The sequence below is a fragment of the Burkholderia sp. BE12 genome, from assembly GCF_002959955.1.
Taxonomy (GTDB): Bacteria; Pseudomonadota; Gammaproteobacteria; order Burkholderiales; family Burkholderiaceae; genus Burkholderia.
Window position 1 is genome coordinate 1 of sequence record NZ_PREY01000029.1, and the last position, 57,671, is coordinate 57,671.

General features: G+C 65.6%; 47 protein-coding genes, 1 tRNA gene and 1 pseudogene (1 of these 49 running past the window's edge). 22 read left to right on the forward strand and 27 right to left on the reverse strand.

Going from position 1 to position 57,671, the window contains the following annotated elements:
- From C4B30_RS26685 to C4B30_RS26725, 9 genes are all read right to left on the reverse strand, one after another.
- The coding region (locus tag C4B30_RS26685) for a transposase (RefSeq protein ID WP_199779088.1) at positions 1-559 on the reverse strand (559 nt) is incomplete at its 3' end.
- Between the two features lie 53 nt (positions 560-612).
- Positions 613-2,325: a DUF4236 domain-containing protein gene (locus tag C4B30_RS26690; RefSeq protein ID WP_105133133.1), complete on the reverse strand. Its 1,713-nt coding sequence runs from the start codon at positions 2,323-2,325 to the stop codon at positions 613-615.
- Positions 2,326-2,629: 304 nt separating this feature from the next.
- The gene (locus tag C4B30_RS26695; RefSeq protein ID WP_105133134.1) at positions 2,630-9,229 is read right to left on the reverse strand and encodes a DUF3320 domain-containing protein; all 6,600 of its coding nucleotides are present in this window, start codon (positions 9,227-9,229) and stop codon (positions 2,630-2,632) included.
- A gap of 983 nt (positions 9,230-10,212) precedes the next feature.
- Positions 10,213-10,291, reverse strand: a tRNA-Ile gene (locus tag C4B30_RS26700).
- 138 nt (positions 10,292-10,429) lie between these two features.
- Positions 10,430-12,853: an RNA polymerase sigma factor RpoD gene (gene rpoD / locus C4B30_RS26705; protein WP_089501430.1), complete on the reverse strand. Its 2,424-nt coding sequence runs from the start codon at positions 12,851-12,853 to the stop codon at positions 10,430-10,432.
- 88 nt (positions 12,854-12,941) lie between these two features.
- On the reverse strand, positions 12,942-14,819 hold the full coding sequence (gene dnaG, locus C4B30_RS26710; protein ID WP_027782560.1) for a DNA primase: 1,878 nt from the start codon (positions 14,817-14,819) through the stop codon (positions 12,942-12,944).
- Between the two features lie 71 nt (positions 14,820-14,890).
- Positions 14,891-15,337, reverse strand: a complete 447-nt coding sequence (locus C4B30_RS26715; RefSeq protein ID WP_105133135.1) for a GatB/YqeY domain-containing protein — start codon at positions 15,335-15,337, stop codon at positions 14,891-14,893.
- Between the two features lie 194 nt (positions 15,338-15,531).
- Positions 15,532-15,744 (reverse strand): 30S ribosomal protein S21, encoded by a 213-nt coding sequence (rpsU, locus tag C4B30_RS26720; protein WP_006479415.1) that lies wholly within the window; start codon positions 15,742-15,744, stop codon positions 15,532-15,534.
- A gap of 104 nt (positions 15,745-15,848) precedes the next feature.
- Positions 15,849-17,078: an NAD(P)/FAD-dependent oxidoreductase gene (locus C4B30_RS26725; RefSeq protein WP_267896648.1), complete on the reverse strand. Its 1,230-nt coding sequence runs from the start codon at positions 17,076-17,078 to the stop codon at positions 15,849-15,851.
- A 121-nt stretch (positions 17,079-17,199) separates the two neighbouring features.
- On the opposite strand from C4B30_RS26725, the gene tsaD reads away from it, so the two are divergent.
- The gene (tsaD, locus tag C4B30_RS26730) at positions 17,200-18,240 is read left to right on the forward strand and encodes a tRNA (adenosine(37)-N6)-threonylcarbamoyltransferase complex transferase subunit TsaD (RefSeq protein WP_105133137.1); all 1,041 of its coding nucleotides are present in this window, start codon (positions 17,200-17,202) and stop codon (positions 18,238-18,240) included.
- 96 nt (positions 18,241-18,336) lie between these two features.
- On the opposite strand, the gene folE2 is transcribed toward tsaD, so the two are convergent.
- The 4 genes from folE2 to C4B30_RS26750 form a co-directional block, all read right to left on the reverse strand.
- Positions 18,337-19,146: a GTP cyclohydrolase FolE2 gene (gene folE2, locus C4B30_RS26735; protein ID WP_105133138.1), complete on the reverse strand. Its 810-nt coding sequence runs from the start codon at positions 19,144-19,146 to the stop codon at positions 18,337-18,339.
- Positions 19,147-19,299: 153 nt separating this feature from the next.
- Entirely contained in the window at positions 19,300-21,204 is a 1,905-nt protein-coding gene (dxs, locus tag C4B30_RS26740) for a 1-deoxy-D-xylulose-5-phosphate synthase (protein ID WP_027782555.1), read from the reverse strand.
- A gap of 81 nt (positions 21,205-21,285) precedes the next feature.
- Positions 21,286-22,170 (reverse strand): polyprenyl synthetase family protein, encoded by an 885-nt coding sequence (locus C4B30_RS26745; RefSeq protein WP_006479426.1) that lies wholly within the window; start codon positions 22,168-22,170, stop codon positions 21,286-21,288.
- Entirely contained in the window at positions 22,167-22,460 is a 294-nt protein-coding gene (locus C4B30_RS26750) for an exodeoxyribonuclease VII small subunit (RefSeq protein ID WP_006479428.1), read from the reverse strand. The genes C4B30_RS26745 and C4B30_RS26750 overlap by 4 nt, the downstream gene beginning before the upstream one ends.
- A gap of 270 nt (positions 22,461-22,730) precedes the next feature.
- Between C4B30_RS26750 and C4B30_RS26755 the strand changes: the two genes are divergently transcribed.
- Both C4B30_RS26755 and C4B30_RS26760 read left to right on the forward strand, forming a co-directional pair.
- Positions 22,731-23,837, forward strand: coding sequence for an aromatic ring-hydroxylating oxygenase subunit alpha (locus C4B30_RS26755; protein WP_027782554.1), 1,107 nt, complete (start codon positions 22,731-22,733; stop codon positions 23,835-23,837).
- Between the two features lie 117 nt (positions 23,838-23,954).
- Positions 23,955-24,824, forward strand: coding sequence for a sulfurtransferase (locus C4B30_RS26760; RefSeq protein WP_105133139.1), 870 nt, complete (start codon positions 23,955-23,957; stop codon positions 24,822-24,824).
- Between the two features lie 69 nt (positions 24,825-24,893).
- Here C4B30_RS26760 and C4B30_RS26765 read toward each other — a convergent pair whose 3' ends face one another.
- The 3 genes from C4B30_RS26765 to polA all read right to left on the reverse strand — a co-directional run bounded on the left by C4B30_RS26765 (position 24,894) and on the right by polA (position 30,497).
- On the reverse strand, positions 24,894-25,769 hold the full coding sequence (locus C4B30_RS26765; protein ID WP_027782552.1) for a dienelactone hydrolase family protein: 876 nt from the start codon (positions 25,767-25,769) through the stop codon (positions 24,894-24,896).
- 360 nt (positions 25,770-26,129) lie between these two features.
- Positions 26,130-27,464 carry an NAD(P)/FAD-dependent oxidoreductase gene (locus tag C4B30_RS26770; RefSeq protein ID WP_027782551.1) on the reverse strand — a complete coding sequence of 445 codons (1,335 nt, stop codon included), beginning with the start codon at positions 27,462-27,464 and terminating at the stop codon, positions 26,130-26,132.
- A 279-nt stretch (positions 27,465-27,743) separates the two neighbouring features.
- Positions 27,744-30,497 (reverse strand): DNA polymerase I, encoded by a 2,754-nt coding sequence (polA, locus tag C4B30_RS26775; protein ID WP_089501422.1) that lies wholly within the window; start codon positions 30,495-30,497, stop codon positions 27,744-27,746.
- A 1-nt stretch (position 30,498) separates the two neighbouring features.
- Here polA and C4B30_RS26780 point away from each other — a divergent pair, with 1 nt between their 5' ends.
- Both C4B30_RS26780 and C4B30_RS26785 read left to right on the forward strand, forming a co-directional pair.
- Positions 30,499-31,257 (forward strand): TIGR00730 family Rossman fold protein, encoded by a 759-nt coding sequence (locus tag C4B30_RS26780; protein WP_027782549.1) that lies wholly within the window; start codon positions 30,499-30,501, stop codon positions 31,255-31,257.
- 380 nt (positions 31,258-31,637) lie between these two features.
- Positions 31,638-31,928: a hypothetical protein gene (locus C4B30_RS26785; RefSeq protein WP_027782548.1), complete on the forward strand. Its 291-nt coding sequence runs from the start codon at positions 31,638-31,640 to the stop codon at positions 31,926-31,928.
- 114 nt (positions 31,929-32,042) lie between these two features.
- On the opposite strand, the gene C4B30_RS26790 is transcribed toward C4B30_RS26785, so the two are convergent.
- Positions 32,043-33,569 carry an AMP nucleosidase gene (locus C4B30_RS26790; RefSeq protein WP_027782547.1) on the reverse strand — a complete coding sequence of 509 codons (1,527 nt, stop codon included), beginning with the start codon at positions 33,567-33,569 and terminating at the stop codon, positions 32,043-32,045.
- 129 nt (positions 33,570-33,698) lie between these two features.
- On the opposite strand from C4B30_RS26790, the gene C4B30_RS26795 reads away from it, so the two are divergent.
- The 5 genes from C4B30_RS26795 (at position 33,699) to C4B30_RS26815 (ending at position 37,224) form a co-directional block, all read left to right on the forward strand.
- A complete protein-coding gene (locus tag C4B30_RS26795; RefSeq protein ID WP_027782546.1) occupies positions 33,699-34,094 on the forward strand; it encodes a hypothetical protein in 396 nt (131 codons plus the stop codon).
- Between the two features lie 102 nt (positions 34,095-34,196).
- Positions 34,197-35,195 carry a homoserine kinase gene (locus C4B30_RS26800; protein ID WP_105133140.1) on the forward strand — a complete coding sequence of 333 codons (999 nt, stop codon included), beginning with the start codon at positions 34,197-34,199 and terminating at the stop codon, positions 35,193-35,195.
- The gene (locus C4B30_RS26805) at positions 35,186-35,995 is read left to right on the forward strand and encodes a BPSS1780 family membrane protein (RefSeq protein ID WP_027782544.1); all 810 of its coding nucleotides are present in this window, start codon (positions 35,186-35,188) and stop codon (positions 35,993-35,995) included. Before C4B30_RS26800 ends, C4B30_RS26805 begins: the two co-directional genes overlap by 10 nt.
- A 202-nt stretch (positions 35,996-36,197) precedes the next feature.
- Positions 36,198-36,650 (forward strand): MarR family winged helix-turn-helix transcriptional regulator, encoded by a 453-nt coding sequence (locus tag C4B30_RS26810; RefSeq protein ID WP_027782543.1) that lies wholly within the window; start codon positions 36,198-36,200, stop codon positions 36,648-36,650.
- 154 nt (positions 36,651-36,804) lie between these two features.
- Complete coding sequence (locus C4B30_RS26815) at positions 36,805-37,224, forward strand: organic hydroperoxide resistance protein (RefSeq protein ID WP_105133141.1); 420 nt, start codon at positions 36,805-36,807, stop codon at positions 37,222-37,224.
- A 111-nt stretch (positions 37,225-37,335) separates the two neighbouring features.
- On the opposite strand, the gene C4B30_RS26820 is transcribed toward C4B30_RS26815, so the two are convergent.
- Positions 37,336-37,512 (reverse strand): DUF3563 family protein, encoded by a 177-nt coding sequence (locus tag C4B30_RS26820; RefSeq protein ID WP_080681241.1) that lies wholly within the window; start codon positions 37,510-37,512, stop codon positions 37,336-37,338.
- A 76-nt stretch (positions 37,513-37,588) separates the two neighbouring features.
- Complete coding sequence (locus tag C4B30_RS26825) at positions 37,589-38,698, reverse strand: extracellular catalytic domain type 1 short-chain-length polyhydroxyalkanoate depolymerase (RefSeq protein WP_089501418.1); 1,110 nt, start codon at positions 38,696-38,698, stop codon at positions 37,589-37,591.
- 261 nt (positions 38,699-38,959) lie between these two features.
- Here C4B30_RS26825 and C4B30_RS26830 point away from each other — a divergent pair, with 261 nt between their 5' ends.
- The 4 genes from C4B30_RS26830 to C4B30_RS26845 all read left to right on the forward strand — a co-directional run bounded on the left by C4B30_RS26830 (position 38,960) and on the right by C4B30_RS26845 (position 42,026).
- Entirely contained in the window at positions 38,960-39,658 is a 699-nt protein-coding gene (locus C4B30_RS26830) for a phosphatase PAP2 family protein (RefSeq protein ID WP_105133142.1), read from the forward strand.
- Between the two features lie 119 nt (positions 39,659-39,777).
- Complete coding sequence (modA, locus tag C4B30_RS26835; RefSeq protein ID WP_105133143.1) at positions 39,778-40,572, forward strand: molybdate ABC transporter substrate-binding protein; 795 nt, start codon at positions 39,778-39,780, stop codon at positions 40,570-40,572.
- 10 nt (positions 40,573-40,582) lie between these two features.
- On the forward strand, positions 40,583-41,260 hold the full coding sequence (gene modB, locus C4B30_RS26840) for a molybdate ABC transporter permease subunit (RefSeq protein WP_027782538.1): 678 nt from the start codon (positions 40,583-40,585) through the stop codon (positions 41,258-41,260).
- 64 nt (positions 41,261-41,324) lie between these two features.
- Positions 41,325-42,026 (forward strand): sulfate/molybdate ABC transporter ATP-binding protein, encoded by a 702-nt coding sequence (locus tag C4B30_RS26845; RefSeq protein ID WP_105133144.1) that lies wholly within the window; start codon positions 41,325-41,327, stop codon positions 42,024-42,026.
- Between the two features lie 163 nt (positions 42,027-42,189).
- Here C4B30_RS26845 and C4B30_RS26850 read toward each other — a convergent pair whose 3' ends face one another.
- From C4B30_RS26850 to C4B30_RS26860, 3 genes are all read right to left on the reverse strand, one after another.
- The gene (locus C4B30_RS26850; RefSeq protein ID WP_105133166.1) at positions 42,190-43,026 is read right to left on the reverse strand and encodes a TOBE domain-containing protein; all 837 of its coding nucleotides are present in this window, start codon (positions 43,024-43,026) and stop codon (positions 42,190-42,192) included.
- A gap of 53 nt (positions 43,027-43,079) precedes the next feature.
- On the reverse strand, positions 43,080-44,717 hold the full coding sequence (locus C4B30_RS26855) for a CHAD domain-containing protein (protein ID WP_105133145.1): 1,638 nt from the start codon (positions 44,715-44,717) through the stop codon (positions 43,080-43,082).
- A gap of 139 nt (positions 44,718-44,856) precedes the next feature.
- Complete coding sequence (locus C4B30_RS26860) at positions 44,857-45,240, reverse strand: tautomerase family protein (protein WP_105133146.1); 384 nt, start codon at positions 45,238-45,240, stop codon at positions 44,857-44,859.
- Between the two features lie 113 nt (positions 45,241-45,353).
- Here C4B30_RS26860 and C4B30_RS26865 point away from each other — a divergent pair, with 113 nt between their 5' ends.
- On the forward strand, positions 45,354-46,211 hold the full coding sequence (locus C4B30_RS26865) for a LysR family transcriptional regulator (protein WP_105133147.1): 858 nt from the start codon (positions 45,354-45,356) through the stop codon (positions 46,209-46,211).
- A gap of 54 nt (positions 46,212-46,265) precedes the next feature.
- Here the strand turns inward: C4B30_RS26865 and C4B30_RS26870 are convergent.
- Positions 46,266-47,318 (reverse strand): annotated as a pseudogene (locus tag C4B30_RS26870) (RNA-guided endonuclease InsQ/TnpB family protein).
- Between the two features lie 89 nt (positions 47,319-47,407).
- Here C4B30_RS26870 and C4B30_RS26875 point away from each other — a divergent pair.
- The 4 genes from C4B30_RS26875 (at position 47,408) to C4B30_RS26890 (ending at position 51,204) form a co-directional block, all read left to right on the forward strand.
- Entirely contained in the window at positions 47,408-48,331 is a 924-nt protein-coding gene (locus tag C4B30_RS26875; protein WP_105133148.1) for a DMT family transporter, read from the forward strand.
- Between the two features lie 67 nt (positions 48,332-48,398).
- The gene (locus C4B30_RS26880; protein WP_105133149.1) at positions 48,399-49,178 is read left to right on the forward strand and encodes a sensor histidine kinase; all 780 of its coding nucleotides are present in this window, start codon (positions 48,399-48,401) and stop codon (positions 49,176-49,178) included.
- 75 nt (positions 49,179-49,253) lie between these two features.
- Positions 49,254-50,597, forward strand: coding sequence for a hemolysin family protein (locus C4B30_RS26885; RefSeq protein WP_027782529.1), 1,344 nt, complete (start codon positions 49,254-49,256; stop codon positions 50,595-50,597).
- 22 nt (positions 50,598-50,619) lie between these two features.
- On the forward strand, positions 50,620-51,204 hold the full coding sequence (locus C4B30_RS26890; protein ID WP_105133150.1) for a thiamine phosphate synthase: 585 nt from the start codon (positions 50,620-50,622) through the stop codon (positions 51,202-51,204).
- Positions 51,205-51,271: 67 nt separating this feature from the next.
- Here C4B30_RS26890 and C4B30_RS26895 read toward each other — a convergent pair whose 3' ends face one another.
- Positions 51,272-52,924 (reverse strand): DUF3459 domain-containing protein, encoded by a 1,653-nt coding sequence (locus C4B30_RS26895; RefSeq protein ID WP_105133167.1) that lies wholly within the window; start codon positions 52,922-52,924, stop codon positions 51,272-51,274.
- A 319-nt stretch (positions 52,925-53,243) separates the two neighbouring features.
- Here C4B30_RS26895 and C4B30_RS26900 point away from each other — a divergent pair, with 319 nt between their 5' ends.
- A complete protein-coding gene (locus tag C4B30_RS26900; protein WP_105133151.1) occupies positions 53,244-53,951 on the forward strand; it encodes a class I SAM-dependent methyltransferase in 708 nt (235 codons plus the stop codon).
- A 154-nt stretch (positions 53,952-54,105) separates the two neighbouring features.
- Here C4B30_RS26900 and C4B30_RS26905 read toward each other — a convergent pair whose 3' ends face one another.
- On the reverse strand, positions 54,106-54,759 hold the full coding sequence (locus tag C4B30_RS26905) for a DUF1345 domain-containing protein (RefSeq protein ID WP_027782525.1): 654 nt from the start codon (positions 54,757-54,759) through the stop codon (positions 54,106-54,108).
- Between the two features lie 122 nt (positions 54,760-54,881).
- Between C4B30_RS26905 and C4B30_RS26910 the strand changes: the two genes are divergently transcribed.
- On the forward strand, positions 54,882-55,613 hold the full coding sequence (locus C4B30_RS26910) for a metallophosphoesterase (RefSeq protein ID WP_105133152.1): 732 nt from the start codon (positions 54,882-54,884) through the stop codon (positions 55,611-55,613).
- 69 nt (positions 55,614-55,682) lie between these two features.
- Here the strand turns inward: C4B30_RS26910 and C4B30_RS26915 are convergent, their stop codons facing one another.
- A complete protein-coding gene (locus C4B30_RS26915) occupies positions 55,683-56,384 on the reverse strand; it encodes an RES family NAD+ phosphorylase (protein WP_034185272.1) in 702 nt (233 codons plus the stop codon).
- Positions 56,381-56,800, reverse strand: a complete 420-nt coding sequence (locus C4B30_RS26920) for an MbcA/ParS/Xre antitoxin family protein (protein ID WP_027782522.1) — start codon at positions 56,798-56,800, stop codon at positions 56,381-56,383. The genes C4B30_RS26915 and C4B30_RS26920 overlap by 4 nt, the downstream gene beginning before the upstream one ends.
- 235 nt (positions 56,801-57,035) lie before the next feature.
- Between C4B30_RS26920 and C4B30_RS26925 the strand changes: the two genes are divergently transcribed.
- On the forward strand, positions 57,036-57,671 hold the 5' portion of the coding sequence (locus C4B30_RS26925) for an ABC transporter substrate-binding protein (RefSeq protein ID WP_105133168.1). The gene runs 147 nt beyond the window's last position; only the first 636 of its 783 coding nucleotides appear in the window; its start codon is at positions 57,036-57,038; its stop codon lies off the right edge, out of view.

Consider the following 57,671-nt stretch of genomic DNA (forward strand, 5'->3'; position numbering starts at 1 on the left):
CTTCGCGAATCTTGACCCGCAGTGCGTCGAAAAACACGACCGGATACATCGGCTCGAGCGGTCGGGCCTGCCAGGCCGTCACTTCGGCCATGACCTCGTCGGTCACGGAGCTGATGAAGTCGGGCGAAACCTCGGTACCGTACTGTTCTATCAGAAAGCCCTGGATCTCGCGTACGGTCATGCCTCGGGCATACATGGCGACGATCTTGTCGTCGAAGCCGGTGAAGCGCCGTTCGTGCTTGGGAATCAGGACGGGTTCGAAGCTGCCGTCGCGGTCACGCGGCACCTCGATGCGGATCGGACCGTCTTCGGTCAGAACCGTCTTGGCGCCTTTGCCGTTGCGCTGATTCGTAGCGTTGGCCGGCTTGGCAGCTCCGAGAGGGTAGCCGAGATGATGGTTCATCTCGCCGCCCAACGCACGCTCGATCAGCGCTTTCTTGAGCGCCAGCGTCGCGGCATTGATGGCTTCAGCCGTCATCGGACCGTTGCCGAACTGTTCAAGCAGCTCGGCCGAAATCGCCGGCAGAACTGCCGGCTGGGCTTTCGGTTTGCGAGGCATACACTCTCCTTGGGAGCATGTTATGCCTTAAACACAAAATTCCTGACAGGCCCCTATTCGGCTACCGCATTGCCTGTCTCAGCGATATGCTGGAGCACGGTTCTTTGGTCTGCATACCACCTTGCCAAACATTCGCGGTCGTGACAGGCTTTCTCGCGGTAGTTCCACTGCTCCAGCGTTCGCTCCTTGAAAGCCACCGGGTCCGTGACAGCCGCCTTTGCTTTGGTATACATGGCAGCCAGCTCGACGTCAGCCGCAGCCAGCTGGGCATCAGTGCAAATGAGGTGTTCAGCATCCGAATGCGCCTTGCTGCAATCGAAGCTTGTCCGCAGGGTCGATTGCGCCGGAGCGAGTGCAGCTGTGTCTGAAGCCGCTTCGGTCTCCGTCGAGTGCACCCATTCGGCGAGCGGAGTTGAATCCAGCGGCAGGTCCTTCCATGTCACCCTTTTGATGATGGCCTTACCGGATGCGGGGTCGACAGTTTCCCGAAACGCAAAATCGCCCTTACCCGTAGACGCATCAATTGCAAACGCGGCGGCATCCGAACCACAAGCACCTGCCTTACATCCTTGCCCTACTAGAAAGCCGTCTCGCAACTCGATGCCTCTGGAATTCGCGACCGCGAGCCGGTCAACGAATCGCTTCCAGTCTGCCTTGGAAGCATGGTTGAAGGTCGCGCGAAACCGCTTGTCGGTAACCACGTCGACCGGCAGCTTTCCGACCATCCAACTGAAGTCGAGTTGCTTTCCGTCCCCCTGTGCAATGCCGGCGGCCACGCTCGACGTCGATGCGACAGATTTCTCGGCACCTTGCGTCGCTGTCGCAGGCTGATAAGCATTCGGTGTTCGATACGACCACGCAACTGCAGAAACGGCTACAAGCAGAACGCCGAAGCCGATTGCCTTGACATGCGTGTTGTCCCGGACCTCACCAAGTGCCGGGCGCCCGGACACCTCGACAGCCAACAACGCGTCGAACCGCTCGTTGGCATCCGCAATCGTGTTTGCAGCAGCAGTTTTTTTCTTGCTGAACGATACGAAGCTGAAGCCCCCAAATGCAAGCGCGACCAGGAGCAGAATTAGGCCGGCGACAGTGCCACCCATGAACAGGAGAAATGCTGCTATGAGTCCCACAACCAACGGGGCCATTAACGTGGGGGCCACCGGCCACGAGCGCACCACGCTTGCAAGGGTGGCGGCTTCGTTCGCCAGTTGTCCTCTATCGCCGAGGTTTTCTGAACACTTGCGCTCGACTTCATAGACCGCGAGCATCGCCTTCTCTTTCTCGGCGAGCGATATCGAGCCGATGTCGACAGCCAACTTAATTGCCTTGGTCGTAGCTTCAAACTCAAGAGCGAGCGTCTCGACGAATCCTTGATGCTCCTCAAGCGTTACTGCATCCGTCAAATCCTCCCGTCGAACGTAGACGCCGTGCGACATGAAGTACAGCAACAGCGCATTCGCCGTGCGCTCCTGCACCTGGGCCACGAAGTCTCGAGCTGCCTGCTCCCGCTTCGAGAGACGTTCCGTGCTCGCGGAATCGATGCGACCACTTCCGACAACCACGGAGCGTACCGGATTCGATGTACGTGTTGCGCGGGTGTTCTGGGTAAAGCGAATACCTGTGCCAGGAATACTAGCGGTCACACGGCCGCGCGAATTGTAGGTAAATCCTTTGCCACCAATCGACGTACTGACACCGCTCTTGCTCACGTTCAGACGAACGCCAGGCGCTATCTTTATGCTCTTCCTGAAACCCCAGCCCATTTTTAGCCCCGTATTGTCTCAATTCGTTTGGTCAGCTGGAGCTACCCATCAAGCCCCGCTTGTACAGACGAGCGCGTTAGTGGGCCTCCAGTGAAGTCCCACCCACGACGTTCGACCCGACTCTCTCCACGCGAGCCTTACTCACTGCAGAGACCTTGCTCGGACCAATCGCGTGCCATCGCGATAACACCCGACTCGTACCATGACCTGCCTACGGCATTTCTATAGCAAGCGTCTTGAGCTCGTCTAGCGAGATTCGTCAACAGAGCGTGCGGTGCCGTCGGCGGCCCGTCTGAACTAAACGTTATTCACGTCGCCATGCTTGCTCCAAACGCTCCCTGCTCGCACCGCGCAGTCGAAGGAGGCCCAACTCTCGACTCATGGCGTTGAGCCCTGACTCCTCGTCATGCCCCCCGGCTTGCAGTTTCGTCGCAAGCGTTCTCAGCTCTGCGATTGAAACCTCATCTACCGGTCGTGTAGCTCCGGGCAGCGGACTTCTAAACGCTAAAGATGCCTTATCACCGACAGTCTTAGGCCAGATAAACAGGCCAACATCTTCAGTCTCTGCATCAAAGTGCTTCGACGCGAGGTCGACCACGCGATTCAGAATGCGAGAGCCGGTTCGGGACCATCCATGCGCGCGAGCAATACGTCTTGCCAGAACCTCATCGCGCACGGGTCCCTCGACGTTGACGACTGCTGTAATCATCGCGAGCAGACGCTCGTCGTAAGAGCGAGCGAAGAACAGCTCCGGGTCACGCTCGTGGTCGGAAATCGTCAAGTCAACTTCAACGAATATCGCCTCCTCGCGCTCAACGGAAATCGGCGTTGACGCGGCGCGAGCGTACATGACCGGCGCTTCATCTTCGGAGACTGCACCCTTCGATACCATCTTCGGCACAACATCTTCTACTGCATTTGCGTTGCTGAATCCGCTGCCCGAACCTGATTTTGCGGCGGCGAGAACGTCTTCTGCGATTGCTGCAGCGCTCTGCATTTCCGCTGCCTCTGCTTCTCGTCTGACCGCAAGCAAAGCTCGCAGTTGACTATCCACTTTCTCGAGGGTGCCCGGCATGTCAACCCACCAGTCTGTCGACCAGATTCGGACGATTTCCCAACCAAGTCCTCTCAGCACCTGCTCGCGCAGCTTATCGCGGTCACGAGCCGTCGCTGAGCGATGGTAGGTCGCGCCATCACATTCAACGCCTGCCAGATAGCGGCCAGGAGCATCGGGGTCCACCACGCCAAGGTCAATACGAAACGCCGACACGCCCACCTGAGGATGAACCGTCCAGCCCCTCTCCGCCAGTGCCACACACACTGCCTTCTCAAACGGGCTATCGAAGTCACCAATGCTGCCGGCAACGGCTTCACCCAAAGCGCGAGCTCCCCGCTCGGCAAACTCGAGGAAGTGCTTCAGGTCTCGAACACCCAGCGCCTGCGTTCGGGACAGGTCCATTTTCTCCGGCTTGAAGCTGCCAAACACACGCAGTTCCTGGCGGGCACGCGTGATAGCAACATTGAGGCGCCGCTCCCCACCTTGCTGGTTCATCGGACCGAAGTTCATTAGCATCGTGCCATCAATGCCAGGGCCGTAGGTAATCGAGAAGTACATAACGTCCCGCTCGTCACCTTGAACGCTTTCCAAATTCTTGACGAACACCGGCTCAAGCGCTGACTCGGCAAAGTGCGGCTCGATTGACGGGTCCTTGCGACGCTCCTCGTCAAGGAGGTCTTCAATCAGGCGCTGCTGCTCGGTATTAAACGTGACGACACCGACCGTCATCCTACTGTCGATGAATCCCGGGGATTTCAGTCTGCCGACCAAGTCGACCACAAGCGCCTTCGCCTCTGGTTTGTTGGTACGGGCTCCACCGCGCTCGTACTGGCCTTCGGTCACGAGATGGAAACTGACAGCCCTGTCGATGGTGACAGGACTCGGGAATGTAACCAGGTCGCCGCTGTAGTACCGGTAGTTCGAGAAGGCAATGAGGCTCTCGTGCCGGCTGCGGTAGTGCCACGACAGTTTCATCGTCGGCAGGTTCGCTCCGATACATTCTTCCAGAATGCTCTCGAGCTCCGCCTCGACATCCGTATCGTCGACATCGGATTCCGCACGGTCGAAGAAGCTGGTCGGCGGGAGCTGCTTCGGGTCACCGACCATGATGACTTGCCGCGCCCGCGCCATCGCACCAATCGCATCCCAGACCGGAATCTGAGAAGCTTCGTCGAAGACCACGACATCAAAGTCAGAGGTCTCAGCCGGTAGATACTGGGCAATCGACAGCGGGCTCATGAGCAGACAAGGAGTCAACCTGAGAATTGCACCAGAAGCCTTCGACATAAGTTCGCGCAACGGAAGATGTCGCGTCTTCTTCTGCATCTCATAACGCAGGAGCCCCCACTCGGAGCCCAGTGCGACCCTCGCCGGCGAAGGAAGACCGGACGAAAGTTGCGCTCTGACCCAGGCCCGAGTCAGAGCGACGAACTGCTCATCAAGCTCGCGAAAATCCTGGATGCGTTTTTCGTGCTCAGCGGACACAAAGTTACGCAGAACCTCGTCGCCATCCACGACAGCATTCAACCACCAGCGGCAGTAGTTGGTCTCAAAGACCGCCTTCACCTGCCCACGCTGAATATTGCCGTCTTCGATACCTGAAACCAATGGGGCCAATCCCAGCGAAAGCGCATGCTGACGGACTTTCCGCCAAGCGCACCAGAGCTTCAGCCGATTAGCATTCTGCACCACCTGCCTAGCGCGTTCCGCTACTTGCCCGGGGAGAAGCGAATGCAGAGTCGCGTGTTCCGAAGATACCAGCCCGCTGGCAGTCGCAAATTGAGCGACAACTTCATTAAACAACTGCAGCGCTTCGGCATAGGTGCGCCTCGTACCAGCAACGATGCCTGACGGCTCAAGCAGAATATTGCTGTCGCCAAGCAGAAGGGCGACCGGGGCTTTGACCGCTGCAAGCAGTTCAGGTGTATTCGCGAGGTTTGCAAGTGCGGCCGAGAGAGACTCGAAAAACTTGAGGGCCGGCTCAATGCCATCAATCTTGGTTTGTAGACCGCTCCACAGACCGGACGTCTTGCCTGACAGGTCTGCGAACTCCTGAATTCTGGCATGCAACGAAACCAACTCGCGCATGTTTCGTATGTCGGTAGCCGCGGTTGGGCCAGCGCGTCCAGACTCGATTACCGTATATCCGTCATCCACCCAGTGGGTTTCTGCTCTTGCAGCAGAGAGCGCTCCTTGAAAAGGCACATATGCCTTCGCGACTACAACATCAGTTTTGTAACCGGCCCAGACATTGCCCGTCTCGATTTCCAGATGAGCGAGACTCGCAATAACCTGCTCGATTTTCCGCAGCTCACGCATCCGCTGCAGGTCATCTTGAGCAGCATCGCCGCATTGCCCTCGGCTGACTGGGTCAAGGCCCACGTCATCCCAGTTCGAGCGTTCACGAGCACGCTCGAGGGCCGTCTGGAATGACAGGAGTGCACAAACTACATCAAGGTCTGTTTTGAGCCCCGTCCATACGCTCGAAGTGAGCGAGAACAGGTCACCGTATTCCTTGATTTCGTTATTGAGGGCGTCAATTCGCGCAAGACACTCGATATCACCGTCGATGTTCGGTTCGCCACCGTTTCCGCCGGCCAGCTCCCTGAGCTTCTTCGTCAAGGACCGTTTGCGCATCATGCTCATCGGCCAGCCCGAGTCCTTGAGCTCACGCAGGTCAGACTGCAACTCAGCAATTGTCCTTGTCTGGATGCCCTCCTTGTATGGAATCGAAAGCTGGCCGAGAACGTCAAGTCGGGTGCGCAGCAGTTCGATACCTTTGGCGAGGCGAGCGCGCAGTGTTTCGCTCCAAGGCACGGAAAGAGCTGCATGCAATTCCGAATCGCGTTGCAAATGGCTAATGCCTACTCGCAGGTCCTCGAGTGTCTGATTCGAGCAAGGCGTCGACAGCGTGCCGAGCAATTCCCGGTACCGCTGCAACATTGGTGTTGCCTGGCGCAATCCATCCGCAATAGACTTTGCATCCGGACGTAGTGCAAAACGCCAGTCGTAACCAGACGCGGACGGCAGAACAGCGGCGAGCATCCGCATACCATCGCGTACTTGGGGGTCCAACGGCAGGTCCGGCAGCCCTATAGCCTGGCGCAGGTCAGCCGCTGCTTTCTCGAAGCGCACCGCAACGTCTGGTACCGCGCGGGCAGCGTCGTCGAGCGCGGCCGCCCAGAGAGGCGACCACTCGGTCTGAGCCACATGTGCCAGCGGGGTTGACGTCAACTTCTCTTCACCGAATGCCTTGGCATTGACATCGAGCAGTTCGGCGGTTTCGCGAAGGCCCCGCATCGCTTCCATGTCATGCGCCTGGGTAGACGACCACGTCAGCCGGAACACTGGCAGGTCATGACCGCCGACGACTCGACCGATTGCCTCATAGACGCTCAGGCCATTCGAGTGCCGAAGATGAAGTCGTTCAACATATCCATTCAGCTGGGACCTCAGTCCTTCAAGTCGGACCGCTTCTGCGTGCCATTGTTCAGGCGCGAGGACGGCGGAGGCATCCCATGACGTTTTCAACTGCTCAAGAACATCAGTCTTACGCGCCTTGCTGGAGTGAAGCTCGAGACAGAAATTTCCAAGACCGACGTCCGCGAGGCGCCGGTAGACGACATCCAGCGCGGCCATCTTCTCGGAAACGAACAGAACGCGCTTGCGCTCGGCGAGGCACTGCGCAATGAGATTTGCAATCGTCTGGCTCTTTCCGGTGCCCGGTGGTCCAATCAGAACAAAATCCTTGCCTTTGCTGCCTGCGACCACGGCGGAAAGCTGCGACGAGTCTGCTGGTAGAGGGCAGAACGTCTCCTTCACAGGCAGCTCGACGTCCAGCCGCCTGACATCAGGGAACTCCACCGTACTTTGATACGAATCGCGCGGAGTGTCGATGAGGTGACGAACTACCGCGTTCTGTTTGAGCTGCTCGGTACGTTCAGTGAGGTCCCGCCACATCAAGTATTTGGCAAACGAGAAAGAGGCCAGAACAACTTCTTCCACGACCTCCCAGCCCTTGATGTCCTTAATGGCATGGGACACCGTTTTCCAGATTCCTGCAACATCGAGGCCTGAATCATCCTTGGGCAGCTCGACATCGTTCACACCGAGTTCGAGCTCGAAGTCCTGACGCAGCATTTCAATGAGCGTCGGATTGAATCGGGCCTCTTCGTCGTAAAGCTTCAGACTGAAGCCAGAGCGCGCACTGCGACGCTCGAGAGTGACAGGTACGAGGATGAGAGGTGCACGATATTTCTTGTCTTCTTTGTCGTCGCGCGTCCACGATAGGAAGCCGAGCGCGAGGTACAGTGTATTCGAACCACCCTCCTGCAAGGTGGTCCGGGAATTCCGGAACAATTCAGTCAGGCGCGAATCCATCTCGTCCTGCGGCAACCCGATAAACACTTCCTTGCGCGTCAACGCGTCGAGAGCGTGCTGGCGGCGAATGTGTTCGCGCTCGCGCGCCTCATGGATAGCCTGGCTGCGTGGGTCCGAACCGTCCATGAGGTCCGGACGGGTCAGCAGCTTTAGCGCATGTCCCTCCGCCAGAACATCCTCAAGCAGTCCTGGCTCAGGCGCATCGAGCTTCAGGGACTTCTTTCCCGACTTGAAGCTCAGCAGATTGTTCCTGAGTGACAGGTCGAGGAGCCTTCGCTGCCAGCGTGTAAGACGGTCCTCCGGCCGCTCCTGCCCGTCGTCTGAATGCGCGTCGTCGAGCTCCTCCAAAAACTCAGGGGCATCCTCCCACCGCGGAGTCAGGTCCTCGGTCATCTCGGTGCCAGCTGTGCCACGAACTACAGCGTGTTCGCTAGCAAGCGGTTTGATGCGCTGCCGGCGTGCGCGTCGAATATCAATTGCCAGCTCGAACTTCGGCTCTTCGTCTTCGGAGATGTGTTCCTCACCTTTGGCCGTTGTGAAACTGAAAATCGGCAGAGGCCTCTGTGCAAGGAGGGTCGACTCGAACAGGACCATCTCTTTGAGCTTCACCCGCTTCCGCAGAGCAGTGATGTCGTCAATGACAGTGGTCGAGAACTCTTCGGGCTTCAGCCAGACGCCGGGAAAAGCGTGCCCCTGCTGGAAGACGAGAACTGGATTCAGGCCCGCCTGCTCCAGTGCCGCGCAGACGAACAAAGCCAGGTCGAGACAGGTAGCGAGTCCAGATTCCGCAATCTGGCTGGGCCCGCGCACTTTCTGTCCTTCCCGCTCGAAGCTCGCGGGAGGTACGGCATAGTCGAGTCCCATCGCTCCAATTGCATTCCAGATAGCAGAAGCGAGTTCCCATGCGCGCTTTGCACCTTCCTGGTAGCCATTGATGCCGCCGGGCTTCCCCGCTTTGCGTAGCATCTCCGCAGCCTGCTTGAGCACACGTTCGACTGCCTGCTCGTTCGGCTGAACAAAGGCCGCAATCATGTCCGGCAACGACGACAGGCCGCCCCACTGATTCCTTGGAAGAAGCTCGACTGTCTGCTCGGAAACTGCAACCTCGGCTGACTCTCGGTTTGGCGCAGTGAGGGTGAGCGTGACCACCGACTTTTCCGACTCAGTCAGGCGGCCAAGCAGCGGACCGTCGAGAGACAAATCAAGGTCCGTGATACGCAGGGTCTGCCCCGCCGCCAGATGGTCTAGGTGCCAAGTCTTGGGCTTGAGGAATGGTGGGTCAGAAATCGCGGTGAGCTTCAAGTCCCGGAATGCGTCTTCCGTTTCGTTAACTATGGAAAGCTCCCGAACCACGGGCACCGCGTTCTGAAAGTCCGCCAGATTGACCCGTCCAGCGACGGTCGCCTGAATCTGGACGCAATAACGCTTTGCCGATTCATCCGTCGGCTCGACAACCCCGGTATCCATCAATGGCCTCCAACTACAACTAGCTATTCGTCTAGACGTGTTGCCACGAACGCTTACTTCCTCCGGAAACATCCGTGCCAACCGTACTTTCTAATCCCCGTTCAAGCGGTACAGAAGCTTCCACTTGGCGAACCCACCAGCGCGTCGAACAACAGTCAGACCTCGGATGCGAACGGCAGTGGGGAAATTAGGATACCAGCGGCAAGATGTATTACAAGGACAATAAATGTCACCAGAATACTGAAAGCAATAAAATCGGTACTGGGCTTATCTGATGGCTGCGCGGAGCGGTGTTAGTCTGGCCGCCTTACCTGGTCCCTGACCTTGTTCGTGTTTCTCCGGAGCAGGCAACTATTACTAGGGATATTTGGCTATTGACTCATCACAACGTACGACGGTCGCCAGTCCTGCGCGCAGCGATGGAATTCCTCCACGAGCATGTAATACACACCGCCATCTAGGTTACAAAACGTTGCAGCATCAACTGAAGGTGAGGGCCTCTTGATTCCATTTTGCTTTACTGGTGCAACCGCATCTTGTCGACAGATGATGAAGAAACGGCCGCAATAAAAATCCTCGCGCCTAAGGCTCAGGCCTGAGCATTCCGTTGGGTCTGGGCCCCGGATGGTAAGGCTGAGCCATCCTCGCCGAAGGCAAGGCCATCAACCTGCGTGAGATCAACGCTCGTATACCCAAGAAGGTCCTGGGTAGCATCCGAGGCGCCATCGACATGCTTCAGGAGGTCAAGGAGACGCTCGACGTGCGCTACGCGACTTCGGGTACCCCAGCAACGCAAAAGCCGGCCACACGGGCCGGCTTTTTTACGTCCATTCGCGGCAGAACAACGCGAACAGAACGTTCGACGCTACCACCGATTCCCGATAAAACAAAATGCGTCCCATCGGTAAATAAAGCATCTCGTGTCCAGGTGGCCACTTTATGCTTAACGGCACAGCTTCCCCGGACAACCGTGGAAGCGAATCTGGTGGGCCCCCCGGGAGTCGAACCCGGCACCAACGAATTATGAGTTCGCTGCTCTAACCAAGCATGAGCTAGGGGCCCAGACGAGAAGCAAAGCGTGCTACACGCTGCCCCGGCAACGAGGCCGGGCCGGCATTGTAACAACAAAGACGACGGAGGGAACGAACGCCGCCGGCATCATGCGGATACCGGCGGCGTTCGTGGCACAGACGCTGGAAATCAGTTCCCTTCGAGGAACGACTTCAGCTTGTCGGAACGGCTCGGGTGACGCAGCTTGCGCAGCGCCTTGGCCTCGATCTGACGGATCCGCTCGCGCGTGACGTCGAACTGCTTGCCGACTTCCTCGAGCGTGTGATCGGTGCTCATCTCGATACCGAAACGCATCCGCAGCACCTTCGCCTCGCGCGGCGTCAGCGAATCGAGCACGTCCTTCACGACGTCGCGCATGCTGGCATGCAGCGCGGCATCCGCCGGCGCGACCGTGTTGGTGTCCTCGATGAAGTCGCCGAGATGGGAATCGTCGTCGTCGCCGATCGGCGTTTCCATCGAGATCGGCTCCTTCGCGATCTTCATGATCTTGCGGATCTTGTCTTCCGGCATCTCCATCTTCTCGGCGAGCGTGGCCGGATCCGGCTCGAGACCGGTTTCCTGCAGGATCTGCCGCGAGATGCGGTTCATCTTGTTGATCGTCTCGATCATGTGAACCGGAATACGGATCGTGCGCGCCTGGTCGGCGATCGAGCGCGTGATGGCCTGACGGATCCACCACGTCGCATAGGTCGAGAACTTGTAGCCGCGACGGTATTCGAACTTGTCCACCGCCTTCATCAGGCCGATGTTGCCTTCCTGGATCAGGTCGAGGAACTGCAGGCCGCGGTTCGTGTACTTCTTCGCGATCGAGATCACGAGACGCAGGTTGGCCTCGGTCATTTCGCGCTTCGCCTGACGTGCCTTCAGTTCGCCGGCCGCCATCTGGCGGTTGGTTTCCTTCAGGTCCTTCAGCGGCAGCACGACGCGCGCCTGCAGGTCGAGCAGTCGCTGCTGCTGTTCGCGGATCGCCGGGACGTTACGCGACAGCACCGCGCTGTACGAATGGCCTTCCGCGGTGATCTTCTCGGCCCAGTCGAGATCCGTCTCGCTGCCGGGGAAGCGCGCGATGAATTCCGAGCGCGGCATGCCGCACTTGTCGACGACGATGTGCAGGATCTGACGCTCGACCTGGCGCACTTCGTCCACCTGCGCACGCAGCGTGTCGCACAGGCGTTCGACGGTACGCGCGGTGAAGCGGATCGTCATCAGCTCGCTCTGGATCGTTTCCTGCGCCTTCAGGTAAGCCTTCGACTTGTAGCCTTCCTTCTCGAACGCACGGCGCATCTTGTCGAACCACTCGCTGATCTGCGAGAACTTCTCGAGCGACGCGCGCTTGAGGGCTTCGAGTTGGGCGGCGTTGGCCGATGCCTGGGCGGCACCGTCGTCTTCCTCCTCTTCCTCTTCTTCCTCTTCCTCTTCGGCTTCCTCGTCCTCGTTCTCGATGGCTTCCGCTTCCTTCGCGGAGAAGCCGTCCGTATCGGCGGAGTCCGACGCATTCGGATCGAGCAGGCCGTCGACGAGCTCGTCGACGCGGATCTCTTCGTTCGCGACGCGTTCGGCCATCGCGAGGATGTCGGCGATCGTCGTCGGGCACGCGGAGATGGCCATCACCATGTGGCGCAGGCCGTCCTCGATCCGCTTCGCGATCTCGATTTCGCCTTCGCGCGTGAGCAGCTCGACGGTGCCCATCTCGCGCATGTACATCCGGACCGGATCGGTCGTACGGCCGAATTCCGAATCGACGGTGGACAGCGCGACTTCCGCTTCCTCTTCGACTTCATCGTCCGACGACGCGGCGGGCGCGTTGTCGTTCAGGAGCAGCGTTTCCGCGTCCGGCGCCTGCTCGTATACCGCCACGCCCATGTCGTTGAACGTGCCGATGATGCCCTCGAGGGCTTCGGTCTCGGTGAAGTTGTCCGGCAGGTGGTCGTTGATTTCGGCGTACGTCAGGAAGCCGCGCTCCTTGCCGAGCTTGATCAGCGCGCGCAGTTTCACGCGGCGCTCTTCGAGCTCCTCGGCCGTGCCCGGCGTGCTCGTCGCGAACGCTTCCTTCAGCAGCGCCTTTTCCTTGGCGCGACGATCGCGCACCTTGGATTTGCCCGGGGCAGCCGCAGCTGCGGCTGCGGGCTGCTCGTCGCTCTGATTTGCGTCGTCTTCGACGGTTACTTCGTTCAGCTTTTTGGTCATGGAGTTCGCCGTACCGGCTATATCGACTCGCGGCTGCTGGACGACAGCCGGTTGAACCGTGGGTGCATGAGTAGTACGTACTGCCGTTTCGTCCGCGTCGGCAGTCGTGTCCCTTGCGCTTTTCGCACTTGCCCGCTTCGCCGCCGGCTTGGCCGGCCCGGAGTCGGGTCTGGCGGCAGCCCGTGTTCTGGCTGCCGGTGCCGGCGCAGCCTGAGCAGTGCCGGCCGCGGTTTTCTTTCCCGCAGGGGCTGACGTGGCCGAAGACGTTGTCCTGGAGGAAGAAGCAGACTTGGCCGCTGTGACCTTCTTGGTCGGCTCCGTCGAGCCCTTGCCTGTTGCTTTCTTTCCGCCTGTCGTCTTTGCCATCGCGATTCTCGCCTCTGCTTGGAAAACAAACCGCTGGAAACCTTATATTATAGCACGCTGGGGAGCCCTCTCTAAGCGCCCCGGCCGCCTACAGCCCGAGCCGACGCTTCATGTCGGTTCGCTGCTGGTTCAATTCCGTCAATTCGGCCAGTTCCTCGGGGGTAAAGGTGGATTGCCGCGCCAGCCTGTCCAGCCGGTCGCAGCAGGCGTCATAGCGCATCTTGAGCACCGCTGCCTGCAGCTCCTCCCCCGCAATCCGCTCCTGCTCACGCTGCCGCTCGGGCACCGTCTCGTCTTCCGGATTCTGTAACAGCAAATCGCGGACGTTTTCATCATAGTCCAGAATTTCGCGGAAGATTTCCTCGTAAGTCGCCCCGTTCGAGGACGTCCTCAGGACATCCGACAGCAGCCGGAACTCCGCGCCGTCGCCCAGCGCACGCGCATGATCGACGACTTCCGCGAACAACTCGCCGATGCGCGGCAGCGCGCGCAGGGTCGCAATCTGTTCGTCGTCGAGCTGCGATGCGATGCGCGGATGCATCACCAGCGTGCGCAACGCGCGCTTTTCGCTGTCCGTCACGCGGCGCCGCTCGCTGCGCGCGGGCGCCTGGCGCGGCGGCGCCGCGATACGCGTATCGACGTCCGACAGCGCCGCGACCTCTTCGAACGGGATATCGAGGCGATCGGCGAACATGTGCATGATCTGCGCGCGCAACGCGTTCGCGGGCAGCGCCTGCAACAGCGGCTTCGCATCGAACAGCGCCTTCGCGCGGCCTTCCGGCTGATCGAGCGCCTTGCCGGCAATCGCTTCGTTCAACAGAAACTGGGACAGCGGCATCGCGCGTTCGACCTGCTCGGAGAACGCGTCCGCGCCGAACTCGCGCACGTAGCTGTCGGGATCGTGCTCGGTCGGCAGAAAAAGGAACCGGATCGTACGGTTGTCGCCCGCATGCGGCAGGCATGCCTCGAGCGCGCGCCGGGCCGCGCGCCGCCCGGCCGAATCGCCGTCGAAACTGAAAATGACCGTGTCGGTCTGACGCAGCAGCTTCTGCACGTGAATCGGCGTGCACGCGGTGCCCAGCGTCGCGACCGCGTTCGGGAACCCGAGCTGCGCGAGCGCGACGACGTCCATGTAGCCTTCGACGACCAGCACGTACTTGCGCTCGCGGATCGCGAGCCGCGCCTCGAACAACCCGTACAGCTCGCTGCCCTTGTTGAACAGCGGCGTTTCCGGCGAGTTCAGGTACTTCGGTTCGCCGCTGCCGAGCACGCGGCCGCCGAAACCGATCACCTGCCCCTTCACGTTGCGGATCGGGAACATGATCCGCTCGCGGAACCGGTCGTAGCGGCGCGCGACGCCCTGCGCATCGGTTTTCTCGCTGACGATCACGAGCCCCGCCTCGACGAGCGACTCGTCGCGATAGTCGGGGAATGCGGCTTCGAGGTTCTGCCAGCCGTCGGGCGCATAGCCGAGACCGAAACGTGCGGCGATCTCGCCGGTCAGGCCCCGGTTCTTCAGGTACTGGATCGCGACGGTCGCACCGCGCAACTGCTTGCGGTAGTAGTCGCACGCGGCCGTCATCGCGTCGGACAGCGCGGTCGCCACCGATTTCGACACGGGCGCCGGATAGTCGCCGCCCCCGCCTGCGCCCCCACCGCCGCCGCGCATCGACGGCTCGTGCGGCACGGTCAGGCCGACGGATTGCGCGAGCTCCTGCACGGCTTCCGGGAACGTGAGCCCCGCGTGCTCCATCAGGAAGCCGATCGCGGTGCCGTGCGCGCCGCAGCCGAAGCAGTGGTAGAACTGCTTGGTCGGGCTGACGGTAAACGACGGGCTCTTCTCGTTATGGAACGGGCACAGCCCCATGAAATTGGCGCCGCCCTTCTTGAGCTGCACGTACCGACCCACCACGTCGACGATATCGACGCGGTTCAGCAAGTCCTGCAGGAACGAATGCGGAATCACCGTGGGATCGAGCGAAAAAAAGACAATACGAAGCCCGGCGCACGCATCGCTGGGCGCGCCGGGAACGGGTTTTACTTCGTGAGCGCGGCCTTGACCTGCGCGGAAACGGCCGTCATGTCGGCACGGCCGGCGAGCTTGCTCTTCAGCACGCCCATCACCTTGCCCATGTCCTGCGGGCCGGCCGCGCCGGTTTGCGCGACCGCCGCCTGGACTTCGGCCGCCACTTCGGCGTCCGACAGTTGCGCGGGCATGTAGCCGCCCAGCACGGTCAGCTCGGCCTGCTCCTTCGCGACGAGATCGTCGCGACCGGCCGCCTGGAACTGGCTGATCGAATCCTTGCGCTGCTTGATCATCTTGTCGATCACGGCCGTGATGCCGGCGTCGTCGAGCGTGACCCGATCATCGACTTCGCGCTGCTTGATCGCGGCCATCAGCAGGCGAATCGTTGCCAGGCGCTCGCTTTCCTTCGCACGCATCGCGGCCTTCATGTCTTCGCTGATCTGCTCTTTCAAACTCATCTTTCACCCGGGATGGAAACGTGAATCCGACGCCCGCGAATGGGCGTCAACACAAAAACCCGCTTGGGACAGTGTCTCAAGCGGGTTGCTCGAATCCGGCATCGGCGACTCGCCGCCTGATCGGCTGCGCGATCGCACCCGATCGCACGGAGTCGCCGGTGCGCCGCTCAGCGAACCGCGCGGCGCCCAATCGTTCAGTACAGCTTCTTCGGCAGCGTCTGGCTGCGAATACGCTTGTAATGACGCTTCACCGCAGCGGCCTTCTTGCGCTTGCGTTCTGCGGTCGGCTTCTCGTAAAACTCGCGCGCACGAAGCTCGGTCAGCAGACCATTCTTCTCGATCGTGCGCTTGAAGCGACGCATTGCAACTTCGAACGGCTCGTTCTCTTTAACGCGAATGATCGTCATGATCCGACACGAATAAAGGTTTGCAGGGAAAGACTACTGAGTATAGCAGAGCGATTATCCAAAGGCACGGGGCCGGGCCCCGCCGGACGGCGCGGCGCCGGGCGTCACGCGGCTCGCGCGTACTCGGCCGCGGCCTGCCCGGCCGCCGTGCCGGACGCCCACGCCCACTGGAAGTTGTAGCCGCCGAGCCAGCCCGTCACGTCCACCGCCTCACCGATGAAGAACAGCCCCGGCACGCGTGCGCTCATCATCGTCGCCGACGACAGCTCCCGCGTATCGACCCCGCCCTTCGTCACTTCGGCCTTCTTGTAGCCTTCGGTGCCGTTCGGCGTCAGCATCCAGCCGGACAGCGCGTCGCCGATCTGGCGCAGTGTCTTGTCGGGCAAGTCCGCGAGCCGCGCGTCGGCCGCGACGCGATGCGTGTCGAGCCACGCATGCGCGAGGCGCGACGGCACCCAGTCGGCGAGCAGCGAACCGATCTGGCGCTTCGACGTGCGTTTCGCGTCGAGCAGGTCGGCCACCGTGTCGCGCTGCGGCAGCAGGTCGACGCGAATCGGATCGCCCGGCTGCCAGTAGCTCGAGATCTGCAGGATGCCCGGCCCGGACAGCCCGCGATGGGTCAGCAGCAGGTCCTCGACGAATTCGCCGCCGCGCTTTTTGTCGCCGGTCGAGACACGCACTTCGAGCGATACGCCGGACAGCGGCGCGAACGGCGCCCAATCCTGCGGCGCGAACGTCAGCGGCACGAGGGCCGGCCGCGTATCGACGAGCTTGTGGCCGAACTGCTTCGCGAGCCGGTAGCCGAAGTCGGTCGCGCCGATCTTCGGGATCGACAGACCGCCGGTCGCGACGATCAGCGCGCGCGCGCCGATCGGGCCGGCCTGCTGCGTGTCGAGCGTGAAGCCGTCGGACGGCGCATGGCGCACCGCATCGACGACGACGGGCCGGCGCCACGCGATGCCGCCTGCGTCGCACTCGTGTTTCAGCACGTCGATGATCGCATCGCTGCCGTGGTCGCAAAAGAGCTGACCCTTGTGCTTTTCGTGCCAGGTCACGTGATGGCGCTTGAGCAGCCCGAGGAAGTCGCGCGGCGTATAGCGCGCCAGCGCCGAGCGCGCGAAATGCGGATTCGACGACAGGTAGTTGTCGGGCCCGGCATACAGGTTCGTGAAGTTGCAGCGGCCGCCGCCCGAGATGCGGATTTTCTCGGCGAGCCGCGGCGCGTGATCGATCAGCACGACGCGGCGGCCGAGTTGCCCGGCGACCGCGGCGCTCATCATGCCGGCGGCGCCCGCGCCGATCACGGCGATGTCATAAGTTTCCATGGCGCGGATTGTACCTGCCCGACATCGGGGCCGGGCCGCTGCCGACGCCGGCCTGCCCCCGCCTGCTATACTTTCCGGTTACGTCGACCTATCTGCGGTGCGTCCGAAACGGCGCGCCCTGCCCGTACCCATGCTCGTTCTCGGCATCGAAAGCTCCTGCGACGAAACCGGCCTCGCGCTCTACGACACGCAGCGCGGCCTGCTCGCGCACGCGCTCCATTCGCAGATCGCGATGCACCGCGAATACGGCGGCGTCGTGCCCGAGCTCGCGTCGCGCGACCACATCCGCCGCGCGCTGCCGCTGCTCGAGGAAGTGATGGCGCAAAGCGGCACGCGCCGCGACGACATCGACGCGATCGCGTTCACGCAGGGCCCCGGCCTCGCCGGCGCGCTGCTGGTCGGCGCGAGCATCGCGAATGCGCTCGCGCTCGCCTGGAACAAGCCGACCGTCGGCATCCACCACCTCGAAGGCCACCTGCTGTCGCCGTTGCTGGTCGACGAGCCGCCGCCGTTCCCGTTCGTCGCGCTGCTGGTTTCCGGCGGCCACACGCAACTGATGCGCGTGACCGACGTCGGCGTCTACGAGACGCTCGGCGAAACGCTCGACGACGCGGCCGGCGAAGCATTCGACAAGACGGCGAAACTGATCGGCCTCGGCTATCCGGGCGGCCCCGAAGTATCGAAACTCGCGGAAACGGGCACGCCGGGCGCGGTCGTGCTGCCGCGCCCGATGCTGCATTCGGGCGATCTCGACTTCAGCTTCAGCGGCTTGAAGACCGCCGTGCTCACGCAGATGAAGAAATTCGAAGCGGCGAAGCTCGACGGCGAAGCACTCGAACGGGCAAAGGCCGATCTGGCACGCGGCTTCGTCGATGCGGCCGTCGACGTGCTCGTCGCGAAGTCGCTCGCCGCGCTGAAGACGACGAAGCTCAAGCGCCTCGTGATCGCGGGCGGCGTCGGCGCGAACCGCCAGTTGCGCGCGGCACTGTCGGCGGCCGCGGCCAAGCGCGGCTTCGACGTGCACTACCCCGATCTCGCGCTCTGCACCGACAACGGCGCGATGATCGCGCTCGCGGGCGCGCTGCGGCTCGGCCGCTGGCCCGAACAGGCGAATGCCGACTACGCGTTCACGGTGAAGCCGCGCTGGGATCTCGCGTCGCTCGCACGCTGAATCGCGCCACGCTCGGCCGCAAGCGGGAAAACAAAAAGGCAGCTCGGTTCGGTTCCGAGCTGCCTTTCTCGTTGGCGCGGCGAAACGCCGCGGCGTTCATGCAGCGTGCCGCTTGTCGCGCTCGATCAGCGCATACGCGCTGTGATTGTGGATCGACTCGAAGTTCTCGGCTTCGAGCACGTAGGCGACCACCCGCTCGTCCGCATCGAGACGCTGCGCGACATCGCGCACGAGATCCTCGACGAACTTCGGATTCTCGTAGGCACGCTCGGTGACGAACTTCTCGTCCGGACGCTTCAGCAGCCCCCACAGTTCGCAAGACGCTTCTTCTTCGGCGATGCGGATCAGCGCCTCGACCGGCAGATCGGCGGCCAGCTCCGCATCGATCGTCACGTGCGAGCGCTGGTTGTGCGCGCCGTATTGCGAGATCTTCTTCGAGCACGGGCACAGGCTCGTCACCGGCACGAGCACCTTCAGGAACAGACGCGTGTCGCCGTTGCGGCTTTCGCCCGCGAGCGTCACTTCATAGTCGAGCAGGCTCTGCACGCCCGACACCGGCGCGGTCTTGTTCACGAAGTACGGAAACGTGACTTCGATGCGGCCCGCCTCGGCTTCGAGCTTCGCGAGCATCGACGCGAGCATCTCGCGGAAGCGCTCGACCGTCAGCGGTGCGCGATTCTCCTCGAGCAGCGCGACGAAGCGCGACATGTGCGTGCCCTTCTGATCGGCAGGCAGACGGACGTCGAGGTTCCAGACGCCGACGGTCGGTTGCACGTCGCCGCTTTCGGTGCGCACCGTCAACGGATGCCGGACCGCCTTCACGCCCACGCGCTGAATCGGGATCTGACGGGTATCCACCGTGCTCTGCACGTCGGGCATCACGAAGGCGGGGTTCATCTGGTTCATCTTTGTTCAATCCTTGTAAGCCGCGCGTCCGACGACGCGCACGCCGCGTCACGCGGCTCGGAAAAGCAACATGGGCCCGCAGGCCCATGTTTTCCGCATCAATGAAGACCGGTTGCGCCAGTCGCACCGCCACCGCCCGCGGGCGGCGCCGGCTTACGCGACGCGCTTCGCCTGATCGGCGACATCGGCCGCCGGGCTCAGAAAGCGTTCGCGAATCGATTTCGCGATGCCCGCGCCGTCGAGGCCGCATTGCGACAGCAGCTTCGCGGGGTCGCCGTGATCGATGAACTGGTCAGGGAGGCCCAATTGTATTACGGGTCGGATAACCCCACTCTCCATCAGGGCTTCGACGCAGGCCGAGCCCGCGCCGCCCATCACGCAGCCTTCCTCGACCGTGACGAGGTAATCGTGCGTTTCGGCCAGCTCGCGCACGAGCGCCGCATCGACCGGTTTCACGAAGCGCATGTTCGCGACCGTTGCATCGAGCTCCTCGGCAGCGGCGAGCGACGGTGCGACCATCGTGCCGAACGCGAGGATCGCGACGCGCTTGCCTTCCGGCTGCGACGTCCGGCGACGCACTTCACCCTTGCCGAGCGGGATCTCGGTGAATTCCTTCACCGTCGCCACGCCCGTGCCCGCGCCGCGCGGATAGCGCACCGCGGTCGGGTTCGGTTGCTGCAGCGCCGTGTGCAGCATCTGGCGGCATTCGTTCTCGTCGGATGCGGCCATGACCGTCATGTTCGGGATGCAGCGCAGGAACGCGAGATCGTACGCGCCCGCATGCGTCGCGCCGTCCGCGCCGACGAGGCCCGCGCGGTCGATCGCGAATACGACCGGCAGATTCTGCAGCGCGACGTCGTGGATCAACTGGTCGTACGCACGCTGCAGGAACGTCGAGTAAATCGCCACGACGGGCTTCAGCCCTTCGGTCGCGAGACCGCCCGCGAACGTCACCGCGTGCTGCTCGGCGATGCCGACGTCGTAGTAGCGATCCTTGAAGCGCTTCTCGAATTCGACCATGCCCGAGCCTTCGCGCATCGCGGGCGTGATGCCGACCACGCGCGTATCGCGCTCGGCTTCATCGCACAGCCACTCGCCGAACACCTGCGTGTACGTCTTCTTCGCGGGCGTCGTCGAAGGCTTGATGCCTTCGGCCGGGTTGAACTTGCCGGGGCCGTGGTAGAGCACCGGATCGGCTTCGGCGAGCTTGTAACCCTGGCCTTTCTTCGTCACCACGTGCAGGAACTGCGGGCCGCGCAGTTCGCGGATGTTCTGCAGCGTCGGGATCAGCGAATCGAGATCGTGACCGTCGATCGGGCCGATGTAGTTGAAGCCGAATTCCTCGAACAGCGTGGCCGGCACGACCATGCCCTTTGCGTGCTCCTCGAGCTTGCGCGCGAGTTCGAGCACCGGGGGCGCCACGCTCAGCACGCGCTCGACGCCCGCACGCGCGGCCGCGTAGAAGCGGCCCGACATCAGGCGGGCGAGATGGCGATTCAGCGCGCCGACCGGCGGCGAGATCGACATGTCGTTGTCGTTCAGGATCACGAGCAGCTTCGCATCTTCCGACACGCCCGCGTTGTTCATCGCCTCGAACGCCATGCCGGCCGTCATCGCGCCGTCGCCGATCACCGCGATCGAGAAGCGATCGTCGCCGTTCAGCTGGCTGCCGATCGCCATGCCGAGCGCGGCCGAGATCGACGTGCTCGAGTGCGCGGTGCCGAACGTGTCGTATTCCGACTCGCTGCGGCGCGGGAAGCCCGAGATGCCGTCGTACTGACGCAGCGAATGCATCTGGTCGCGGCGGCCCGTCAGGATCTTGTGCGGGTAGGTCTGGTGGCCCACGTCCCAGACGATGCGATCGTTCGGCGTGTTGAACACGTAGTGCAACGCGATCGTCAGCTCGACCGTCCCGAGGTTGGACGACAAGTGGCCGCCCGTCTTCGACACGCTGTCGAGCACGAACGCGCGCAGTTCATCCGCGAGCGGTTGCAGTTGGCGACGATCGAGGCGGCGCAAATCCGCCGGGTCGTCGATGGTTTTCAGCAAGTCGTACATCGTCGTTCCATTGTAGGAAATCAAACGCGCCCGCATTCTTTTGCGCGCACCGTGACAGGTGCGCGGCGGCGGGCTTTCGCGTCAGCTGACCCGGTTCACTACCAGGTCGGCAAGTTCGGCGAGACGCTGTGCGCGTGCGCCGAACGGTTTCAGCGCGTCGTGCGCTTCGGCACGAAGCTGCGCTGCCAGCTCGCGCGACGCCTCGAGACCGAGGATCGATACATAGGTCGGCTTGTCGTTCGCCGCGTCCTTGCCGGCCGTCTTGCCGAGCGTCGCCGAATCGGTCGTGACGTCGAGAATGTCGTCGACGACCTGGAACGCCAGACCCACGGCCCCCGCGTACACATCCAGCGCCGCCATCGTTTCCGCCGAAGGCGTCTCGCCGGCCAGTGCGCCCATCCGCACGGCCGCGCGCAGCAATGCGCCCGTCTTCATCCGGTGCATCGTCTCGAGCTGTTCGCGCGTCAGCTTCAGGCCGACGCTCGCCAGATCGATCGCCTGCCCGCCGGCCATGCCGATCGAGCCGCTCGCGAGCGCCAGCTCGCGCACGAGTGCCGCCTGCTGCACCGGCGACAGCGCATCGGCATCGGTCAGTGCCACGAACGCCTGCGATTGCAGCGCGTCGCCGACCAGCAGCGCCGTCGGCTCGTCGTACTGCACGTGCACGGTGGGCTTGCCGCGACGCAGCGCGTCGTCGTCCATGCACGGCATGTCGTCGTGCACGAGCGAGTAGACGTGGATCATCTCCAGCGCCGCCGCCGCGGCGTTGCGTGCCGCCTCCGTCGCACCGGTCAGCTCGCCTGCTGCATGGCACAGCAGCGGGCGAACGCGTTTGCCGCCACCGAGGACCGCGTAGCGCATCGCCTCGTGAAGTTTCGCGGGCATCGCTGTTTCGGCCGGCAGATAGTGGCCGAGTGCGTCCTCGACACGGTCAAGCACGGACCGCATCCATTGTTCGAATGTCATAGATCGTCGTCTTCGCCGTCCGTGGCGGCCGTTCCGGACGAAAGCGGCTTCAGCGTCGCGCCGTCGAGCACGCGAACCTGCTGCTCCACTTTCTCAAGCTGCTGTTGGCAAAACGCAACGAGGGTCGCACCGCGGCGATACGCCGCCAGCGAATCCTCGAGGCTCAACGCGCCGCCTTCCATCCGGGCAACCAGCGTCTCGAGTTCCGCGAGCGCCATCTCGTAATTGTCCGGCAACGGTTCGGTGCCATTGCCGGGCGGCGTGGCGCCTGGGGATGCGGTTTTCGCCATGGACGAGGGTGTCAAATTTCAAAACAAGTCGGACATTCTACGGCAAAAGAGAATTTTCCGACCTGCCGTCGTGGGCGCCCGCGCACAAATCCGGCCCCATCTCCGATGCACAGTGTGCGCCTTTCGATGATCGCCCGACAAAAAATTGACACAAATCAGGCACTTAATCCTAGCCTTGCGAGGCGAACCGGGTATAATTCCCCGTTTCCCTAAATCGATTTTTCGATGGTTGGGTTGTTCACTGCTTTCACGCTAACACCGGGAGTGGGAATGTCCAATCTGAGCGATGCGCTTCAGTTGAAGTCGGCCCACAGCCAGCTTCCAGTCACTGCATATTTCGATGAGGCGCTACTCGAGCGCGAGATCGAAACCCTCTTCAAGAAAGGACCTCGTTACGTCGGGCACGAGTTGATGGTGCCCGAGGCGGGGGACTATTTTGCGCTGCCGTCCGAGAAGGAAGGCCGCGTGCTGGTCCGTAACCAGACGAACCAGATCGAACTGCTGTCGAACGTGTGCCGCCACCGGCAGGCGATCATGCTCAACGGGCGCGGCCATGCGCAGAACATCGTGTGCCCGCTGCACCGCTGGACGTACGATCTGGAAGGCCAGCTGCTCGGCGCGCCGCACTTCCCCGACAAGCCGTGCCTGAACCTCGGCAAGAGCCCGCTGCAGAACTGGCAGGGGCTGCTGTTCGAGGCCGAGGGCCGCAACGTCGCGCGCGACCTCGCCCATCTCGGCACGAAGCATCACTTCGACTTCGCCGAGTACCAGTTCGATCACGTCGAAGTGCACGAGTGCGATTACAACTGGAAGACGTTCATCGAGGTCTACCTCGAGGATTATCACGTCGTCCCGTTCCACCCGGGCCTCGGCAGCTTCGTGTCGTGCGACGATCTCAAATGGGAGTTCGGCGACTGGTACAGCGTGCAGACGGTCGGCGTGCACAACGCCCTCGCGAAACCGGGCAGCACGACTTACCAGAAATGGCACGAGCAGGTGCTGAAGTTCCGCAACGGCGTACCGCCGGAGTTCGGCGCGATCTGGATGGTCTACTACCCGGGCCTGATGATCGAGTGGTATCCGCACGTGCTGGTCGTGTCGTGGCTGATTCCGCGCGGGCCGCAGAAGACGACCAACATCGTCGAGTTCTATTACCCCGAGGAAATCGCGCTGTTCGAACGCGAATTCGTCGAGGCCGAGCGTGCCGCCTATATGGAAACGGCCGTCGAGGACGACGAGATCGCGATGCGGATGGACGCAGGCCGCCGTGCGCTGATGGCCCGCGGCGAATCGCAAGTGGGCCCGTACCAGAGCCCGATGGAAGACGGCATGCAGCACTTCCACGAGTTCCTGCGCCGCCACCTCGGCGACCTCTGACAGCGGGTGCGGCGCTTTGACGCCGCGCGGCCGCCGGCAAACGAAAAGACGGGCTTCGGCCCGTCTTTTTTTGTTTAGACTTGGAGTGTCAGGCCATTTGCACTCCAGGGAGCCGTCATGCCACACACTCATTACACCACGCTCATTTCCGCCGCCAATCTCGCCGAGCGCCTGGCCGCGGCGCCCGGCAGCGTCGCGCTGTTCGACTGCCGCTTCGATCTCGTCGATCCCGGCGCCGGCGAAGCCGCCTACGCGGCCGGCCACCTCCCCGGCGCGCACTATCTTCATCTCGACCGCGATCTGTCGGGCCGCAAGACGGGCACCAACGGCCGCCATCCGCTGCCGACCCGCGACGCGCTCGCCACGCTGCTCGCCAGCCGCGGTCTCAAGCAGGGTCAGCAGGTCGTCGCGTACGACGCGCAAGGCGGCGCGTATGCGGCGCGCCTGTGGTGGCTGCTGCGCTGGCTCGGCCACGATTCGGTTGCCGTGCTCGACGGCGGCCTGCAGGCCTGGGAAGCGGCCGGCCAGCCGCTGACGACCGACGTGCCGCAACCGGCCGCCGGCGACTTCCGCTCGGCCACGCCGCTCGAATCGACGGTCGACGCCGCGACCGTGCTCGCGAACGTATCGTCGCCCGCGCGCGTCGTGATCGATGCACGCGCACCGGATCGCTATCGCGGCGAAAATGAAACGATCGATCGGGTGGGCGGCCACATTCCCGGTGCGCGCAACCGCTTCTTCAAGGACAACCTGGCCGCCGACGGCCGCTTCAAGACCGGCCATGAATTGCGCGAGGCATTCGCCACCGTGCTGGCCGGCACCGAGCCGAACCGCGTGATCCTGCAATGCGGCTCCGGCGTCACCGCATGCCACAACGCGCTGGCACTGGAAGTGGCGGGCCTGCACGGCGCGTCGCTGTACCCGGGCTCGTGGAGCGAATGGAGCGCCGATCCGTCGCGGCCGATCGCGACCGGCCCGAATCCTTGAGCACCCGCGCGGCGCGACGATGACGATGCGGCGGCCGATGCCGCGGCGGCAGTTGCCGCCGCTTGTCGTTTACATCACGCCGTACTTGTGGAACCACTCGATCGCGCGCTTCCAGCCGTCCTCGGCATCGCCTTTCACGTAACTCGGCCGGTAATCGGCGAAGAACGCGTGACCGGCGTCCGGATACACGACGATCTCCGATTCGCGCGCGAGCTTCGAATCACTCGTCTGAATCGCCTTGCGCATGTCCGCGAGCGACGCCTGCGTGATGTTCTGATCCTTCTCGCCGTATAGCCCGAGCACGGGCACCTTCAGCAACGACGCGTGGTCGACCGGATTGAACGGCGTCATCTCGTCGGTCTTGCCTTCGACGAACCCGTACCACGCCACGGCGGCCCGCACGTGCGGATTGTGTTCCGCATAGAGCCACGCCTGTCGGCCGCCCCAGCAGAACCCGGTCACGCCGAGACGCGTCAGGTCGCCGCCGTTCTTGCCGGCCCACGCGACGGTCGCATCGAGATCCTCGGTGACCTGCCGGTCCGGCACCTTGCTGATGATGTGGTCGTAAAGCTCCTTCATCGTCGGATACTTCGCCGCGTTGCCCTGCCGGGCGAACAGGTCGGGCGCGATCGCGAGATAGCCGAGCTTCGCGAAGCGCCGGCACACGTCGGCGATATGCGCGTGCACGCCGAAGATCTCGTGAATCACGATGACGACCGGCAGGTTCGTCTTGTCGACCGGCTGGGCGCGATAAGCCGGCACGCTCGCATCGCCCGAGCGGATCTCGATGGTGTCGACGTCCAGCCCGGTGCTGTCGGTCGTGACCGTCTGCGCCGACACGGGCAGCACGGCCGCCGCGAAGGTGCCGCCCAGCGCGGCCTGCATGAACTTGCGGCGCGAGAACGGGACATGGGGGACCAGGCTGTCGACTTCGGGTTTCAACATGAATGCACTCCTCGATTGGGCGCCGCCGTCACGATCGCGGATACGGCATGACGGGGCATCGCACCGGCGTGCGGCGCGGATGTCGCGGCGGTTGGCACGCCGCCGCGAACGAAAACCCGGACAAGATGCCCAATAATCCGTTGTCGCGTCAACTGTCAGATGTGTAAGACTCGATTACGACGCGTGGCGGCGATCGGATCGACATGGCGCGGCAGCCTGCCGGCGGCCTGCCGAATCACCGCGTGGCTGCGCATATCGACGTACATCGCGCGACCCAATTCTTGCGAATCGAAAAGAAAAACGGGCGGCGAACCCGCACGACATGCGCATTCTCCACCCGCCCCACACGCGAGTACGCGATCAGTGCAGCTTGACGCGCGGCAACGTCGTGCGCCGCAGCCAGTGCGCGACCGTATCGAGGATCATCCGCGGATAACCGTGCAACGCCGCGACGTGCAGCCGGTACAGCGACATGTACATGAAGCGCGCGAACAGCCCTTCGATCAGCATGTTGCCGCCGATCAGCCCGCCCATCAGGTTGCCGACCGCGCTGAAGTGACCGAGCGACACGAGCGAACCGAAATCGCGATACGTGAATTCGGGCAGCGGACGCCCTTCGAGCCGGCAGCCGATCGCCTTCAGCAGGAAACTCGCCTGCTGGTGCGCCGCCTGCGCGCGCGGCGGCACGTTGCGTTCGTTGCCGGGCCATGCGCAGGCCGCACAATCGCCGAGCGCGAACACGTTGTCGTCGGTGAACGTCTGCAGCGTGCGGCGCACGTCGAGCTGCCCGAGCTTGTTGACCTGGAGGCCGTCGAGATGCGAGAGCACGGACGGCGCCTTGATGCCGGCCGCCCAGACCGTCAGGTCAGCGCGCACCGCCTTGCCGCTCGCGGTATGCACGAACCCGGGCGCCACCTCGGTCACGCGCTCGCCGAGCATCAGCCGCACGCCGAGCTTCTCCAGCAGTTCGGCCGTCGCGCCCGACACGCGCTCCTGCAGTGCCGGCAGAATCCGCGGCCCCGATTCGATCAAAACGATGCCGACGTCGTGGCGCGGATCGAGCTTGTGCAGCCCGTACACCGACAGCACCTGCGCGGTGTTGCGCAGTTCCGCGGACAACTCGACGCCCGTCGCGCCGCCGCCAACGATCACGACCTGGATGCGCGGCTCGGCCGACTCGCCCGGCGCGGTCGGTGCCGGCGCCTGGTGCTCGGCGCGCATGCATGCCGCGATCAGCCGCTTGCGGAAGCGCTCCGCCTCCCCGACCGTGTCGAGTGCGATCGCGTTTTCCGGGGCGCCCTGCACGCCGAAGAAGTGGGTCGTGCTGCCGATCGCGATCACGAGCGTGTCGTATTCCAGCTCGCGTGCCGGCAACAGTTCCGCGCCGTCGCTGTCGTTGAGGGCCGACAGCGTGAGACGCTTCGCCGCGCGGTCGAGCCCGGTCAGCTCGCCCTGCTGGAACTCGAAGCCGTGCCAGCGCGCCTGCGCCGCATATTCGAGTTCCTGCGTGAACGGGTCCATGCTGCCGGCCGCGACCTCGTGCAGCAGCGGTTTCCAGATGTGCGTCGGATTGCGGTCGACGAGCGTGACAAGCGCACGCGCGGGACGATTGCCGCGCGCGCCGTAACGATCGCCGAGCCGCGTCGCCAGTTCCAGGCCGCCCGCGCCGCCGCCTACGATGATGATCCGATGCATCTGATTCCCCCCTTTGCGATTCGAAACTGCTGCCGCCGGATGAAGCAAACGCGATGCACTCGCGCCGCCCGGTGGATTAACCGGTTCGGACATCATCGATGTGCAGTTCGAAGCACTTCGATGCGGCCGATCCGGAACGCGGGGCGCGCCGCCTCGCGTCAATGACATGACCGACATGCATTGTCCGGGAGCTTGCGCGTTGACCACAAGCAAACCATCTCGATATTCAGCATCCCTGCAACAATATGCCGCGGGAAACGGGAACCGCTCGGGGGTGCGTCAGTGTGCCTCTTCCCAGTTCGCGCCGGCACCTACTTCGGCGACCAGCGGCACCTTCAGCTTCGCGACGCCGCACATCATTTCCGGCAATTTCTCGCGCACGAGCGACAGCTCGCTTTCGGGCACCTCGAGCACCAGTTCATCGTGCACCTGCATGATCATCCGCGATGCAAGCCCGTCGCGCGTGAGCCAGTCGTCCACCGCGATCATCGACAGCTTGATCAGGTCGGCCGCCGTGCCCTGCATCGGTGCATTGATGGCCGCGCGCTCGGCCGCCTGGCGGCGCGGGCCGTTGCCGCCGTTGATCTCGGGCAGCCACAGGCGGCGACCGAAAACGGTTTCGACGTAGCCCTTCTCCTTCGCCGTCGCGCGCGTGTCTTCCATGTACTGCGCGACGCCCGGATAGCGGGTGAAATAGCGGTCGATATAGAGCTTCGCCGCGTCGCGCGTGATGCCGAGGTTCGACGCGAGCCCGAACGCGCTCATCCCGTAGATGAGCCCGAAGTTGATCACCTTCGCGATCCGGCGCTGGTCGGAATTGACCTCCAGCGGCGTCACGCCGAACACTTCGGCGGCCGTCGCGCGGTGGATGTCCTCGCCCTGCGCGAACGCGCGCAGCAGCGATGCGTCGCCCGAGATATGGGCCATGATCCGCAATTCGATCTGCGAATAGTCGGCCGACACGATCCGGTGGCCCGGCGATGCGATGAACGCCTCGCGGATGCGCCGGCCTTCGGCCGTGCGCACCGGAATGTTCTGAAGATTGGGATCGTTCGACGCAAGTCGGCCCGTCACCGCGACCGCTTGCGCATAGTTCGTGTGCACGCGGCCGGTGGTGGGGTTCACCATGCGCGGCAGCTTGTCGGTATAGGTCGACTTCAGCTTCGACAGCCCGCGATGCTCGAGCAGCAGCTTCGGCAGCGGATAATCCTCGGCCAGCTTCTGCAGCACTTCCTCGTCGGTCGACGGCGCGCCGCTCGGGGTTTTCTTCACGACCGGCAACTGCAGCTTCTCGAAGAAGATCTGCCCGATCTGCTTCGGCGAGCCGAGATTGAATTCGCCGCCCGCCAGTTCGTACGCCTGCCCTTCGAGCTCGATCAGACGCGTCGCGATTTCGGTGCTCTGCGCCTGCAGGCGCGCATCGTCGATCAGCACGCCCGTGCGCTCCATCTTGCGCAGCACGAGCGACACCGGCATCTCGATCTCGCGATACACGCGCTCGAGGCCCGGCTCGCGCGCGACCTGCGGATACAGCACGTGATGGAGCTGCAGCGTGATGTCGGCGTCTTCGGCTGCGTATTCGGCGGCCTGCGCGAGCGCCACGTCGTCGAACCCGATCTGCTTCGCGCCCTTGCCTGCCACGTCCTCGTACTTGATCGTCTTGACGCCCAGATGACGCAGCGCGAGGCTGTCCATGTCGTGCGTGCGGTGCGATTCGACCACGTACGATTCGAGCAGCGTGTCGTGCTCGATGCCGTTCAGCGCGATGTCGTAGTTCGCGAGCACCTGTGCGTCGTACTTCAGGTGCTGGCCGACCTTCTTGCGATCGGCCGATTCGAGCCACGGCTTCAGGCGCGCGAGCACGTCGTCGAGCGGAAGCTGCTCGGGCATGTCGGGGCCGCGGTGCGCGACCGGCAGGTAGGCTGCCTTGCCCGGCTCGACCGAGAACGACAGGCCGACGAGCCGCGCGAGCATCGGATCGAGCGCGGTGGTCTCGGTGTCGAACGCGGTCAGCGCGGCCGCGTCGATCTTCGCGAACCATGCGTCGAACTGTTCCCAGGTCTGGATCGTGTCGTATTCGCGCACGACGTCGGCCGGGATCACCGGGGCCGGCTCGCCTTCCGGCGCATCGGCGCCGCCGCCTTCCGCGGGCGCGCTGTCGACTTCGCGCAGCCAGGTCTTGAAGCCGTAGCGCGCGAAGATGTCGCGCAACAGGTCGCGCGCCTCGCCATCGCTCTTCAGCGATGCCTCGATCGATTCGAGATGCGGTGCGAGATCGCAGGCCGTCTCGACCGTCACGAGCTGGCGGCCGAGCGGCAGGAAATCGAGCGCGCGGCGCAGGTTGTCGCCGACCACGCCCTTGATGTCGGCCGCGTGTTCGATCACGCCGTCGAGGCTGTCGTATTGCGACAGCCATTTCACGGCCGTCTTCGGCCCGCATTTCTCGACGCCCGGCACGTTGTCGACGGTGTCGCCGATCAGCGCGAGGTAGTCGATGATCCGCTCCGGCGGCACGCCGAACTTCGCGATCACGCCGCCGCGGTCGAGCGTCTCGTTGGTCATCGTGTTGACGAGCGTGACGCGGTCGGTCACGAGCTGCGCGAGATCCTTGTCGCCGGTCGACACGATCACGTTCATCCCGTGCCGTTCGGCCTCGCGCGCGAGCGTGCCGATCACGTCGTCGGCCTCGACGCCTTCGACCATCAGCAGCGGCCAGCCGAGCGCGCGCACCGCGCCGTGGATCGGCTCGACCTGCAACGCGAGATCGGGCGGCATCGACGGACGGTTTGCCTTATAGTCGGCATAAAGGTCGTCGCGGAACGTCTTGCCCTTTGCATCGAACACGCAAGCGCTATACTCTGCACTGACTTCCTTGCGCATACGGCGCAGCATGTTGATGATTCCGTAGAGCGCTCCGGTGGGCTCCCCGCCAGGGCCACGCAAATCAGGCATCGCATGGTAAGCCCGATACAGATAGCTCGAACCGTCAACCAATAGCAGGGTCTTACCTTCCAGATTTCGTTCTTCAGGCATTATGAACAAGAGAAAAGTGATTCCGAGTCTGCGTTCGCTCGCAGATCAAGAACGCGCGACGGCCAAGAAGGCGCGCGCATCGTGGCAGATGTTCACGATTATGGCAGAGTTTATCGAGGCGACCGAGTACCTCTCGGAGATCCGCCCGGCCGTCAGCATCTACGGTTCTGCCCGCCTCAAACCCGACACGCCGCACTACAAGCTCGCCGCGCAGATCGCGCGCAAGCTGTCGGACGCCGGCTTCGCCGTGATCTCCGGCGGCGGCCCCGGCATCATGGAAGCCGCGAACAAGGGTGCGCACGCCGGCAAGGCGCCGTCGGTCGGCCTGAATATCGAGCTGCCGCACGAGCAGGCCGGCAACCACTATCAGGACATCTCGCTGCGCTTCCGCCACTTCTTCACGCGCAAGGTCACGTTCGTGAAGAACTCGGATGCGGTGATCGTGATGCCGGGCGGCTTCGGCACGCTCGACGAACTGTCCGAAGTGCTCACGCTGATCCAGACGAAGAAGTCGCGCCTCGTGCCGATCATCCTCGTCGGCAGCGACTTCTGGCAGGGGCTGCTGCAATGGTTCCGCGATCAACTGATTCCGATGGGCCTGATCAATCCGGAAGACATGGATCTGATGCAGGTGATCGACGATCCCGACCAGGTGCTCGACGCGGTGCTCGCGTTCTACGAGGACAGCGGCGAGGAAGAAGGCTCGGACGAGGAAGATCATCCGCCGCGCCCGGAAGAAGACCGGATGTTCTATCTGTAACCGGTCAGTGACGACAGCCGGCCCAACGGCCGGCGTCGTGCTTTTCACGCAACGGGCCTCGCGATCCGGCGGGCCGCCGGGCGGAAGTTTGTAACGCGCCGTTAATGCCCGTTCGCCGCCGCGCGCGGTCGAATGTCAAATCCCCGCGGTCGGCGCTGCGCGATGTGGCGAGATCAGCCATACCGGCGGCCGCCACTGTCAAATGGATGGCCCGTCGCGCGCCTGCGCGCCGCCAATCCTCCGTAATAATCACGACTCGCGTTTTCCATCGCACGGCAGCACACTGCATCGTGTCGGCGCGGCGTTCCCCCGGTGGAACGGTCCCCCTCGCTTCCATCGCGTCGCGTCGGCTCCTTCATCACGACACCACGGAAAAGAACATGCAACGCTCGCTGATCGCCCTCGCTTTCGCCGGCCTCGGCCTTTCGCTGTCCGGCCTCGCTCACGCCGTCAACGTCGACGTCAACATCGGCACGCCCGCGCCGGTCGTCGTCGCACCCGCGCCCGTCGTGGTCGCTCCGGCGCCGGCGGTCATCGTCGGCTGGCACGGCGACCGCTACTGGGACGGCCGCCGCTACTGGGAACGCCGCGAGTGGGAAGATCATCAACGTTATCGCGGCCATGGCGGCTATCACTGCCCGCCGGGGCACGCGAAAAAGGGCGAGTGCTGAGCGCCCAAGCACGGGGCCATCCGGCCTTCGCACCGACACGAAAAGAACGAGGCCGCACGCGAACGCGAGTTCGCGTGCGGCCTTTGTCGTGATGGACGCCGTTGCGCCGTGTCGTTACTGGAACGCCACTTCCGCGAAGCTTCTCAGCTTGCGGCTATGCAGCTTGTCGAGCCCGTTCGTGCGCAGGACCTCCATCGCTTTCACGCCGATCTGCAGATGCTGGTCGACTTGCCCGCGATAGAACGTGTCGGCCATGCCCGGCAGCTTCAGCTCGCCGTGCAGCGGCTTGTCCGAGACGCACAGCAACGTGCCGTACGGCACCCGGAAGCGGAAGCCGTTCGCGGCGATCGTCGCGCTTTCCATGTCGAGCGCAATCGCGCGGCTCTGCGACAGCCGCTGCACGGGCTCGCGATGGTCGCGCAGTTCCCAGTTGCGATTGTCGACGCTCGCGACGGTGCCGGTGCGCATCACGCGCTTCAGTTCCGCGCCCTCCAGCCGCGTGACCTCGGCCACGCCGCGCTCGAGCGCGAGCTGCACTTCGGCCAGCGCAGGGATCGGCACCCACAGCGGCAGGTCGGCGTCGAGCACGTGATCCTCCCGCACGTAACCGTGCGCGAGCACGTAGTCGCCGAGACGCTGCGTGTTGCGCAGCCCCGCGCAGTGACCGAGCATCACCCACGCGTGCGGACGCAGCACCGCGATGTGATCGGTGATCGTCTTCGCGTTCGACGGGCCGACGCCGATGTTGACCATCGTGATCCCGCTGCCGTCCGCGCGCTTGAGGTGATACGCGGGCATCTGCGGCAGGCGCGGCGGCGCGGTGCCCTCGGCCGGTTCGCCGCCGAGGTTCGCGTTGTACGTGACGACGTCGCCCGGCTCGACGAACGCGCTGTACTCGCTGCGGTACGCGCGCACCTCGGGATCGTCGCTCTCCGTCATCATCGCGCGGCCGAGCTTCACGAACTCGTCGATGTAGAACTGGTAGTTCGTGTAGAGCACGTAGTTCTGGAAGTGCGTGGGCGACGTCGCCGTGTAGTGGCGCAGCCGGTGCAGCGAGAAGTCGACGCGTGCGGCCGTGAACAGCGCGAGCGGATGCGGCTCGCCCGGCGCCGGCTCGAACGTGCCGTTGACGATGCGGTCGTCGAGATACGACAGGTCGGGCGTGTCGAAGATGTCGCGCATCGCGAGCAGGCGGTCGCGATCGAGTTCGCCCTCGAGATGAATGCCTTCCGGAAACGCGAAATGGATCGGAATCGGCTGCGACGACACGCCGATCTCGATCTTCACATGGTGGTTCTTCGACAGCAGGCGCAGTTGCTCGCGGTAGTAGTTCGCGAAGAGATCGGGGCGCGTGACCGTCGTCTCGAATACGCCGGGGCCCGCGACGAACCCGTATGAACGGCGCGAATCGACGTGCGTGTTGACGTCGGTGCGGATCCGCACGAACGGGTAGCACGCGCGCACGTGCTCGGTAATCGCTTCGTGGCGGCGATAGCGCGCAAACGCATCGCGCAGGAAGCCCGTATTCGTGTCGTAAATGGCGGACAGCCGCGCGACGGCGGCGATCGGATCGTCGAAAGCCTCGACCGACGGGCTTTCGGGCGTCAGCACATGGTGCCGGCGGCTCAAATCGTTCTTCATTTTCATCACCTCGTCAGATCCGACGACATTACCACGGAACCCGGTCGCCTTTATGGCTGCCCCTGCGCACGCGGGGGCCGGACGGCGCGCAGTATTTGCTAAAATCGGTAGGTTCACTGGAGACTCATCATGAAGCCGCTCATTTTCGTCGCCGCTGCCGTCGCGTTTGCCGCCGCCAGCGTCGCTCACGCCGCCGGCGGCACGCCTGACGCCGACGCGCAGGCCCGGGCCGAGGCCAACGAAGCCGCCGGCCTGCCCGATCTCCGCAAGATCAACCGGCCGGGCGCCGAAGTCACGTCGAAAGTGGACTTCGCCGACATCCGCCGCACGCCGAGCTTCCACGAAAAAAGCAAGAACGGCACCGAAGTCACCGAGTACCGCGACCGCGGCAAGCCGGTCGAGATCGACGTGAAGTCGAACTTCGGCACGCGCTACCAGATGAGCTCGACGCCCGACACGTCGCCGAAGCCGCACGACGCGGGCGTCCCGATCACGCGCCTGCCGTCGCTGAACCTGCGCTACTGATGATTCCGTGGCGCGGCGCACCGATCGCGCCGCGCCGCCCCTTCACCTGCTGTCGCGATGCACGCCGCCCGCGTGCCGACACCCTGACCTCACGCATCCCGCATGGCCGTTTTCACCGCTGTTTCCGACTCCGATCTCGCGCAATGGATGCGCCACTATGAACTGGGCGACGTGCTTGCGTTCCGCGGCATTCCGTCCGGTATCGAAAACAGCAATTTCTTCCTGACGACGACGCGCGGCGAATACGTCCTCACGATCTTCGAAAAGCTCACGGCGCAGCAGCTGCCGTTCTACCTCGACCTGATGCGCCACCTGGCCGCCCACGGCGTGCCGGTGCCGGACCCGGTCCCGCGCGACGACGGCGCGTTGTTCGGCGAGCTGCACGGCAAGCCGGCCGCGATCGTCACGAAGCTCGACGGCGCGGCCGAACTCGCGCCCGGGATCGAACACTGCATCGAGGTCGGGCAGATGCTCGCGCGCCTGCACCTCGCGGGGCGCGACTATCCGCGCAGCCAGCCGAATCTGCGCAGCCTGCCGTGGTGGCAGGAGAACGTGCCGGCCATCGTGCCATTCGTCACGGACGCGCAACGTACGCTGCTCGAAGGCGAGCTCGCGCACCAGGCCGGCTTCTTCGCGTCGGACGACTATGCGGCGCTGCCGGCCGGGCCGTGCCATTGCGACCTGTTCCGCGACAACGTGCTGTTCGCCCACGCGGCGCCCGGCACCGGCCACGACGTACGGCTCGGCGGCTTCTTCGACTTCTACTTCGCGGGCTGCGACAAGTGGCTGTTCGACGTGGCGGTGACCGTCAACGACTGGTGCGTCGATCTCGCGACCGGCGTGCTCGACGTCGCGCGCGCCGACGCGCTGCTGCGCGCATACCAGACGGTCCGGCCGTTCACGGCCGAGGAGCGCCGCCACTGGAGCGACATGCTGCGCGCCGGTGCGTACCGCTTCTGGGTGTCGCGCCTGTACGACTTCTACCTGCCGCGCGCGGCCGAGATGCTCAAGCCGCACGACCCCGGTCATTTCGAACGCATTCTGCGGGAGCGTATCGCGCATACGCCCGCGCTTCCCGAGATCCAAACCGCATGCAACTGATCGAAGTGCCCGCCAAAACGGGCTATGTCTGGTTCCGTCAAGGCATCTGGCTGTTCCGCCGGAATCCGCTCGCGTTCATCACGCTGTTCTTCACGTACCTGCTCGCCATTACGCTGGTGTCGCTGGTGCCCGTGATCGGCGCGGCGCTGCCGCTGGTGTTCATTCCCGGCATCGCGGTCGGTTTCATGGCCGCGTGCCGCGACACGGTGGCCGGCAAGACGGTGATGCCGACGATCCTAGTCGACGGCTTTCGCTCGTACGGCGCCGTCGCGACCCAGCGGCTGCTCGCGCTCGGCGTGATCTACGTCGCGTCGATGGTGCTGGTGTTCGCCGCTTCGTCGTTCGTGGACGGCGGCGCGCTGTTCCACGTGATGATGGGCGCGGCCGACGAGGCAAACACGACGCCCGAGACGCTGGCTGCCCAAGGCACGCTCGGCGCGCTGTTCTTCGCGACGCTGCTCTATCTGCCGGTCGCGATGCTGTTCTGGTTCGCGCCGGTGCTGGTCGCGTGGCATGACGTCCCGCCCGCGAAGGCGCTGTTCTTCAGCGTGGTCAGTTGCTGGCGCAATCGCGGCGCGTTCATCGTGTACGGCGTGCTGTGGTTCAGCGTCGCGCTCGGCACGTCGCTCGCGCTGTCGCTGCTGCTGCAGGCGCTCGGCGCCGGTGCGTATGCGCTGACGATCATGATGCCGGTGACGATCATCATCGTCACGATGCTGTACTGCTCGTTCTACGCGACCTATCGCGGCTGCTTCGGCGTACAGGAACCGGGCGCGACCACGACGATGTCGGGCCGCTGACTCTTCTTCCGGCCGGCGCGTGTCGCCGGCCGTCATGCCGTTTCTCGCGTCGGGTCGTCGCCCGGCGCGCGTTTGGTCGTCCCCCTTTTTTCGGTATCGACCGCCTCCGGTCGTCTCGGGTCGCCCCTGTTCAACGCGATCTTTTGCGCGCAAAATAATTTGCGTACAAATCGTTCGCGCAACCATCGCGCTTCCCCGAATCATGGATCGCCTGCCTCCGCTGCCCCAGACGCTCGACGAGCAACTGTGCTTCGCGCTTTACTCGACTTCGCACGCGATGACGAAGGCGTACAAGCCGCTGCTCGACAAGCTGTCGCTGACCTACCCCCAATATCTCGCGATGCTCGTGCTGTGGGAACGCGACGACATGGCCGTGAAGGACGTCGCCGCGCGGCTCGACCTCGATCCGGCCACGGTCACGCCGCTGCTCAAGCGGCTGGAAGCGCTCGGTTACGTGGAGCGCGTGCGCAGCGCGACTGACGAGCGCGTCGTCAACGTGCGCGTGACGCCGGAAGGCCGTGCGCTGAAGGATCGCGCGCGCTCGGTGCCCGCCGACCTCTTTTGCGCGATGCAGCAAACGCCCGAATTCCTGATCAGGCTGCGCGCCGATCTGCAGCAGTTGCGCGACGCGCTGTCGGTGGCCAACGACCGCTGACGCGCAAGCGCCGACCGACTCGCCCGGCGCCGCCGGGTTTTTCTTGCAAATTTCATTTGCACACTAATGATTTGTGTTCTATATTTTCCTCGTGGCCGACGACACCCCGTCTTACCGGCCCGCTTTTTCCTCTCTTCCCGACAGGAGCTGCACGATGAACATTCTGTACAAGACCAGCGCCACGAGCACGGGCGGCCGCGACGGCCGCGCGGTATCCGCCGACCACAAGCTGGAAGTGAAGCTGGCCGCGCCCCGCGAACTCGGCGGCACGGGTGCGGAAGGCACGAATCCGGAGCAACTGTTTGCCGCAGGTTACTCGGCCTGTTTCCTGAGTGCGATGAAATTCGTCGCGGGCCAGAACAAGCAGACGCTGTCGGCCGATACGCAAGTCATGGCGGAAGTGGGCATCGGCCCGAACGATGCCGGCGGCTTCGGGCTCGACATCGAGCTGCGCGTGTCGCTGCCGGGGTTCGACAAGGCCGACGCGCAGGCGCTGGTCGACAAGGCGCACCACGTGTGCCCGTATTCGAACGCCACGCGCAACAACGTACCGGTGCGCCTGACGGTCGTCTGACGCGACGCAGATTCGGCAAAATGCAAAAAAGGCGCGTGCGGCATGGTGCCGCACGCGCCCTTTTTTGCGCGAATCGTCGAAATGGCGGGCCGGCAGGCCCGCGTGCGCCGCTTAGCGTGCGCCGATCGAATACGGGCGGTTCAGCGCCGCGTCGCGATCGATCTTGCGCATGCGGAATTCGAGGTCGTAAATATCGGTGGCTTCGGCCAGGTACGCGTCGGCGCGCTCTTTCGCGGCCTTTTCAGCATTCTTGGTCAGCATCAGGAAGAGGTGGCTCAGCAGGTACATGTTCGATCTCGCAAAGGTTCTATGACTAGGGTTTTCCCGAATTATAGGGAAAACCCTAGTCTTTGGCCAGCGTCAATCAAACGATGCGTCGTTCGGCCGCCACAGTGCGCTGATTGGCGGCAAAAAAGGCCCAGATCATCGCACTTGCGTCGGGGCCGACTGCCGCGTGAAACGGCACGGCTTCGTCGCCGCCGGCCCACGCGTGATCGAGCCCTTTCACGTGGCAAAGCCGCACTACCGGCTCGCCGTCGCGGCACACGTCGGTAATCTGGGCGCCGGTTTCGCGCGTCTCGACCCGCTCGCCGCCGCGCAACGCGCCCCGGCTGTCGGCGAGGCCGTTCAGGCGCATGAACTGCACGGTCAGTTGATCGGCATTCTTCGGCGCGACGACCCGATCGCCGTCGCCCTGGACGATCAGCGCGGGCATGCCCGGATACGCGCCGGCTTCGACCAGCGCATCGACCGCCGCGGCCGGATTCTCCCGCAGGCCGCGCCGCATCACGTCCATCGCGGCGATGCCGGAATTCGCCTCGCCGAGCGCGGGGCCGGAGTGCAACGCGACCGCCGCGAAGCGCTCCGGATGGTGCAGCGCAAGAAGCGATGCGAGGCCCGCGCCGGCCGACAGGCCCGCGACGTAGACGCGCGATGCGTCGAAGCCGTGCTCATCGACCAGCGCGTCGACCAGTGACGCCACCGCGTCCGCCTCGCCCCGCCCCGCACGATCGGTGTCCTCGTACCAGTGCCAGCAACCATGCGCGTGCGCGCGCAACGACTGCTCGGGATACAGCACCGCGAAGCCGTGCTTGTCGGCCAGCAGGTTCATCCGCGTGCCCTGCGCGAATTCGTCGACGGACTGCTGGCAGCCGTGCAGCATCACGACGAGCGGCATCGCGCCACGCCGGCGGCCGGGCGGCACGTAAAGCCCATACGCGAGATTCTGGACGAGGCGGCCGAGCGCGGGCGCCATCGGATGTTCGCCGCGCGTCCACTCGCCCGCCGCCCATGCGGCCGCGCGCGGCCGTACGCGCGATTCGCGTGGCGGGGACGGATCGGACACGGCTGGCGAGGCCGCAGCCTCGAGTGCGTCGCGGGTGATGCGCTGCGCATCGCGCGCCGCTCGCTTGGCGGCCGGAGACAGCATGCGTTTCACGCCGCCCAGCCACACCTTGGTCAGACTTTTGGTCATCGATCGGGCTCGCAGTCAGGAAAAAATAGGGGCGCTATCAGAGCGCCGTAACGGATGCATCGTTCGACTTTGTGCAATGCACCATAACATTGTTTCCAGGATTTTTCCTGCACGCCGATCGTTCCCGGCGGCGATGCAAAAACGGGCCTCATGCGGACGCGGCGCTATACTGGGGCTTGGTCGCTTGTATCCGTTGTAGTCGTTCTTCCCGGCTCGCGCGTTGATTTAAGCATTCTCCCCGCCTTCGTTCGCCCCTTCCCGATGTTCGACTTGCCCGCTCACCTGTGGATCATGATCACCGCGTTCGGCGGCGCCGGCCTGACCTTGCCGCTCGCGATCACGATCGCCGTCTGGCTCGCGCTCGGCTACTCGTGGCAGCGCGCGGCCGCGTGGCTCGGCGTGCTCGCGGCCGCGATCGGCGTGGTGGCGCTCACGAAGATCGCATTCCTCGGCTGGGGCATCGGCATCCGCGCGTGGGATTTCACCGGGTTCAGCGGGCATGCGATGCTGTCGACGTCGGTGTATCCGGTCGCGATTTTCCTCGCGCTGATCCGCACGCGCACGCCGGTGCGGATCGCCGGCATCGCGCTCGGGCTCGCGGCCGGCGTCGCGGTCGGCGTGTCGCGGGTCGCGCTCGACGCGCATTCGCCGTCCGAATCGGTCACCGGCTGCATCGTCGGCGCGATCGCCGCCCTCGCGTTCATCGCCGGCTCGTGGCGCGCGACGCCGCACCGCTGGTCGGTGCCGGCGGTCGTCGCGAGCCTCGCCCTCGTCACCGTGGCGCTGCACGGCCTCACGGTGCCGTCGCACCGTTGGGTCACCCAGGTCGCGCTGCAACTGTCGGGCCACGAGCGCCCGTTCGTCCGCGCGCGCTGGAAGGCCAACCCGAACTACCACCCCGCCTCGCAGCCGTCATCGCTGCAGCGCACCGAATCGGCACCGCATACGCTTCACGCGTGACGGTTACCCCTTTTTACGTCTGACCATTTCATGCGCACCGTCGCATGAGCAGTATGTCGAGCGTTATAACCCACCCTATATTACGATTACGGTTTCCACCCATTCAAAACGAATTCGCCATGCGCTCATCCGTCCGTCCGCTTCGCCGCGCCCTGCTTCGCCTGCTGCCGATCGCCACGCTTGCCGCCGGGGTCGCGTTCAGCGCGCCTGCTTCCGCCGCCGACGAACTGGTCGTGTCGGCGGCCGCCAGCCTGACGAATGCGTTCAAGGCGGTCGGCGACGCGTACGAGAAGCAGCATCCCGACACCAAGGTGCTGTTCAACTTCGGCGCATCGGACGTGCTGATGCAGCAGATCGCCAAGGGCGCGCCGGCCGACGTGTTCGCGTCGGCCGACCAGAAGGCGATGGATCGCGCGGTGAGCGAGAAGGTGATCGTGCCCGGCACGCGCCGAGATTTCGCCGCGAACTCGCTCGTGCTGATCGTGCCGGCGGACAGCCACGCGGCCGCGCCGACGTCGCTGAACGACCTGACCGCGCCCGGCGTGAAGCGCATCGCGTACGGCGACCCGGCCTCGGTGCCGGTCGGCCGCTACACCGAGGGCGCGCTGCGCGCGGCCGGTGTGTGGGACGCCGTCAGCGCGAAGGGCGTGCTGGCGGCCAACGTGCGCCAGAGCCTCGACTACGTCGCGCGCGGCGAGGTCGACGCGGGCTTCGTGTTCGGCACCGACGCCGCGATCATGCCGGGCCGCGTGAAAGTCGCGCTGACGGTGCCGACCCAGACGGCCATCACCTACCCGATCGCCGTGGTCAAGGACAGCCGCCACGCCGCGCAGGCGCAGTCGTTCATCGATTTCGTCGCGTCGCCGCAGGGCCAGGCCGTGCTGTCGACGTTCGGCTTCAAGCCCGCCAAGTGAGCGTATCGCGATGCAAGACGCCTGGGTCCCGCTGCTGCTGTCGCTGAAGGTTGCCGGCTGGGCGACCGCGCTCGACATCGTGCTCGGCGTCGCGGCCGCGTTCGTGCTCGCGCGGTGGCGCTCGCCGCTGCGCGACGTCGTCGATTCCGTGCTGACGCTGCCGCTCGTGCTGCCGCCGACGGTGCTCGGCTATTACCTGCTCGTGCTGCTCGGCCGGCGCGGCGTATTCGGCGCATGGCTCGACAAGCTCGGCATCGAGCTGGTGTTCACGTGGCAGGGTGCGGTGATCGCGTCGATGGTCGTCGCGTTTCCGCTGATCCTGAAATCGGCGCGCGCGGCGTTCGAGGGCGTCGATCCGCATCTGGAGCGCGCCGCGCGCACGCTCGGGCTCGGCGAAGTCGCGGTGTTTTTCCGCGTGACGCTGCCGCTCGCCGCGCGCGGGATCCTCGCGGGGGCGCTGCTCGCGTTCGCGCGCGCGCTCGGCGAATTCGGCGCGACGCTCATGATCGCCGGCAACCTGCCCGGCCGCACGCAGACGCTGTCGGTCGCGATCTACGCGGCCGTGCAGGCCGGCGACGACGGCACGGCCAACTTCCTCGTGCTGGTGACGTCGATCACCTGCGTGCTCGTGCTGCTCGCGACCGGCTGGCTCGTGCCGTCGCGCGCCCGGCGGAGCCAGCTGACATGAAGCGCCCGTCCCGTCCGTATCGCCGGCGTCGCCAGGCGGCCGGCCTGCTTCGGCGGAGGGTCGAATGAGCATCGTCGTCGATATCCGCAAGACCTATGCGAACGCCGAGCGCCGCTTCACGCTCGACATGTCGTTCACGGCGACGACGCAGCGCGTCGTGCTGTTCGGACCGTCGGGCGCGGGCAAGAGCATGACGCTGCAGGCGATCGCCGGACTGCTGACGCCCGACGAAGGCACGATCGCGCTGAACGGCGAGCCGCTGTTCGACGCCGCGCGCCGCATCGACGTGCCGACCCGCGAACGCCGTGTCGCGTACCTGTTCCAGGACTACGCGCTGTTTCCGCATCTGAACGTGCGGCAGAACATCGCGTTCGGGCTCACGTCCGGGCTGCGCAACCCGCGCGCGAAGACGGCGCCGCCGGAGGTCGCGTACTGGCTGCGCGCGTTCGACCTCGAATCGCTCGCGGGGCAATATCCGTCGCAGTTGTCGGGCGGGCAGAAGCAGCGCGTGGCGCTGGCGCGCGCGCTGGTCGCGCAGCCGCGCATCCTGCTGCTCGACGAACCGTTCGCAGCGCTCGACGGCGCGATGCGCCAGCGCATGCGTCATGAGCTCGCCGAATTGCAGGCGCGGCTCGACATCCCGATGGTGCTGATCTCGCACGATCCCGACGACGTCGCCGCCTTCGGCGATCAGGTCGTGCAGTTGAGCGAAGGACGCGTGCGGGCGAGCGCGCCGCACGCCGAGTGGCCGACGCGCGTCACCTGAACGCGCGAGGCCGTGGTCGTGACCGTGGCGCTGGCCGCCACGTTGAAGCCTGAGAGACGCCGCGTTGCGGCACATGCTGAAAGCGGAAACGAAGCCGGTGCGATGCAGACGGGTGCGGCACCGGCTTCGCCCCGCCCCGCGGCGAGCCGCGCTGCGCGCCGGGTCAGCCCGTCACCGCCAGAATCACGCTCGACGCCTTGAACAGCGCGATCGCCCGCCGGCCGGCATCGAGCTGCAACGCGTCGACGCTGTCGTTGGTCACGACGGCTGTCAGCGTCCCGCCGCCGTCGAGCGCCAGCGTCACCTCGCTGTTCAGCGCACCCGCCGCGACGGCTTCGACGCTGCCGCACAGCTGGTTCCGCGCCGACACCTTCAGGGCGGGCCCGCCATCGTCGACCGCGAGCACGACCCACGACGCCTTCACCAGCGCGCACGCGCTCGCGCCTTCCCGCAGCCCGAGCACCTCGGCGCTTTCGTGCGTCAGCACGGCGACGACGGATTGCCCGCCAGGCAGCGCAAGCGTCACCTCGTCGTTGACGGTGCCGCGCACGATCGTCGCGACCTTGCCGAACAACTGGTTGCGCGCGCTCGTCTTCATCCCGATCCGGCCGATCAGCGCCCAGTCGACGTCGAAGCCGGCAACGGCCGCGCTCGCGGCCTCGATGAAGCGGCGATGCTCGCGCTCGATCGTGCGGAATGCGGCGATCAGCGACGTCGCGCGCGGCGTCAGCGTCGTGCCGCCGCCACCCTTGCCGCCGGTCGAACGCGCGACGAGCGGTTCGCCGGCGAGATTGTTCATCGTGTCGACCGCGTCCCACGCGGCCTTGTAGCTGAGGCCGACGGCCTTCGCCGCGCGCGTGATCGAACCGGTGTCGCCAATCGCTGCGAGCAGCGCGATGCGCGTCGCGCCGCCGAGCGTCTGTTCGCCGGCGCGCAGCCACAGCTCGCCGCCCAGTTCGAGCGGTTCGGCGGACGAGGAAGAATGCGGTGCGTCGGTCATCATCGGCATGCGTGCGGGAAACGGGCGGCCATTATAGGGGCGGCGCGCGGCGCTCAGCCCGGCTTGCCGCCGAGCTTCGGCGCCCGCAGGCTGGCCAGTAGCGTCTCGGCGTCGCGCGCCGCCCGCTGTTCGAGCGCGGCGCCGTAGCCGCGCACGAAACCGAGCTGGTACGGCGGCGCCGCCAGTTGCTCGAGATGATGCAGCGCGACCATCGCGTCGTTCGCCTCGCCGAGCACGCTCTGCACGCGCGCCAGCGTCTTGATCGTCTCGTTGCGCGTGCGGCGCGACGCCAGCGACGCGAAGAATTCGAGGGCGTAGCGCAGCCGCTTCGCGTCGATCCGCACCTGATGGCGTGCCGCGGTGTCGAGCGACGTGAGCGACGGCGATCCGTAGAGATGGCCGAACAGCCGCCGCACACGCTTGGTCGCGTGACGCCGCAGCGACGGCGCGGCGTCGCCGTCGGCCGCCGGCAGTGCGAGCGCGCTCAGCCATTCGAGCCAGCCGAGCGTGAGCCGCGCATAGCGAGCCGAATGCAGCGCCTGCCGCAACTCGACGCGCGCGGCCGTCGACTGCGCGCGGGCGGCGTCGAGCGTGCCGTCCCAGTCGCCGCCGCCGCCGTCGGCCTCGATCAGCGCGGGCAGACTCTCGGTCGCGAACACGTCCCAGTCGCGCACCGTACCGAGCAGCGCGGCGAGCCAGCGCAGGTCGACGCCGAGCGTGTCCTTCCATTGACGGTCGGTGAAGCGCGGGAAGAAGCGCATCAGCGTACGCAGGCGGCGCAGCGCGACGCGCATCTGGTGCACGAATTCGGGATCGTCGCGATCGAGCACGCCGCATTCGTTGCCGAGCCACTGCGCGGTGATGTCGCCGGCCAGTGCGAACAGCGCGGCGCGCTGGGTACGGATGCCGGTCAGGTCGACGGACTGCGCCTTGACCAGCGCGGCAGCTACCGGCCCGCCCGCACAGGCGCGGTCGATCACGCTCGTCAGTTGCACGAAGGCGGGCCACGCGCCGCTCAGTTCGCGCGCCGCGGCAAACAACGCGTGCAACGCGGCCGTGCGCGCGGCCACGGTCTCCCAGTCGGGCGCGGCCAGGCGCAGCTCGACGTAGCGGCGCGGCGGCTCGCCGCCGCCGTGCAGCGTGATGTCGTCGAGCGTCATTTCGACCACGACGCCGCTGTCGTCGGCCCAGCGCCCGCGCCGCCGTTCGCTGACGAGGCGCAGCGCCGACGCTTCAGGCTGCGCATCGGCGGCGTACGCGGCGGCGTTCGGCGCGACGCCGTTCACGTCGGCAGCCGGCGCATCGGCATCGGCTGCGTTCGCTGCAGCGGTCGCGAGCACCGGCCGCGGCGTCGCGACGACGATACCCGCGTGCTCCGCGTCGAACAGTTCGCGCTGCGTGATGCCAGGGGCGAACGTCCCGGTGCGCGATGCGACGACCCGCGTGCCATGCGCGTTCGATTCGACCCAGGTCCACCAGTTCGCGCCGGGGCTCCGCTCGGCCTCCTCGATCTGGCAGGGCTCGATCGTCACGCGCTCGTGGCCGCGCCGCATCCGGACCTGCGGGCAGATCCGCCACGCACGCACGAGTTCGGCGCCGAAGTCGCGCTGCGCGCCCCGGGCGCGGCTTGCGCCCTTGACCGGCCACCCTTCCAGCGACAGCGACAACACGATTTCCAGCACACGCGACATGGAGGCTCCTGCACATGAAGGATCGCCGGCGCATCGACCGCGCCGGCGTCGCTCGTGAAGCAGCTTCCATAGTACACGCCGCCAAAACGCGCAGGTGTCGATCCGGCCCCGTCGCCCTGCGGCAGGTCAAGCCGGCACGTCAGACGGCGTATTGCGCGATGCCGTTGCCGAACGACCAGTTCTCCTTCAGCACCTCGACGAGACCGATGAATACGTCCTGCTGCCGTACGCCGGGCTCCCGCGCGAGGTTCTCGACGATCGTCCGGTACAGCGCCCGCTTCTGCTCGAGCGTGCGCGTGTTGTTCGCGGTGATCTGGATCATCACGAGATCGTCGCTGCGCTCGATATCGTAGTAGTGACGGCCGAACACGAAGTTCTCGGCCGCGTGCTCGGTCACGACCATGAAGATGTCGTCCTCGGGGACGTTGAACGTCTGCATCAGCGCGCGGTGCACGCCGTCGACGAGGGCCCTGCGGTAGGCGGCCGGCTTGCCTTCGCGTACGGCGATACGGGTGAATGGCATGGTCCTGCTCCTGTCGGTGAGTAGCGTTGAAGAACGAAAACACAGCGTCAGGTTAGGTGCGTCGATCTATAATTAACAGTCATTGATAAATATTTCATTTATTTTCATTTGAAATGAAAGTCCTCGATCTCGATGCCGTCCGCGCGTTCGTGCTGGTCGCCGATCTCGCCAGCTTCACGCGCGCCGCCGAGGCGCTCGGCACCACGCAATCGGCCGTCAGCCTGAAGCTGAAGCGGCTGGAAACCCATCTCGGCAAGCCGCTGCTGGCGCGCACGCCGCGCGTCGTCAAGCTGGCCGCCGACGGCGAGAATTTCCTGCCGGCCGCCCGCGCGCTGCTCGACGCGCACGAGCATGCGCTCGGCGCGATCTCGAACGGCACGGTTCGCCTGTCGCTCGGCGTCAGCGAGCACGTCGCGGTGCCCGACCTGCCGGCCGTGCTCACGAGCCTGCATCGGCAGGATCCGGGGTTGTCGCTGGAAATGCATCTCGGGGCATCGACGGGCCTGCTCCCGCAATACGACGAACGGCGGCTCGACGCGGTGATCGTCCGGCACGAGCCCGGCGAAGATCCGCCGCGCGAAGACGGCACGCCGCTGTTCACCGAGCCGCTGGCCTGGCTCGCCGCGCCCGACTGGGCGCCGCGCGCCGGCGAGCCGCTGCCGCTCGCGGTGCTGGCCGGCCCCTGCGGCGTGCGGGCCGCCGCGCTGCGCGCGCTCGACCGCGCGGGGCTGCCATGGCGCGAGCGCTTCACGGGCGGCGGGGTCGCGGCGGTCACGGCGGCCGCCGCGGCGGGGCTTGCCGTCTGCCCGCTCGCGCGGCGCGTCGCCCCGCGCACGCTGGTCGACGTCGGCGCGAAATTCGGGCTGCCGCCGCTCCCGCAGTCGCAGGTCGTGCTGTATTCGCGCGTCCGCGACGCCCGCGCCGCCGCCGCGCTGCGCAGGTTCGCCGACAGTCTTGCCATCTCGGCGTAAACTAGCGGGCGCCGCCACAATCTCCAGACGAATTCCGTTGACGTCCTCCTCTCCCTAAAGGGAAAGGATCCCCACACCTGGCGATGCACGTCCGCATCGGAGAATGTTCAGCGCAGCGTTGATATCACGATCATGCACGACACCACAGCCATCGCAGGCCCACTCTCTCATTCTCAGTCCCGCGATACCTTTCGGCCGCGTCGTGCTGTCTTTCGATCCGCACGCCGAACAGGACTGGGTCGAACCGCTTTCGTCCACTTCTTCGAACGTGGCCCCGTGCGCGATCGCTTTATAGCGGAGCTTGTTTCGGAAGGACGATCAGGATGCGTCGTAGACGCTCTTCGCCATCCTGGTTCTGGCGAGTTTTGCGGCCGACACGTTGCCGACCGCGATGTAATCGAAGCGCCGCACCAGATCGAGCGCGAGCTTGTGTTGGAAATCGGCACGCGCATTCGCGACCTTGGCGTGCAGCTTCGCGATATGTCGCTTGTGCTTTCGTGCTCGCTGCGCTTTCGCCAGCTTTTCCGCCGCTCGTCGACCGAACTGGTCATTGGGCAGTTTCTCGCCGGTCGAAAGTGTGGCGAAGTCTTTCAGGCCGAGATCGATGCCGACACCGGAGCGGATCGGGCGGGCCTGCACATCGGGCATCTCGATCACGATATTCAGGAACCAGTTGCCGCGCGCATCCCGCGCGAAGTTGGTCCCGTCCTTGATCTTGCCTTCGGGAAGCGGTCGGCTGTTAAACACGCGAAAGGTGTTGCCGGCGAAACGGAACGCGTCGCCCTCGCGCTTCAGGTCACGTCCCTTCAGCGGCACCCAGCCGAGCGATTTCCTGCCGCGATAGCGCAGGTAGGGCCGACGGTGCTGACTGCGCGACTTCGCATATTGCTCGCACGTCGCGTTGATCGTGCCGGAGTGGATGTCGAGTTCCTTGCTGCTCCCCGTCGTCAGCACGTTCAGGTCGAATCCTGTAGGCCACTTCTTGCCCCACTTGAGCGCGTGCTTCTGCGTGTCATTGCAGAAGTTCCAGACGTAGTTCACCGCGCGGCTCTGCTTGTTAAGCAGTCCGTTGAGCGATTTCACCCGGTAGCGGTAGACAAGGATCATGCAGGTGATCCTAACCCGTGGAAGAAGCTGTCTGTCAACAGCACGCCTTTCCTCCCCGTCCTGAAGGACGGGGTTTCTCGGAGCAACTGATGAAGCCCGACGCCCGCAAGCACCTCCGCGCCAATCTGCTGATGCTCGCCGCCGCCGCGATCTGGGGCTCCGCTTTCGTCGCGCAACGCCTGAGCCTCGACGTGATCGGGCCGTTTCTGTTCACCGGGCTGCGCTTCCTGCTCGGCGCGCTCGCGCTGGTGCCGCTGCTGATGGTGAATACGGCGTCGCGCGCGCAGCTCGCGGCAATCCGGCGCGAACCGGCCCTGCTGCTGCCGGGCCTCGCGCTCGGCGCGCTGCTCGCCGTGTCGATCTCGCTGCAGCAGTTCGGCCTGCAATACACGCGGATCGCCAACGCCGGCTTCATCAGTTCGCTGTATGTCGTGATCGTGCCGCTGATGGGCGTGTTCGCGCGCCACCGGATCGGCGCGGGCACGTGGTTCGGCGCGTTGCTGGCCGCGATCGGCCTGTATTTCCTCAGCATCGACGAGCACTTCTCGGTGCTCTACGGCGACTGGTTCCAGCTCGCGGGCGCCGTCATCATCGCAGGGCACGTGATGGCGGTCGGCCATCTCGCGAAACGCCACGATCCGCTCGTGCTCGCGTTCCTGCAGTTCGTCGTGTGCGGCATGGCGTGTCTCGCGGTCGGCCTGGCGGTCGAACCGGTCAGCGTCGCGATGCTGCGCGGCGCGCTGCCGACGCTGCTGTACGGCGGGCTGCTGTCGGTCGGCGTCGGCTATACGCTGCAGGTCGTCGCGCAACGCGACGCGGCGCCCGCACACGCGGCCGTGATCTTCAGCATGGAAGGCGTGTTCGCGGCGATCGCCGGCTGGGCCGCGCTCGGCGAAACGCTGACGCTGCGCGCGCTCGTCGGCTGCGCGCTGATGCTGGCCGGCCTGCTCGCGTGCCAGTTGCTGCCGAACGGCGACGCACGGAAAAAGGACGAGGACGCGCTGCCGGCGTGACGCCCACCGTCCCTATAATGGCGATTCGCGTGACTTCCACGCCAACCGCTTCCGACAGGCCTGCTCCGTGACGTCCACTTCCGTCGATCCCGCCGCCGACCTGCTGCGCGAACGCGCAGCGCACTACGCCGCCCAGGCGGCGCTGTTCCTGCGCGACCAGGCGCTCTCCACCGCGTCGCACGACCTGCGCAGCCCGCTGAATGCGATGCACAGCTGGGCCTACGTGCTCGAGCGCCAGCTCGCCAATGCCGATCCGAACCTGCAACGCGCGCTCGCGGGCATCCGCACGGGCATCGACCAGCAGGTCGCGCTGATCGACGACGTGCTCGACGCGCCGCGCGCGGAAACGCGCACGCTCGCGCTCGCGCCGCGGCCGTTCGCGCTGCGCGCGCTGCTCGACGAGACGATCGCGCTCGTGCGGTTCGCGCTCGCCGACGCACGGCAGGTCGCGCTCGACACGACGCTGCCGGACGGCGAGCCGTCGCTCACCGTCGACCGCGAACGCGTCGCGCAGGCGCTCTGGACCATGCTCACGACGGCCGTCGAGGCCAGCGCCGCGGGCAGCCGCGTCGCGTTCGCATGCACGCGCGACGGCGCGCAGTTCACCGCGCGCGCCACCTGCACCGTGGACGCCGGCGTGCTCGTCGATCCCGCGCAGCCGCACGCGCTCGAATCGTTCGCCCGGCGCGAAATGCTGCGCGAGCGCGACGCGAAACGCAGCGCGTGGACGCTCGCGCTGTGCCAGCGCGTCGCACTCGCGCACGGCGGCACGTTCGCGCACGACATGTTCGCCGACGGCGCCGCCACTACCCTCACGTTCTCGATTCCCTGCGAGGCGCCGGTGTAAGCACGCGGCGACCAACACATTACAAATTCCTTTCAGGCTCTATACTGATGGGCCTGTCATAACCGGAGCGATTCTTTGTTACAGATCTTCGCGCTCATCGGCGCGTTGTTCCTGGTGGCCCTGAACGGGTTCTTCGTTGCGGCCGAATTCGGCCTCGTCAAACTCCGCGCGACGCGCGTCAAGACCCTCGCCCGCAAGCACGGCCTGCGCGGGCGTATCCTCAGCATCGTGCATGGCCGGCTCGACGCGTATCTTTCCGCGTGCCAGCTCGGCATCACGCTCGCGTCGCTCGGCCTCGGCTGGGTCGGCGAACCGGCGTTCGCGCAACTGATCGGCCCGCTGCTCGACGTGATCGGCGTCCACTCCGAACGCGTCGTGCACCTGATCTCGCTCGTGTTCGCGTTCTCGCTGATCTCGTTCCTGCACATCGTCGTCGGCGAACTCGCGCCGAAATCGATGGCGATCCGTCAGCCGGAGAAGGTCGGCCTGTGGGTCGCGCTGCCGCTCTACGCATTCTACTGGGCGATGTATCCGGCGATCTGGGTGCTCAATACCAGCGCCAACGCGGTCCTGCGGCTCGCGGGGCTGTCGGCCGACCACGGCGGCGACGCGCACTATTCGACCGACGAGCTGAAGCTGATCCTGCGCAGCCGCCGCAGCGCGGCCGGCAATGCGGCCCAGCCGGCGCGCGGCACGTACACCAACGACGAGTGGAACACGCTCGCGCACTCGCTCGATTTTTCGTCGATGACCGTGTCGGACCTGATGCGGCCGGCCCATGAAATGATCGGCCTGCGGCGCGACCTGCCGCTGCCCGACAACATGGAGATCGTCGCGCGGCACCGCTTCAGCCGCTATCCGCTGTTCGAGGATGCGTCGCGCGAACAGGTGAGCGGGCTGATCCACCTGAAGGACCTGTTGCTCGCGCGTCACGCGGGCGCCGCGCTCGAGGACCTGTCCGACTACGTGCGCCCGGTCCAGTACGTGAAGCCCGACACGCCGGCGCTCGAGCTGTTCCGCCGCTTCCGCAAGGGCGCCCCGCACTTCGCGCTGGTCGGCAACAAGGGCGAGAAGCCGATCGGCTTCCTGACGCTCGACAACCTGCTCGGCGCGCTGGTCGGCCAGATCCACGACGAGTTCCGCCAGGGCGATGCCGACTGGAGCCGCCTCGACGACGGCACGCTGATGGGCAAGGGCAGCCTGCCCGTCGTGTCGCTCGAACAGGCGCTCGGCATCGACATCGACGAAGGCCGCGCGGAATCGGTCGGCGGCCTCGTGATCCAGGCGCTCAGCGACCTGCCGACCGAAGGGCAGCGCGTGGTGTTCGATCGCTTCGACGTCGTCGTGAAGAAGATGAACGGGCCGCGTATCGTGCTCGTGCGCGTCTACCCGAGGGTCGCGAAAGAGGCCGACGAATGACGGCCGCGCGTCGCGTCGCGCGATGAACGCGCCGCTGCCGCGCTGCTGCGTGATCACGCCGGAACCGGCGTCCGCGTCGGCGGCCGATCGGGCCGCGTTTCTCGACCGGCTGTCGGCCGTGCTCGCGCGCGGCGAAACGCTCGTGCAACTGCGCGTGAAATCGCTCGACGCGGCCGCGTTCGCGTCGCTGGCCGCCGCGGCGCTCGCGCGCTGCGACGCAGCCGGCGCGTATCTGATGCTGAACGGCCCGATCGATGCAGCCGGCGTGATGCGGCTCGACGGCGCCGGCTGGCATCTCGACGGCACCGCATTGCGCGCCGTCGCGCAACGGCCGCTGCCGGCCGGGCGCCGGGTGTCCGCCGCGTGCCACTCGCACGACGACCTGCTGCTGGCCGCGCACGCGGGCGCGGATTTCGTCACGCTGTCGCCGGTGCTGCCGACGCTCAGCCACCCCGGTGCGCCGACGCTCGGCTGGGCGCAATTCGGCACGCTGGCCGCACAGGCCGCGATGCCCGTGTTCGCGCTCGGCGGCATGACGCGCGCGCATCTCGACGACGCACGCCGTCACGGCGCGTACGGCATCGCGGGCATTCGCGGGTTCTGGTAATTCGGCGCCTTGCGGCAGCGCGGCCGGGCAGGACCGCCCGGCTTCGGTGCTTCACGCGTTCATCGCGTCAGGCGTTCAGGTTCGGACGCATCCCGCGCCACGAACCGTCGTCGACGCGACGCACATCGTGCGTCAGCGCGTAGCGATTGACGTCGCCCGTCAGCCACGCGACGAGCGAATACGGCGGCAACTCCCCATCATCGACCCGGTCGCGCGCGCGCGCCGGCGTCTCGAATACCACCCGCCCTCGCGGTGCGTCGAACGGCACCGCATCGGGCGACAGGTTCAACGCGATCGTCAACGTTTCGTCGTCGGCGAGCCGCCATGATGCGCACAGCGCGTCGGCATCGCCGTCGCCGTCCGCTTTCAGCGCACGGGCATCCTGCGGCCGGCAATCGGACAGCCGCGGCGCAATCAGCTTCGCGCGCACCGCGAGCGCCGACTGCACGAAATGTGCGCGGTCGATGTCGCGCGCGGTTTCGTCGAAGATCAGCGGGATCTGCGGCGTGAGCAGCGACAGCGCAAGCCCGGCCAGACCGGCCGCCTGCCCGTGATCGCCCGGGCCGCTGTCGCGCCATGCGCCGTCGGACAATACGAGCGACGTCAGCGACAGGCCGCCGTCGACGGCCATCCCGTCCGCCGACGCGGCCGGCTGGTACGCCGCGCCGGCTGCCGTCAGCGCGCGGGCGAGCGTGTGAATCGACTGGTGCGTGGAAATGCCTTCATGCGCCGACGTGTCGCGCCCCGTGAGCCGGTGCAGCGCGCGTTCGCCGCAGCCGTTCCACTGTGCATCGAAATGGGTATCGGCGAGATGAGCCGGATGCCGCTCGCTGCCGAGTACGAGATGGATCAGCCGGTCGGCCGGCACGGCGGCGCGCACGCGATCCGCGATCTCGCGCAGCCACGACACGCCGATCCGGTCGGCTTCGCGCAGGCGCAGCCCGTCGCAGCGGTATTCGTCGATCCAGTACAGCGCGTTGTCGCAGAAGAAATCGCAGACTTCCGGATGATCGAGCGCGAGCGGCGCGGCCTGCAGCGGATCGTCGCGCGTATGGAAGAACGGCCCCGCGTAGTGACGCAGCGCATCGGTGCCGCTGCCGAAGCGCGCGTAGTCGAGCTCCAGCAGCACCGCGAGACCGTAGCCGTGCGCATCGTCGATCAGCGCCTTCAGCGCATCGGGGCCGCCTTCGGCCGCGAGCGGCGCGAACGGCAGGCTGTCGTGCGGCGACGCGAGCAACTCCAGCGCGGTCACGCCGAGCCGCGCGAGCTGCGGCAGGCGGCGGCGCACGCCGTCGAAGCCGCCCACCGCGTGCGGACGGATCGCATAGAGCGCGATGTCTTCCCACGCGCGCCCGTGCCAGAACGTATTGCGCCACGTGAATGCGCGCGGATCGACGACCTCGCTCGGGCCGTTGAGCCCCTCGGGTTGCGAGCGCGATGCGGGATCGGGAATCGACACGGTATCGTCGAGACGATAGCGGTAACGCGCGCCCGCGCCGCAGTCGACGAAGACTTCGAACCAGTTCGGGCCGGCGCTCGACATCGGGACGAGCGTCGGGCCGTAGCCGGTATCGAGTTCGAGCTGAACGTGTGCGCTGCCGGGCGCCCACACGCGGAAATGCGTGCGCGGTGTCGTGCAGAGCGCGCCGCAGGGCTGCGCGCCAAACGGCAAACAATGGATGTAGTGCTGCGCGTACGGATCGTGCGGACAATCTGACATCATGCGCTCCTCGTGCGTACCGAGCGGCATGGCCGCGCCGATGGCGCAGCGCATCGGGGCCCGGCATGCGAAGCCAGGCTGGGGGGAGAGAAACGAGTATGCGCTGGATTCGCCACCGCGATGCATCGTGGTCAGACATTTTTAAATGCGAATCGACCCCGGCAAAGCGCCCGTTGGAAATCGGCCGGCGCACGCCGACGAGTCGGGTAGTCGGCATACCGGAATGACCGCTCGCCTTGTTGCGCCGGCCGCGTGCCCCTACGCTCTGCGTCATGCCCCGCGGACACGTCGTCCGCCCCCCGACCCGAGGAACTCCGCCATGTCGCTTCCCGCCAGCGCCGCGAAATTCGATCCGTCGCGCGCACACGAATACGCCGAGCAATCGCGCATCGCGCTCGCCGGCTACGACGCCTGTCACGAACTCGCCGCATGCATGCTCGCGTCGGCGGTCGGCGTGCCCGATGCACGGATGCTCGTCGCGGGCGCGGGCGGCACGGGACAGGAAATCTGCGTCGCGGCCGCGCTCGAACCGGGCTGGCGATTCACGGCCGTCGACCCGTCCGCGCCGATGCTCGCGCTCGCGCGCTCGAACGTCGAAGCCGCGGGGTTCGGCGCGCGTACGACGTTCGTCGAGGATGGCGTCGACGCGTTGCCCGACGCGCCCGCATTCGACGGCGCGACGCTGATCGGCGTGCTGCATCACGTGCCGGGCGACGACGCGAAAGCCGCGCTGCTGCACGCGCTCGCACGACGCCTGAAGCCCGGCGCGCCGCTCGTGCTCGCCGGCAACCATCGCCGCTACGCGGACCACCCTCGCCTGCTCGACGCCTGGCAGCAGCGCTGGCGCATGAAAGGCGCCACGCCCGACGCCGTGCGCGCGCAACTCGGGAAGATCCTGCAGGGCGCCGATCCGCCCGAGTCCGAGGAAGTCGTGTTCGCGCTGCTGCGCGAGGCGGGCTTCGATGCGCCGCTGCGTTTTTTCGCGAGCCTGTTCTGGAGTGCGTGGATCGCGGTGCGGCGCGCATGACGGTTCGATGCGGCGCGCCACGCCATTCAGGCACGCGCCGATGCCGTTCTTCTCGCGGCCGATCGCGCGCGCTCTCGCCGCGATCGATGCCCGGCCGGCCTACGGGCGGGCGCTGGAACGCGACCGCCGGCACGCCCCTCCCGAGTAACCGGCGTCAGTTCAGCAACCCCGCCGCGACGTTGATCGACAAGCCGAGCACGGCCATGTTGAAGTAGAACGACAGGACCGACTGCGCGAGCACCGAGCGCCGCGCGGAGCGATTCGCGAGCGACACGTCGGCCGTCTGCGACGCGACCGCGAGCGTGAACGCGAAATACAGGAAATCCCAGTAGTCGGGCTCCGGGTTGCGGTCCGGAAAACGGAGCGCGCGATCGCTGCTCGGCGAGCCGTAATAGAGCCGCGCATAGTGCAGCGTGAAGATCGTCGGAATCAGGAACCACGCGCCGAACAGCGTCGCGCCCGTGATCGCGTAGTGGCTGAGTCCCGCGCTGAAGCCGACGCTCTTCACGGTCGCGAGTTCGATCGCGATCGCGGCCACGCTCGCGACGGTCGCGAGGCACACGACGGTCAGCACGGTCGTCGCGTTTTCATCCTCGCGGATCGCGACTTCGCGCACCTTGTGATGATGCGCGGTGACCATGCGCACCCACATCAGCACCAGGTACAACCAGACCGCGCAATCCCAGCCGATCAGCGCCCGCGCGGTGGGGCGCAGCTGAAACGGCAGCAGCACCGCGCACAGCACGCCGGCGACGAAAGCCGCGACCATGCGCGGCCGGTTGCGTAATACCTGCGGATAAAACGTCATCGCGTGATTCCGAAAGCAAATGGAAAGGGTTCGGCCGGTGCGCCGCACCGACGGGTAACGCGCCCCGATTATCGCCATTCCATCGTTGCGTGGCGATGGGCGCGAGCGCCTAAGATAAGGGGATGACTGCCACCCCCCTGCTCTGCCGCCACCCCGCGAACGCGGCCGGCCGCGACTTCGTCGTCGGCGACCTGCACGGCTGCGTCGACGTACTGCGCGCGCTGCTGCACGACGTCCGCTTCGATCCGGCCCGCGACCGGCTGTTCTCGGTCGGCGATCTCGTCGACCGCGGCCCGGCCTCCGACACCGCGCTCGATCTGCTCGACCGGCCGTGGTGCCACGTCGTGCGCGGCAATCACGAGGAAGTGCTGAGCCTCGTCGCGCGCGGCAAGCTGCCGCCCGACGCGTGGCGCGGCATCGGCGGCGACTGGGGCGCCGACCTGCCGCCGGACCGGCTGCGCGCGCATGCGGCGCGGGTCGACGCACTGCCGCTCGTGCGCGTGATCGGCGACGGCCCGGCGCGCTTCAACGTGCTGCATGCGGAATTCTTCGGCTCGGACGCGGATCTCGATACGGGCAACTATCCGCACGACGTACGCGAGCGGCTGATGTGGGGCCGCGATCTCGTCCAGGGGCTCGCTGATCCGACGCGGCAGGCCGGACTGTCGCTGACCTGCACCGGCCACACGCCGGTGCGTGCGCCGCAGCGGATCGGCGCGCAATGGTTCATCGATACGGGTGCGTTCGCGCCGGCCGGCCGGCTCACGCTCGCCGAGCCCCGCACCGGCCGCACATGGTCGATGACGCAGGCCGAAGCGCGCGAACGCCATGCGGGCGACTGGCCGCTACCCTGACGTACCGGCCGGCGCCCGCGCCGCTCAACGCACCGGCCCACCACGCGGGCCACGCGGGCCACGCGCACGCTAGCCGACCTGATTCAGTTCGAACACCGCATCGACGGCCGAGCCGTTCCAGTTGTATTCGAGATAGGCCGCATGCTGGCAGTCGCGCAGCAGCGTCGTGCGGAACGCGGCGAGACACTCGCCGTGCGGGTCGCGCACCGACGGATAGACGATTCCCGCGCCGCCCGCATGGCGCACCGCGCGGCCGAATGCCTGCCCCGCGCCGTAGTCGACCGGATCCAGCAACGCGGGATCGCGCTGCGGCCACGTGCGCACGTCGGCGACCTCGCCGTGCGCGAACACGGTATAGAGCCGCATCTGCTGACGCATCGGCGGCTCCTTCGTCGCGGCGAGGAACAGCCCGCTGTGATAGCGCGTTTCGGCGATCGCCGTGTCGCGCGCGCGCGTGCAGTAGAACACGCCGTAGCTGCCGTCCGAAAAGCGGCTGCCCAGCGGATTCAGGTGCGTGAACGCGGCCATGATCGGCCCCCAGCCCTGCCCGTAGCGGCGTTCGGCGCGCGGCACGAGGTCGAGCGTGCCGACTTCGTTGCGGATGCGGTCGTTGGTCAGCGATTCGAGCGCGTAGAGCGCGTCGAAGTCGTCCGCCGACGCGACGCGGTCGAACAGGTTGATGGCCGGAAAACGGGTAGGAATCACGCGATAGGCTGGCGCCCAGTCGACGGTGGTCGTGGGCCACCGGCTGACTTCGATCGGTGTCGTCACGCCCAGCCACCCCGCATCGCGTCGAGATATTGCCGGACGGCCACCAGATCGCCGACGTTGCCGGCCAGCATCCGGTCGAGTGCGCGCTTGCCGCCGAACGGCGCCGCATCGTTCGGCCGCTTGACCCACGCGTCGGCCGCGGCGGGTTGCGGCAGCAGGATCTGCAGCCCCTTGTAGATGCCGAGTAGCAGCGATAGCCGCTCGAGCGTATCGCGCGGCAGGCGCGCCGATTCCGGCGCGGCCTTCCACTTGAAGAACGTCGAGCGGCCCGGCGACCCGAGCAGCACGATCTGCTCGTCGATCGTCAGCTCCCAGTCGCGCGCGATGTTGAAAAACGCACGCAGGCCGGCCGCCGACATCTGCGCGACCGAAGCGTGCGGCACGGCGGAATGCGAATCGTACGCAGGCTGTGACATGATCGTTAGTCTCGAAACGAATTTACTAACAAGATTAGTCCATTCTCGTATTTTTGCAAGGGTCGCACCCACCGATCGCGCATGGGCCTCCTACGAACCGATATTTTTTGTCCATTCTGGACTCGAATTTTATTTTCTGCGTTAATGGCCGGGCGGACACCGCGTCACGGCGCGGGTCGTGTCCGTGGAGACCGTGTCGTACAGAAACCGGATGCACCACGCCAAGGAACGCACCATGAAGAGACTCATTGCCGTTGTTTCGATCGCCCTGCTCGCGGTATCCGCAGGCCCCGCCGTCGCGAAGGACTGGACCACGATCCGCTTCGGCACCGACGCCAGCTATGCGCCGTTCGAGTCGAAGGCGCCCGACGGCAAGCTCGTCGGCTTCGACATCGACCTCGGCAACGAGATCTGTGCGCGCCTGAAGGCGAAATGCGTGTGGCTCGAGAACGATTTCGACGGGATGATTCCGGCGCTGAAGGCGAAGAAGTTCGACGCGGTGCTGTCGTCGATGTCGATCACGCCGCAGCGCGCGCAGCAGATCGGCTTCACGACGAAGATCTACAACCAGCCGACGCGGCTCGTCGTGAAGAAAGGTTCGTCGCTGCTGCCGACCGCCGAATCGCTGAAGGGCAAATCGATCGGCGTCGAGCAGGGTACGACGCAGGAGACGTATGCGAAGACGTACTGGGGCAAGCAAGGCGCGAACGTCGTGTCGTACCAGAACCAGGACGGCGTGTATGCCGACCTGATCGCCGGTCGCCTCGACGCGGCGCTGCAGGATGAAGTGCAGGCCGCGATCGGGTTCCTGAAATCGCCGCGCGGCGCGAACTATACGTTCGTCGGACCGGAACTCGTCGACGAAAAGGTG

Excerpts from the sequence above, each read along its gene's own strand:
- C4B30_RS26865 (WP_105133147.1), top strand. The coding sequence starts at position 45,354 with ATGAAAGTCCTCGATCTCGATGCCGTCCGCGCGTTCGTGCTGGTCGCC.
- dxs (WP_027782555.1), bottom strand. The coding sequence starts at position 21,204 with ATGTACGACTTGCTGAAAACCATCGACGACCCGGCGGATTTGCGCCGC.
- modA (WP_105133143.1), top strand. The coding sequence starts at position 39,778 with ATGCGCTCATCCGTCCGTCCGCTTCGCCGCGCCCTGCTTCGCCTGCTG.
- C4B30_RS26905 (WP_027782525.1), bottom strand. The coding sequence starts at position 54,759 with ATGACGTTTTATCCGCAGGTATTACGCAACCGGCCGCGCATGGTCGCG.
- C4B30_RS26785 (WP_027782548.1), top strand. The coding sequence starts at position 31,638 with ATGCAACGCTCGCTGATCGCCCTCGCTTTCGCCGGCCTCGGCCTTTCG.
- tsaD (WP_105133137.1), top strand. The coding sequence starts at position 17,200 with ATGCTCGTTCTCGGCATCGAAAGCTCCTGCGACGAAACCGGCCTCGCG.
- C4B30_RS26750 (WP_006479428.1), bottom strand. The coding sequence starts at position 22,460 with ATGGCGAAAACCGCATCCCCAGGCGCCACGCCGCCCGGCAATGGCACC.
- C4B30_RS26755 (WP_027782554.1), top strand. The coding sequence starts at position 22,731 with ATGTCCAATCTGAGCGATGCGCTTCAGTTGAAGTCGGCCCACAGCCAG.
- C4B30_RS26715 (WP_105133135.1), bottom strand. The coding sequence starts at position 15,337 with ATGAGTTTGAAAGAGCAGATCAGCGAAGACATGAAGGCCGCGATGCGT.
- C4B30_RS26805 (WP_027782544.1), top strand. The coding sequence starts at position 35,186 with ATGCAACTGATCGAAGTGCCCGCCAAAACGGGCTATGTCTGGTTCCGT.
- C4B30_RS26890 (WP_105133150.1), top strand. The coding sequence starts at position 50,620 with ATGAACGCGCCGCTGCCGCGCTGCTGCGTGATCACGCCGGAACCGGCG.
- C4B30_RS26810 (WP_027782543.1), top strand. The coding sequence starts at position 36,198 with ATGGATCGCCTGCCTCCGCTGCCCCAGACGCTCGACGAGCAACTGTGC.
- C4B30_RS26760 (WP_105133139.1), top strand. The coding sequence starts at position 23,955 with ATGCCACACACTCATTACACCACGCTCATTTCCGCCGCCAATCTCGCC.
- C4B30_RS26690 (WP_105133133.1), bottom strand. The coding sequence starts at position 2,325 with ATGGGCTGGGGTTTCAGGAAGAGCATAAAGATAGCGCCTGGCGTTCGT.
- C4B30_RS26845 (WP_105133144.1), top strand. The coding sequence starts at position 41,325 with ATGAGCATCGTCGTCGATATCCGCAAGACCTATGCGAACGCCGAGCGC.
- C4B30_RS26695 (WP_105133134.1), bottom strand. The coding sequence starts at position 9,229 with ATGGATACCGGGGTTGTCGAGCCGACGGATGAATCGGCAAAGCGTTAT.
- C4B30_RS26850 (WP_105133166.1), bottom strand. The coding sequence starts at position 43,026 with ATGACCGACGCACCGCATTCTTCCTCGTCCGCCGAACCGCTCGAACTG.
- C4B30_RS26820 (WP_080681241.1), bottom strand. The coding sequence starts at position 37,512 with ATGTACCTGCTGAGCCACCTCTTCCTGATGCTGACCAAGAATGCTGAA.
- C4B30_RS26875 (WP_105133148.1), top strand. The coding sequence starts at position 47,408 with ATGAAGCCCGACGCCCGCAAGCACCTCCGCGCCAATCTGCTGATGCTC.
- C4B30_RS26920 (WP_027782522.1), bottom strand. The coding sequence starts at position 56,800 with ATGTCACAGCCTGCGTACGATTCGCATTCCGCCGTGCCGCACGCTTCG.
- C4B30_RS26825 (WP_089501418.1), bottom strand. The coding sequence starts at position 38,698 with ATGACCAAAAGTCTGACCAAGGTGTGGCTGGGCGGCGTGAAACGCATG.
- C4B30_RS26745 (WP_006479426.1), bottom strand. The coding sequence starts at position 22,170 with ATGACATTCGAACAATGGATGCGGTCCGTGCTTGACCGTGTCGAGGAC.
- C4B30_RS26910 (WP_105133152.1), top strand. The coding sequence starts at position 54,882 with ATGACTGCCACCCCCCTGCTCTGCCGCCACCCCGCGAACGCGGCCGGC.
- C4B30_RS26860 (WP_105133146.1), bottom strand. The coding sequence starts at position 45,240 with ATGCCATTCACCCGTATCGCCGTACGCGAAGGCAAGCCGGCCGCCTAC.
- C4B30_RS26815 (WP_105133141.1), top strand. The coding sequence starts at position 36,805 with ATGAACATTCTGTACAAGACCAGCGCCACGAGCACGGGCGGCCGCGAC.
- C4B30_RS26765 (WP_027782552.1), bottom strand. The coding sequence starts at position 25,769 with ATGTTGAAACCCGAAGTCGACAGCCTGGTCCCCCATGTCCCGTTCTCG.
- polA (WP_089501422.1), bottom strand. The coding sequence starts at position 30,497 with ATGCCTGAAGAACGAAATCTGGAAGGTAAGACCCTGCTATTGGTTGAC.
- rpsU (WP_006479415.1), bottom strand. The coding sequence starts at position 15,744 with ATGACGATCATTCGCGTTAAAGAGAACGAGCCGTTCGAAGTTGCAATG.
- C4B30_RS26895 (WP_105133167.1), bottom strand. The coding sequence starts at position 52,924 with ATGTCAGATTGTCCGCACGATCCGTACGCGCAGCACTACATCCATTGT.
- C4B30_RS26795 (WP_027782546.1), top strand. The coding sequence starts at position 33,699 with ATGAAGCCGCTCATTTTCGTCGCCGCTGCCGTCGCGTTTGCCGCCGCC.
- rpoD (WP_089501430.1), bottom strand. The coding sequence starts at position 12,853 with ATGGCAAAGACGACAGGCGGAAAGAAAGCAACAGGCAAGGGCTCGACG.
- C4B30_RS26855 (WP_105133145.1), bottom strand. The coding sequence starts at position 44,717 with ATGTCGCGTGTGCTGGAAATCGTGTTGTCGCTGTCGCTGGAAGGGTGG.
- modB (WP_027782538.1), top strand. The coding sequence starts at position 40,583 with ATGCAAGACGCCTGGGTCCCGCTGCTGCTGTCGCTGAAGGTTGCCGGC.
- C4B30_RS26830 (WP_105133142.1), top strand. The coding sequence starts at position 38,960 with ATGTTCGACTTGCCCGCTCACCTGTGGATCATGATCACCGCGTTCGGC.
- C4B30_RS26780 (WP_027782549.1), top strand. The coding sequence starts at position 30,499 with ATGAACAAGAGAAAAGTGATTCCGAGTCTGCGTTCGCTCGCAGATCAA.
- C4B30_RS26900 (WP_105133151.1), top strand. The coding sequence starts at position 53,244 with ATGTCGCTTCCCGCCAGCGCCGCGAAATTCGATCCGTCGCGCGCACAC.
- C4B30_RS26800 (WP_105133140.1), top strand. The coding sequence starts at position 34,197 with ATGGCCGTTTTCACCGCTGTTTCCGACTCCGATCTCGCGCAATGGATG.
- folE2 (WP_105133138.1), bottom strand. The coding sequence starts at position 19,146 with ATGAACCAGATGAACCCCGCCTTCGTGATGCCCGACGTGCAGAGCACG.
- C4B30_RS26790 (WP_027782547.1), bottom strand. The coding sequence starts at position 33,569 with ATGAAGAACGATTTGAGCCGCCGGCACCATGTGCTGACGCCCGAAAGC.
- C4B30_RS26770 (WP_027782551.1), bottom strand. The coding sequence starts at position 27,464 with ATGCATCGGATCATCATCGTAGGCGGCGGCGCGGGCGGCCTGGAACTG.